The organism is Delftia sp. PX-1 (assembly GCF_055797465.1).
On record NZ_CP184763.1, the window covers coordinates 5539662 to 5595765 of the forward strand.

The 56104-nt window shown below is 66.0% G+C and carries 50 protein-coding genes (2 of these 50 only partly in view); 21 read left to right on the forward strand and 29 right to left on the reverse strand.

Features of this window, described 5'->3' with window-relative positions; all coding sequences use genetic code 11:
• Both rimM and rpsP read right to left on the reverse strand, forming a co-directional pair.
• Window positions 1-552, reverse strand: the 5' portion of a protein-coding gene (gene rimM / locus ACN20X_RS25305) for a ribosome maturation factor RimM (protein WP_016445782.1). The gene continues 18 nt to the left of window position 1, outside the view; the window shows 552 of its 570 coding nt (coding positions 1-552); its start codon is at window positions 550-552; its stop codon lies beyond the left edge, outside the window.
• A 123-nt stretch (window positions 553-675) separates the two neighbouring features.
• On the reverse strand, window positions 676-930 hold the full coding sequence (rpsP, locus tag ACN20X_RS25310; RefSeq protein ID WP_012207143.1) for a 30S ribosomal protein S16: 255 nt from the start codon (window positions 928-930) through the stop codon (window positions 676-678).
• A gap of 145 nt (window positions 931-1075) precedes the next feature.
• Here rpsP and ACN20X_RS25315 point away from each other — a divergent pair, with 145 nt between their 5' ends.
• Complete coding sequence (locus ACN20X_RS25315; protein WP_016445781.1) at window positions 1076-1600, forward strand: GNAT family N-acetyltransferase; 525 nt, start codon at window positions 1076-1078, stop codon at window positions 1598-1600.
• 7 nt (window positions 1601-1607) lie between these two features.
• Complete coding sequence (locus ACN20X_RS25320) at window positions 1608-2111, forward strand: NINE protein (RefSeq protein ID WP_016445780.1); 504 nt, start codon at window positions 1608-1610, stop codon at window positions 2109-2111.
• 76 nt (window positions 2112-2187) lie between these two features.
• On the opposite strand, the gene ACN20X_RS25325 is transcribed toward ACN20X_RS25320, so the two are convergent.
• From ACN20X_RS25325 to ACN20X_RS25355, 7 genes are all read right to left on the reverse strand, one after another.
• A complete protein-coding gene (locus ACN20X_RS25325) occupies window positions 2188-3198 on the reverse strand; it encodes an inorganic phosphate transporter (protein ID WP_016445779.1) in 1011 nt (336 codons plus the stop codon).
• A gap of 22 nt (window positions 3199-3220) precedes the next feature.
• Window positions 3221-3868, reverse strand: coding sequence for a DUF47 domain-containing protein (locus tag ACN20X_RS25330; protein WP_016445778.1), 648 nt, complete (start codon window positions 3866-3868; stop codon window positions 3221-3223).
• A 143-nt stretch (window positions 3869-4011) separates the two neighbouring features.
• On the reverse strand, window positions 4012-4374 hold the full coding sequence (locus ACN20X_RS25335; RefSeq protein ID WP_016445777.1) for a DMT family protein: 363 nt from the start codon (window positions 4372-4374) through the stop codon (window positions 4012-4014).
• Window positions 4375-4626: 252 nt separating this feature from the next.
• Window positions 4627-5373 (reverse strand): ABC transporter ATP-binding protein, encoded by a 747-nt coding sequence (locus ACN20X_RS25340; RefSeq protein WP_016445776.1) that lies wholly within the window; start codon window positions 5371-5373, stop codon window positions 4627-4629.
• Between the two features lie 3 nt (window positions 5374-5376).
• Window positions 5377-6171 carry an ABC transporter ATP-binding protein gene (locus ACN20X_RS25345; protein ID WP_016445775.1) on the reverse strand — a complete coding sequence of 265 codons (795 nt, stop codon included), beginning with the start codon at window positions 6169-6171 and terminating at the stop codon, window positions 5377-5379.
• Window positions 6172-6188: 17 nt separating this feature from the next.
• Window positions 6189-7268, reverse strand: coding sequence for an ABC transporter permease subunit (locus ACN20X_RS25350; RefSeq protein ID WP_277848896.1), 1080 nt, complete (start codon window positions 7266-7268; stop codon window positions 6189-6191).
• Between the two features lie 10 nt (window positions 7269-7278).
• On the reverse strand, window positions 7279-8208 hold the full coding sequence (locus ACN20X_RS25355; RefSeq protein ID WP_016445773.1) for a branched-chain amino acid ABC transporter permease: 930 nt from the start codon (window positions 8206-8208) through the stop codon (window positions 7279-7281).
• A gap of 305 nt (window positions 8209-8513) precedes the next feature.
• Here ACN20X_RS25355 and ACN20X_RS25360 point away from each other — a divergent pair, with 305 nt between their 5' ends.
• Window positions 8514-8861, forward strand: a complete 348-nt coding sequence (locus ACN20X_RS25360) for a GFA family protein (protein ID WP_016445772.1) — start codon at window positions 8514-8516, stop codon at window positions 8859-8861.
• Window positions 8862-8869: 8 nt separating this feature from the next.
• On the opposite strand, the gene ACN20X_RS25365 is transcribed toward ACN20X_RS25360, so the two are convergent.
• Together ACN20X_RS25365 and ACN20X_RS25370 are read right to left on the reverse strand one after the other, a co-directional pair.
• Complete coding sequence (locus tag ACN20X_RS25365; RefSeq protein WP_016451108.1) at window positions 8870-9475, reverse strand: 2-hydroxychromene-2-carboxylate isomerase; 606 nt, start codon at window positions 9473-9475, stop codon at window positions 8870-8872.
• Window positions 9476-9527: 52 nt separating this feature from the next.
• On the reverse strand, window positions 9528-10256 hold the full coding sequence (locus ACN20X_RS25370; RefSeq protein ID WP_016451107.1) for an SDR family oxidoreductase: 729 nt from the start codon (window positions 10254-10256) through the stop codon (window positions 9528-9530).
• A gap of 91 nt (window positions 10257-10347) precedes the next feature.
• Here ACN20X_RS25370 and ACN20X_RS25375 point away from each other — a divergent pair, with 91 nt between their 5' ends.
• Window positions 10348-10797: a winged helix-turn-helix transcriptional regulator gene (locus ACN20X_RS25375; protein WP_016451106.1), complete on the forward strand. Its 450-nt coding sequence runs from the start codon at window positions 10348-10350 to the stop codon at window positions 10795-10797.
• 38 nt (window positions 10798-10835) lie between these two features.
• Here ACN20X_RS25375 and ACN20X_RS25380 read toward each other — a convergent pair whose 3' ends face one another.
• Window positions 10836-12146: a replication-associated recombination protein A gene (locus tag ACN20X_RS25380; RefSeq protein ID WP_016445768.1), complete on the reverse strand. Its 1311-nt coding sequence runs from the start codon at window positions 12144-12146 to the stop codon at window positions 10836-10838.
• Between the two features lie 441 nt (window positions 12147-12587).
• Between ACN20X_RS25380 and brnQ the strand changes: the two genes are divergently transcribed.
• Window positions 12588-13901, forward strand: coding sequence for a branched-chain amino acid transport system II carrier protein (brnQ, locus tag ACN20X_RS25385; RefSeq protein ID WP_016451105.1), 1314 nt, complete (start codon window positions 12588-12590; stop codon window positions 13899-13901).
• On the opposite strand, the gene ACN20X_RS25390 is transcribed toward brnQ, so the two are convergent.
• The 3 genes from ACN20X_RS25390 to ACN20X_RS25400 all read right to left on the reverse strand — a co-directional run bounded on the left by ACN20X_RS25390 (window position 13888) and on the right by ACN20X_RS25400 (window position 18609).
• Complete coding sequence (locus tag ACN20X_RS25390) at window positions 13888-15414, reverse strand: methyl-accepting chemotaxis protein (protein WP_016445766.1); 1527 nt, start codon at window positions 15412-15414, stop codon at window positions 13888-13890. The genes brnQ and ACN20X_RS25390 overlap by 14 nt on opposite strands.
• Before the next feature lie 167 nt (window positions 15415-15581).
• Window positions 15582-16217 carry an outer membrane lipoprotein periplasmic chaperone LolA gene (gene lolA / locus ACN20X_RS25395; protein WP_047217411.1) on the reverse strand — a complete coding sequence of 212 codons (636 nt, stop codon included), beginning with the start codon at window positions 16215-16217 and terminating at the stop codon, window positions 15582-15584.
• Between the two features lie 28 nt (window positions 16218-16245).
• On the reverse strand, window positions 16246-18609 hold the full coding sequence (locus tag ACN20X_RS25400) for a DNA translocase FtsK (protein ID WP_016451102.1): 2364 nt from the start codon (window positions 18607-18609) through the stop codon (window positions 16246-16248).
• A gap of 260 nt (window positions 18610-18869) precedes the next feature.
• Here ACN20X_RS25400 and trxB point away from each other — a divergent pair, with 260 nt between their 5' ends.
• The 3 genes from trxB (at window position 18870) to rpmG (ending at window position 20516) form a co-directional block, all read left to right on the forward strand.
• Window positions 18870-19823: a thioredoxin-disulfide reductase gene (gene trxB / locus ACN20X_RS25405; RefSeq protein WP_016445763.1), complete on the forward strand. Its 954-nt coding sequence runs from the start codon at window positions 18870-18872 to the stop codon at window positions 19821-19823.
• 268 nt (window positions 19824-20091) lie between these two features.
• Complete coding sequence (rpmB, locus tag ACN20X_RS25410) at window positions 20092-20325, forward strand: 50S ribosomal protein L28 (RefSeq protein ID WP_012207163.1); 234 nt, start codon at window positions 20092-20094, stop codon at window positions 20323-20325.
• A gap of 20 nt (window positions 20326-20345) precedes the next feature.
• Window positions 20346-20516: a 50S ribosomal protein L33 gene (rpmG, locus tag ACN20X_RS25415; protein WP_012207164.1), complete on the forward strand. Its 171-nt coding sequence runs from the start codon at window positions 20346-20348 to the stop codon at window positions 20514-20516.
• A gap of 66 nt (window positions 20517-20582) precedes the next feature.
• Here rpmG and ACN20X_RS25420 read toward each other — a convergent pair whose 3' ends face one another.
• Window positions 20583-22067, reverse strand: a complete 1485-nt coding sequence (locus ACN20X_RS25420) for an aminotransferase-like domain-containing protein (RefSeq protein WP_016451100.1) — start codon at window positions 22065-22067, stop codon at window positions 20583-20585.
• Window positions 22068-22278: 211 nt separating this feature from the next.
• Here ACN20X_RS25420 and ACN20X_RS25425 point away from each other — a divergent pair, with 211 nt between their 5' ends.
• Complete coding sequence (locus tag ACN20X_RS25425) at window positions 22279-22647, forward strand: hypothetical protein (RefSeq protein WP_016445761.1); 369 nt, start codon at window positions 22279-22281, stop codon at window positions 22645-22647.
• Here the strand turns inward: ACN20X_RS25425 and ACN20X_RS25430 are convergent.
• Window positions 22622-23845, reverse strand: a complete 1224-nt coding sequence (locus ACN20X_RS25430; RefSeq protein WP_016451099.1) for a DesA family fatty acid desaturase — start codon at window positions 23843-23845, stop codon at window positions 22622-22624. The two genes, ACN20X_RS25425 and ACN20X_RS25430, sit on opposite strands and share 26 nt — an antisense overlap.
• Window positions 23846-23961: 116 nt before the next feature.
• Window positions 23962-25290 (reverse strand): RsmB/NOP family class I SAM-dependent RNA methyltransferase, encoded by a 1329-nt coding sequence (locus ACN20X_RS25435; RefSeq protein WP_016445759.1) that lies wholly within the window; start codon window positions 25288-25290, stop codon window positions 23962-23964.
• 92 nt (window positions 25291-25382) lie between these two features.
• Here ACN20X_RS25435 and ACN20X_RS25440 point away from each other — a divergent pair, with 92 nt between their 5' ends.
• Window positions 25383-25655 (forward strand): DUF1653 domain-containing protein, encoded by a 273-nt coding sequence (locus tag ACN20X_RS25440; RefSeq protein ID WP_016445758.1) that lies wholly within the window; start codon window positions 25383-25385, stop codon window positions 25653-25655.
• A 7-nt stretch (window positions 25656-25662) separates the two neighbouring features.
• Here ACN20X_RS25440 and purN read toward each other — a convergent pair whose 3' ends face one another.
• Window positions 25663-26241, reverse strand: coding sequence for a phosphoribosylglycinamide formyltransferase (gene purN / locus ACN20X_RS25445; RefSeq protein ID WP_016451098.1), 579 nt, complete (start codon window positions 26239-26241; stop codon window positions 25663-25665).
• 96 nt (window positions 26242-26337) lie between these two features.
• Here purN and ACN20X_RS25450 point away from each other — a divergent pair, with 96 nt between their 5' ends.
• The 3 genes from ACN20X_RS25450 (at window position 26338) to ACN20X_RS25460 (ending at window position 29494) form a co-directional block, all read left to right on the forward strand.
• A complete protein-coding gene (locus ACN20X_RS25450) occupies window positions 26338-27018 on the forward strand; it encodes a YceH family protein (RefSeq protein ID WP_016445756.1) in 681 nt (226 codons plus the stop codon).
• 109 nt (window positions 27019-27127) lie between these two features.
• The gene (locus tag ACN20X_RS25455; protein WP_016445755.1) at window positions 27128-28309 is read left to right on the forward strand and encodes an acyl-CoA dehydrogenase family protein; all 1182 of its coding nucleotides are present in this window, start codon (window positions 27128-27130) and stop codon (window positions 28307-28309) included.
• A 69-nt stretch (window positions 28310-28378) separates the two neighbouring features.
• Window positions 28379-29494 (forward strand): acyl-CoA dehydrogenase family protein, encoded by a 1116-nt coding sequence (locus tag ACN20X_RS25460; RefSeq protein WP_016451097.1) that lies wholly within the window; start codon window positions 28379-28381, stop codon window positions 29492-29494.
• A 102-nt stretch (window positions 29495-29596) separates the two neighbouring features.
• On the opposite strand, the gene ACN20X_RS25465 is transcribed toward ACN20X_RS25460, so the two are convergent.
• The 3 genes from ACN20X_RS25465 to ACN20X_RS25475 all read right to left on the reverse strand — a co-directional run bounded on the left by ACN20X_RS25465 (window position 29597) and on the right by ACN20X_RS25475 (window position 34033).
• Window positions 29597-30544, reverse strand: a complete 948-nt coding sequence (locus ACN20X_RS25465; protein ID WP_016445753.1) for a bestrophin family protein — start codon at window positions 30542-30544, stop codon at window positions 29597-29599.
• Between the two features lie 124 nt (window positions 30545-30668).
• The gene (locus tag ACN20X_RS25470) at window positions 30669-32984 is read right to left on the reverse strand and encodes an IPTL-CTERM sorting domain-containing protein (protein WP_473210015.1); all 2316 of its coding nucleotides are present in this window, start codon (window positions 32982-32984) and stop codon (window positions 30669-30671) included.
• A gap of 347 nt (window positions 32985-33331) precedes the next feature.
• A complete protein-coding gene (locus ACN20X_RS25475; protein WP_016445751.1) occupies window positions 33332-34033 on the reverse strand; it encodes a response regulator transcription factor in 702 nt (233 codons plus the stop codon).
• Between the two features lie 168 nt (window positions 34034-34201).
• On the opposite strand from ACN20X_RS25475, the gene ACN20X_RS25480 reads away from it, so the two are divergent.
• The 3 genes from ACN20X_RS25480 to ACN20X_RS25490 all read left to right on the forward strand — a co-directional run bounded on the left by ACN20X_RS25480 (window position 34202) and on the right by ACN20X_RS25490 (window position 39676).
• On the forward strand, window positions 34202-36181 hold the full coding sequence (locus ACN20X_RS25480; protein ID WP_016451095.1) for a sensor histidine kinase: 1980 nt from the start codon (window positions 34202-34204) through the stop codon (window positions 36179-36181).
• Window positions 36169-38238 carry a sensor histidine kinase gene (locus tag ACN20X_RS25485; RefSeq protein WP_016451094.1) on the forward strand — a complete coding sequence of 690 codons (2070 nt, stop codon included), beginning with the start codon at window positions 36169-36171 and terminating at the stop codon, window positions 38236-38238. Before ACN20X_RS25480 ends, ACN20X_RS25485 begins: the two co-directional genes overlap by 13 nt.
• A 91-nt stretch (window positions 38239-38329) precedes the next feature.
• The gene (locus ACN20X_RS25490; protein WP_016451093.1) at window positions 38330-39676 is read left to right on the forward strand and encodes a methyltransferase domain-containing protein; all 1347 of its coding nucleotides are present in this window, start codon (window positions 38330-38332) and stop codon (window positions 39674-39676) included.
• A 9-nt stretch (window positions 39677-39685) separates the two neighbouring features.
• Here the strand turns inward: ACN20X_RS25490 and ACN20X_RS25495 are convergent, their stop codons facing one another.
• Entirely contained in the window at window positions 39686-40294 is a 609-nt protein-coding gene (locus ACN20X_RS25495) for an HNH endonuclease (protein WP_016445747.1), read from the reverse strand.
• Between the two features lie 157 nt (window positions 40295-40451).
• On the opposite strand from ACN20X_RS25495, the gene ACN20X_RS25500 reads away from it, so the two are divergent.
• The 4 genes from ACN20X_RS25500 to ACN20X_RS25515 all read left to right on the forward strand — a co-directional run bounded on the left by ACN20X_RS25500 (window position 40452) and on the right by ACN20X_RS25515 (window position 46917).
• Window positions 40452-41501 carry a bifunctional riboflavin kinase/FAD synthetase gene (locus ACN20X_RS25500; RefSeq protein WP_034347642.1) on the forward strand — a complete coding sequence of 350 codons (1050 nt, stop codon included), beginning with the start codon at window positions 40452-40454 and terminating at the stop codon, window positions 41499-41501.
• A gap of 105 nt (window positions 41502-41606) precedes the next feature.
• The gene (gene ileS, locus ACN20X_RS25505) at window positions 41607-44462 is read left to right on the forward strand and encodes an isoleucine--tRNA ligase (RefSeq protein ID WP_016445745.1); all 2856 of its coding nucleotides are present in this window, start codon (window positions 41607-41609) and stop codon (window positions 44460-44462) included.
• A gap of 18 nt (window positions 44463-44480) precedes the next feature.
• Window positions 44481-44996: a signal peptidase II gene (gene lspA / locus ACN20X_RS25510; protein WP_016445744.1), complete on the forward strand. Its 516-nt coding sequence runs from the start codon at window positions 44481-44483 to the stop codon at window positions 44994-44996.
• 256 nt (window positions 44997-45252) lie between these two features.
• On the forward strand, window positions 45253-46917 hold the full coding sequence (locus ACN20X_RS25515) for a Na/Pi cotransporter family protein (RefSeq protein ID WP_016445743.1): 1665 nt from the start codon (window positions 45253-45255) through the stop codon (window positions 46915-46917).
• A 21-nt stretch (window positions 46918-46938) separates the two neighbouring features.
• Here the strand turns inward: ACN20X_RS25515 and ACN20X_RS25520 are convergent, their stop codons facing one another.
• Together ACN20X_RS25520 and ACN20X_RS25525 are read right to left on the reverse strand one after the other, a co-directional pair.
• The gene (locus ACN20X_RS25520) at window positions 46939-47763 is read right to left on the reverse strand and encodes an NUDIX hydrolase (RefSeq protein WP_016451091.1); all 825 of its coding nucleotides are present in this window, start codon (window positions 47761-47763) and stop codon (window positions 46939-46941) included.
• Window positions 47760-48740: a quinone oxidoreductase family protein gene (locus tag ACN20X_RS25525; protein ID WP_016445741.1), complete on the reverse strand. Its 981-nt coding sequence runs from the start codon at window positions 48738-48740 to the stop codon at window positions 47760-47762. The genes ACN20X_RS25520 and ACN20X_RS25525 overlap by 4 nt, the downstream gene beginning before the upstream one ends.
• 141 nt (window positions 48741-48881) lie before the next feature.
• Here ACN20X_RS25525 and ACN20X_RS25530 point away from each other — a divergent pair, with 141 nt between their 5' ends.
• Window positions 48882-49793, forward strand: coding sequence for a DMT family transporter (locus ACN20X_RS25530; protein ID WP_016445740.1), 912 nt, complete (start codon window positions 48882-48884; stop codon window positions 49791-49793).
• Here the strand turns inward: ACN20X_RS25530 and ACN20X_RS25535 are convergent.
• The 4 genes from ACN20X_RS25535 to ACN20X_RS25550 all read right to left on the reverse strand — a co-directional run.
• Window positions 49768-52518 carry a bifunctional diguanylate cyclase/phosphodiesterase gene (locus ACN20X_RS25535; protein ID WP_016445739.1) on the reverse strand — a complete coding sequence of 917 codons (2751 nt, stop codon included), beginning with the start codon at window positions 52516-52518 and terminating at the stop codon, window positions 49768-49770. The two genes, ACN20X_RS25530 and ACN20X_RS25535, sit on opposite strands and share 26 nt — an antisense overlap.
• Before the next feature lie 183 nt (window positions 52519-52701).
• On the reverse strand, window positions 52702-53499 hold the full coding sequence (locus ACN20X_RS25540; RefSeq protein WP_016451090.1) for an SDR family oxidoreductase: 798 nt from the start codon (window positions 53497-53499) through the stop codon (window positions 52702-52704).
• A 140-nt stretch (window positions 53500-53639) separates the two neighbouring features.
• Window positions 53640-54956 (reverse strand): DUF3422 family protein, encoded by a 1317-nt coding sequence (locus tag ACN20X_RS25545; RefSeq protein WP_016445737.1) that lies wholly within the window; start codon window positions 54954-54956, stop codon window positions 53640-53642.
• 152 nt (window positions 54957-55108) lie between these two features.
• Window positions 55109-56104, reverse strand: the 3' portion of a protein-coding gene (locus ACN20X_RS25550) for a tripartite tricarboxylate transporter permease (RefSeq protein ID WP_016445736.1). 516 nt of this gene lie beyond the right edge of the window; only the last 996 of its 1512 coding nucleotides appear in the window; its start codon lies off the right edge, out of view; it ends in the stop codon at window positions 55109-55111.

Below are 56104 nucleotides of genomic sequence, written 5' to 3' on the forward strand. Positions count from 1 at the left end.
GTCGGCAACGATGGTCTTGCCCGGCAGATCCACCTTGTCCACATAGGCATCGACAAAGGGAATCATGCGCTCGCGCTCCTTGCCATCCTCTTCATAGGCCAGCACCAGCACGGTCTGCGGGCCGGTGGACAGCAGGTCTCGGACGATGCCCAGGGCCACGCCTTCGCGGTTGACCACGGACAGGCCCAGCAGGTCGACCCAGTAATACTCGCCATCCTCGGGCTGCGGAAAATCGCTGCGCGCCACGAAGATGCGCGCACCGCGCAGGGCCTCGGCAGCGTTGCGGTCGTTCACGGCGGGCGAGGTGGCGACGACGGAGTCGGAGTGCACGCGCGCCTGCTTGACCGGCAGCAGCACGGTTCCGGTGAACTGCCGGGCGCCTTTTTCGGCGGGCTGCAGATACCACTGCTTGGCCGTGAACAGGGCCTCGGGGTCGGAACTGAAGGCCGCCACCTTGAACCAGCCCTTGATGCCCCAGGCATCGGCGATGCGCCCGACCTCCACGGCATCGGCAGGCAGGACGCTGGCTTCGAGTTCAGGCATGTGGCTCATGGCAGTCGGTAGGCAGTAGGTGGACGGTCAATGCAGATCGGTGCAAGGCGATCCGGAGGGGGAAAACAAAAACGGGCCCCGTCAGACAAGCCAACGGAACCCGATTTCAGAAGGGGTGCTGGATTAAGCAGCAGTCTTCTGGGTGGCCTGCTTGATCAGGCGCTCTGCGGTCTCGGAAGCCTGCGCGCCAACGCCCTTCCAGTAGTTCACGCGGTCCAGAGCAACGCGCAGACCCTCTTCGCCACCACGGGCGTTGGGGTTGTAGAAGCCCAGACGTTCGATGAACGAACCATCGCGGCGAACGCGCTTGTCAGCAGCAACGATGTTGTAGAACGGACGGGCCTTGGAACCGCCGCGAGAGAGTCGAATGACGACCATGATTTTCCTTCGGGTGGCGCAGCCACCACGTAATTAACACACAATAAATGGCTGCACAGAGTTTTGCGGCGTTTGAGACACGCGACATGGCCACCCGGCCAGCGACACGCCGTAAAACCAGCGATTATATCGAACTTCTTTTCTCATGCCTACCATCCGCCCAAGCCAGGACAGCGATCTCGCTGCCATCACCGCCATCTACCGCCACCACGTGCTGCATGGCACAGGAACGTTCGAGACCGATCCCCCTTCCGAAGCCGACATGGCCACGCGCCGCGCGGATGTGCTGGCCAAGGGCCTGCCCTATCTGGTCGCCGTGGACGCACAGGGCCAGGTGCTGGGCTTTGCCTACGCCAACTGGTTCAAGCCGCGCCCGGCCTATCGTTTTTCTGCCGAGGATTCCATCTATGTGCATGACGCGGCACGCGGCCAGGGCGTGGGCCGCCTGTTGATCGATGCGCTGTCGCACGACTGCGAGGCGGCCGGCGTGCGCAAGCTGCTGGCGGTGATCGGCGACTCGGCCAATGCCGGCTCCATCGGAGTGCACCGCGCTGCAGGCTTCACCCCTGCGGGCACGCTGCGCTCCATGGGATGGAAGTTCGGCCGCTGGCTGGACATCGTGCTCATGGAGAAGACCCTGGGAGACGGCGACCGCAGTTCGCCCGAATAATGGGCGCATGAACCGACCCAGCACGCCCCTGCCCCAGACCACCGGCGCCGACCGGGCTCCCCGCCCCAGGAACAAGACACTGGCCGCCTGGCTGGCCTTTGTGGGCGGGCCGCTGGGGCTGCATCGCTTTTACCTGCATGGGCTCGGCGACTGGCTGGGCTGGCTGCTGCCCGTGCCCACGGCGCTGGGCGTGTACGGCATCGAACGCGTGCAGCAACTGGGACAGGACGACCAGCTCAGCTGGCTGCTGATTCCGCTGCTGGGCTTCACCATCGCCGGCTGTGCGCTGCGCGCCATCCTCTACGGGCTGACCGACACCGAAGCCTGGAACCGGCGCCACAACCCCGGCATTGACGTGCAGGCGCAGGCCGGACGCACGGGCTGGTCAACCATCTTTGCCATTGCGCTGTCGCTGATGCTGGGCGCCGCCGTGCTCATGGCCAGCATTGCCTACAGCTTCCAGCACTACTTCGAGCACCAGGTGGAGGAGGCGCGCAAGATTTCGCAGTGAGGCGCAGCCAACGCCTCCCCCGAAAAAAGAAAGACCGCCATGGGCGGTCTTTCTTTTTGGCAGCAGCAGCCCCGGCTCAATACAGCTGCAGGCTGATCCAGTAGGCAATCGATGCCACGAAGGCGCTGGCAGGGATCGTCAGCACCCAGGCCCAGACGATGTTGCCTGCCACGCCCCAGCGCACGGCGCTGGCGCGCTGGGTGGAGCCCACGCCGACGATGGCGCCGGTGATGGTGTGCGTGGTCGAGACCGGCACGCCCAGGAAGGTTGCAAAGAACAGCGTCAGTGCACCACCGCTTTCGGCGCAGAAGCCGCCCACGGGCTTGAGCTTGGTGATCTTCTGGCCCATGGTCTTGACGATGCGCCAGCCGCCGAACATGGTTCCCAGGCCGATGGCCAGGTAGCAGCTGACGATGGTCCACAGCGGGGGCTCGGCGTCGCCGGCATTGGCATAGCCGGTGGCGATCAGCAGCAGCCAGATGATGCCGATGGTCTTTTGCGCGTCATTGCCGCCGTGGCCCAGGCTATAGGCACCGGCGGAGACCAGCTGCAGCCTGCGGAACCAGCGGTCCACCCTGTTGGGCGCGGCGCGCCGGCAGACCCAGGCCACCAGCACCATCATCAGCGAGCCCAGCAGGTAGCCCAGCAGCGGCGAGACGAAGATGAAGGCCACGGTCTTCCCGATGCCGCTGGCAATCAGCGCGCCTGCGCCGGCCTTGGCCATCACCGCGCCCACGATGCCGCCGATCAGCGCATGCGAGGAACTGCTGGGGATGCCGTAGTGCCAGGTGATCACGTTCCAGGCAATGGCACCGACCAGGGCACCGAAGACCACATGCGTGTCGACGATGCCGGGCTGCACGATCCCCTTGCCCACGGTGGCTGCCACGCTCAGGTGAAAGACAAAGACCGCCACCACGTTGAAGAAGGCCGCGAAGGCCACGGCCTGCGTGGGCTTGAGCACGCCCGTGGAGACCACGGTGGCGATCGAGTTGGCAGCATCGTGGAAGCCGTTCATGAAGTCGAACAGCAGGGCCAGCACCACCAGCAGGATCACGACCCACAGGGCCGCTTGTACGGATTCCATAGAGAAACGACTCCGCGAGGGCTCAGGAATTCTCGAGGACGATGCCCTCGATCAGGTTGGCCACGTCCTCGCAGCGGTCGGTCACCGTCTCCAGCAGCTCGTAGATGGCCTTGAGCTTGATGACTTCGCGCACATCGGGCTCTTCGCGGAACAGCTTGCTCATGGCCGAGCGCATCACGCGGTCGGCGTCCGATTCGAGGCGGTCGATTTCCTCGCAGGTCTTCATCGCCGCGTCCACCACCGAGGGATCGGAGATGCGCGACAGCAGCTTGACCGCATCGCGCAGCCGCTCGCAGCAGCGCACGCACAGGTCCGTCAGGCGCGTGATCTCTTCCGTCATGTGGCGCACGTCGTACAGCGCCATGGTCTCGGCCGAGTCCTGGATCAGGTCGGCCACGTCGTCCATGGTGTTGATCAGCGAGTGGATGTGCTCGCGGTCCAGCGGCGTGATGAAAGTCTTGTGCAGCGCCTTGGTGACGTCGTGCGTCACGCGGTCTGCGGCACGCTCGGCGTTGTTCACGTCCTCGTTGTACTTCTCGCGAAGATGAGGATCGTTGTAGTTGGCGACAAGCTGCGAGAAGGCATGCGCGGCTTCGACGATGCGATCGGCATGCTGGTTGAACATCTCGAAAAAATTGCCTTCGCGCGGCAATAACTTGCCAAAAAGCATGAATGCTCCTTACCGGGAAACAGGGGGAACCAGGCGACTCACTGCGTCACATTGCGGATGCTTGGCATGGCTTCCCGGCTTGAACGGGGCGAAGTGTACTCTTGAGTCCCAGGCGCGTTTTTGCGCGCCGGCGCGCCGCCCTGTCAGCCGCTGCGAAAAATAAAGTACACCGCGCCCACCATGCATAGCCCGGCCCAGAGGAAGTCCCATTTGAGCGGCTGGTTCAGGTAGAGCACGGCAAAGGGCGCGAACACCGCCAGCGTGATCACCTCCTGGATGATCTTGAGCTGCGCCACGCTGAACTGCGTGTGGCCTATGCGGTTGGCGGGCACCTGCAGCAGGTACTCGAACAGCGCGATGCCCCAGCTGACAAGGGCTGCCACGTACCAGGGCGACGAGGCGTGGTTCTTCAGGTGGCCATACCAGGCGAAGGTCATGAAGACATTGCTCATGGCCAGCAGGACCACGGTCTGCAGCCCGACGGGGATGTGTTGGAGCCAGTTCATGTGATGTGCAGCCCGACGCGGGGAAACCCAAATTATCGCGTCCGGCACTGGGCAGGGCGGATTTTCGATTTCTTTCCAAAAATTGCCTTTTTGCGCGAATTTCCTCGAATAACCCATTCCATCGCACAAATACGCAAAGTCTCGCATCGATCGACGCTTGATGAATCTTCATCAAATCGTCATATTTTTGCCATATCCCGTCAGTGGCACGGGGCATTCCATCCATCCCCGCGCTCACGGCAGCCGTGGCGCTCACTCGCCCAGATAGGCAGCCCGCACGCGCGGGTCGCTGAGCAGGGTCTGGCCGGGCCCCGTCATGGTGATCAGGCCGGACTCCATCACATAGCCGCGATCGGCCAGCGCCAGCGCACGGCTGGCATTTTGCTCGACCAGCACAAGGGTCACGCCCAGGCCGTGCACGTCGCTCACGACCTCGAAGATCTTGTCCACCATGATGGGCGACAGGCCCATGGAGGGCTCGTCCAGCAGCAGCACCTTGGGCTGGCTCATCAGCGCGCGCGCCATGGCCAGCATCTGCTGCTCGCCACCCGACATGGTGCCGGCCAGCTGGTCGCGGCGCTCCTTCAGCCGCGGGAAGATGCCGAACATGCGCTCGATGTCGGCGGCAATGCCGGCCTTGTCGTTGCGCGTGTAGGCGCCCATGAGCAGGTTCTCGGTGATGGTCATGCGCGCAAACACGCCGCGCCCTTCGGGCACCATGACCAGGCCCTGGGCCACCAGATCCCAGGCGCCCACGCCCCGGATGCTGCGGCCCAGGTAGTGCACGTCGCCGTCCGCCATCTGCAGGCTGCGCGTGACGGCCTTCATGGTGGTGGTCTTGCCGGCACCGTTGGAGCCGATCAGCGAGACCAGCTCGCCCTGGCGCACCTCGAAGTCCACGCCCTTGACGGCCTGAATGCCGCCATAGGCCACCTTCAGGCCCTCGACCTTCAGCAGCACCGGAGGGGACACGCCCTTGTCTTGCTCTTGCTCGCCCATGGTTCAGTGTCCTCCCGTGCCCAGATAGGCTTCGATCACCTTGTCGTTCTTCTGCACCTCGGCCGGCGTGCCTTCGGCAATGGGCTTGCCATAGTCGAGCACGGTGACGCGGTCGCACAGGCCCATGACCAGCTTCACGTCGTGCTCGATCAGCAAGATGGTGCGCTGGTCGCGGCGGATGCGGTCGATCAGCTCGCGCAGCTGCACTTTCTCGGTGGCATTCATGCCGGCGGCAGGCTCGTCCAGCGCGATCAGCTGCGGGTCGGTGGCCAGCGCCCGCGCGATTTCCAGGCGCCGCTGGTCGCCGTAGCTCAGCGTGCGGGCCTTGAAGTCCGCGTACTTGGAGATGCCCACGTAGTCCAGCAATTCACGGGCGCGCGCGCGGATGGCGGCCTCCTCGGCCTTGAAGCCGCGCGTGCGCAGCACCGCGCCGATCAGGCCCGAGTGCGTGCGCACATGGCGCCCGACCATCACGTTCTCCAGCGCCGTCATCTCGGCAAACAGCCGGATGTTCTGGAAGGTGCGCGCAATGCCGGCCTTGGCCACCTTGTGCACGGCCGTGGGCTCGTAGGCCTTGCCGGCCAGCTCGAAACTGCCGCTGTCGGGCGTGTACAGGCCCGTGATCACGTTGAAGAAGGTGGTCTTGCCCGCGCCATTGGGTCCGATCAGTCCGTAGACCTGGCCCCGCCCAATGGTCATGCCCACATCGGACAGCGCCTGCAGCCCGCCGAAGCGTTTGGAAATGCCCGAAACCCTGAGCACCGGAGCGCTGGAGCTGTTGTCTGCCGTATTCGCCATCTGCGGTTTCTCCATGCTCAGGACTGGTGCGGCAGGTTCTTGCCATGCTCGGGCGACGGCCACAGGCCGCGCGGACGCATCAGCATGATGACGATCATGGCCAGCGCGATCAGCAGCTGGCGCAGGATGGAGGCATCGAGCCGCCCATCGGTCATCTGCTGCAGGGGACCGGCCACATAGCGCAGCACCTCGGGCAACGCCGACAGCAGCACCGCGCCCAGGATCACGCCGGGCAGATGGCCCAGGCCGCCGAGCACCACCATTGCCACGATCATGATGGACTCCATGAGGCTGAACGACTCGGGCGAGACGAAGCCCTGGAAGGCCGCGAACATGGCGCCCGAGACACCGCCAAAAGAGGCGCCCATGCCGAAGGCCAGCAGCTTCATGTTGCGCGTGTTGATGCCCATGGCCTTGGCGGCGATCTCATCCTCGCGGATGGCCATCCAGGCGCGGCCTATGCGCGAGTCCTGCAGGCGCCAGCAGATCACGATGCTGACCAGCACCAGGAAGAGGAACAGGTAGTAGTACAGCGTGACCGAGCTGATGTCGTAGCCGAAGATCTCCTGGCGCTTGGCCAGGTCCAGCCCCAGGATCTTGACCGAGTCGATCTGGCCTATGCCTTTGGGGCCATTGGTGATGTTGACCGGCTGGTCCAGGTTGTTCATGAAGATGCGGATGATCTCGCCGAAGCCCAGCGTGACGATGGCCAGGTAGTCCCCGCGCAGCTTGAGCACCGGAATGCCCAGCAAAATCCCCGTGATGGCCGCCAGCAGCGCCGCCAGCGGTATCACCAGCCAGATGGAGGTATGCAGCCCGTCCGGGAACATGGCGGCAAAGCCCTCGAAGGTCTCCGCCAGATGCGGCGAGGCCATCAGCGCGAACATGTAGGCGCCCACGGCGTAGAACGCCACATAGCCCAGGTCCAGCAGGCCCGCGTAGCCCACCACCACGTTCAGGCCCAGTGCCAGCAGCACATAGAGCAGCGCCAGGTCGGCGATGCGCACCCAGGCATTGCCGAAATACTGCAGCACCAGCGGCAGCGCCAGCAGCGCCAGGCCACCCAGGATCCATTGCACGGTCTTCTTGCTGTTCATGCGTCTCTCCTCAGGCGCGGTCGGCCACTCGCTCACCCAGCAGGCCCGAGGGGCGCAGCGTCAGGATGATGATGAGCACGATGAAGGCGAAGATGTCGGTGTAGTGGCTGCCCAGCACGCCGCCCGTGAGATCACCGATGTAGCCCGAGCCAATGGACTCGATCAGCCCCAGCAGCATGGCGCCGACCACGGCGCCCGCCAGGTTGCCGATGCCGCCGAACACGGCCGCCGTGAAGGCCTTGAGCCCCGGCAGAAAGCCCATGGTGTGGTGGGCCGTACCGTAGTTGGAGGCGTACATGATGCCCGCGATGGCCGCCAGCACGGCGCCGATGATGAAGGTGGCAGAGATCACCATGTCAGGCTTGACGCCCATCAAGGCCGCCACGCGCGGATTCTCGGCCGTGGCCCGCATGGCGCGCCCGAGCTTGGTGTAGTTGACCAGGTAGGTCAGCGCAGCCAGCGCAATCGCCGTGACCACCAGCACCAGGATCTGGGTGGGCGTGATCACCGCCGTGCCGATCTCGAAGGGCGTGCTCGGCAGCAGCGTGGGATAGGCCTTGTAGTTGGGCTTCCAGATGATCATGGCCAGCGTCTGCAGCAGCAGCGAGACGCCGATGGCCGTGATCAAGGGCGCCAGGCGCGGGCTGCTGCGCAGGCGCCGGTAGGCCACTTTCTCGATCACGAAATTCAGTGCGGCGGCCACCACGCAGGCGATCACCGTCGCCAGCAGCAGGATCAGCCAGCCCGGTGCGCCCGGCATGGCCTCCTGCATCAGGCCTATGCAGCTCCAGCTGGTCAGCGCCCCGACCATGAGCACCTCGCCATGGGCGAAGTTGATGAGCTGGATGATGCCGTACACCATGGTGTAGCCCAGGGCGATCAGGGCATACATGCTGCCCAGGACCAATCCGTTGATGACCTGCTGAAGCAGTATGTCCATATGCGCTCTCCCCTTTTGCTCAGGATGGAGACATTCAGCGTGCCTCGCATCCAAACGAACGGAGCCAGCAATGCCATGGTGGTGGAAGCTCTCCTGCCGCATCCCGGCTTGTGATCAGGAAGCCGCAGGGGATGGGCGATTCTAGGCACCCCCCGGTGGCCTGCAACGCCTTGTTGCAGCGGGGTTTCCCGAGGCTTTACAAGCCACGCGCTCTTATGTAGCACTGCAGCAATTTGCCGCAGCCAGCATGAACTCCTACCATCAACGGCAGTGCCGCCAGCAAGCGGCGGCCACGGAGAACCCCGATGAAATACCACGGCAGCTGCCACTGCGGCGGCATCGCTTTCGATGTGGAAGGCGAACTCACCCAGGTCATGGCCTGCAACTGCTCCATCTGCGCGCGCAAGGGCGCCCTCATGTGGTTCGTGCCCCGCGAACAGCTGCAGCTGAGCACGCCCGAGGAGCAGATGCGCTCCTACACCTTCCACCGGCATCTGATCCAGCACCGCTTCTGCCCGACCTGCGGCATCCACCCTTTCGGCGAAGCCACCGATCCCAAGGGCCGGCACATGGCGGCCGTCAACGTGCGCTGCCTGGAAGGCGTGGATGCCGAAGCCTTGCGCATCACGCGCTACGACGGACGGTCGGCCTGAGGCTGGCTTCAGGCCCGCAGCGCCTCCTCCTCCACATCGCGCAGGCGGTCCTTGCCGAAATACATCTCGGTGCCGACAAAGAAGGTCGGCGAGCCGAAGGCGCCGCGCTCGAAGGCCTGCTGCGTATTGGCCATGAGCCTGGCCTTGACTTCGGGCGTCTGGCTCGCGGCGACCAAGGCCTGGGCATCCAGGCCTGCATCGGAAAGCTCGACACCGATGACCTGCGCATCGTCCATCTTGCAGCCCTTCTCCCACATGCTGGAGAACACCGCATCGACATAGCGCTCGAAGCAGCCCATGTCCTGCGCGGCCACGGCCCCACGCATGATCTGCAGGGTGTTCACGGGAAAGTGCGGATTCATCCGGAAACGCGTGAGGCTGTGCCTGTGCACGAAGCGCTGCAGCTCCAGCGCCTCATAGGCGCGCTTGTTGGGAATGTCGGCATTGGCCTCGGCCGGGGAGCGGTTGTTGGCCAGCTTGAACAGGCCTCCCAGCAGGACAGGCACATATTCGAAGCGGATGCCGCTGCGCGCCTCGATCCGGGGAATGACCTGGTGGCAGAGATAGGCGTTGGGGCTGCCGAAGTCGAAGAGAAATTGCACCTTGGTGTTCATGGCGTGGCCTGCGGGAGTGGGAGGAAGTGACGATGCGATAAGGCAAGGCGGCTCACCACGGCTCCATCCAGGGACGGATCTCGGTCTCGTGCGTCCAGGCGTCGCGCGGCTGCTGGTGCAGTTGCCAGTAGAGGTCGGCAATGTGCTCGGGATTGAGGATGCCGCCCTGCTCCTTGAGGGCATAGCGCTCGGGGAAATTGCTGCGGATGAATTCGGTGTCTATGGCGCCATCGATCACGGGATGGGCCACATGGATGCCCTTGGGCCAGAGTTCGCGCGCCATGCTCTGCGCCAGGGCGCGCAGGCCGTGCTTGGCACCGGCAAACGCGGCAAAGCCCTCGCGCCCGCGCAGGCTGGCCGTGGCGCCCGTGAAGATGATGGTGCCCCGGCCGCGCGGCAGCATCACCCTGGCCGCCTCCCGCCCCATCAGAAAGCCGGCGAAGCAGGCCATCTCCCAGACCTTGAAGTAGACGCGCGCCGTGGTTTCGGTGATGCCGAAGCGCACATTGGCGCCGATGTTGAAGACGGCGACCTCGATGGGTGCGATCTCGGCCTCGATCTTCTGCACCAGGGCCACCATTTCCTCTTCCTTGCGCGCGTCGCTGCCAAAGCCATGGGCTTCACCCCCTGCGGCGCGGATCTGCTCGACCAGCGGCTGGAGTTTGTCGGCATCGCGGCGGGTGACGCAGGCGGTATAGCCTTCGCGCGCAAAGCGCCGGGCAATCGCCCCGCCCGTGGCGTCACCGGCACCGATGACGAGGATGGCTTTCTTGTCGGTCATGGAATCTCCGTGGATGAAGAAGTAAGTTCATTTTTTGAACTTTATGCACGGTAGGTTTAAAATCTGAACCCGTCAAGCGGGGAACTGCCCAATGAAATGGAACGAACTGGAAGAGGAGCGCTGCTCCATCGCACGCACGGTCTCGGTCATCGGTGACCGCTGGACGCTGCTGGTGCTGCGCGACTGCTTTCTGGGAGTGCGCCGCTTCGATGAATTCCTGGGGCGCCTGGGCATTTCACGCCCTATGCTGTCGGACAGGCTGGCCAGGCTGGTCGAGGCCGGCGTGCTCAAGAAGGTGGCCTACCAAGAGGCGCCGGTGCGGCACGAGTACCGCCTCACGTCCAAGGGACTGGACCTGCATCCCGTGGTCATGGCCATCGTGCACTGGGGCGATGTGCACATGTCCGGCGAGGAAGGCCGGCCCCTGCTGCACCGGCATTCGGTGTGCGGCCACACGTTCGATCCCCTGATCGTCTGCTCGCACTGCCACGCTCCCTTGCACGCGCGGGATGTGGCGGTGGAGCCCGGCCCGGGCGCCTAGCCCTGGCTCCAGCCCCGGCCTGCTCTCACGGGATTCGGCTATGCGCCGCCGCCGCCAGCCTCTTCATCCCACTTGCGCAGCACGGCCAGCTTCTCGCCGATCTTGATCTCCAGGCCCCGTGGCACGGGCTGGTACCAGCCCGGCTCCGCAATGCCCTCGGGCAGATAGGTCTCGCCGGCCGCGTAGGCGTTGGGCTCGTCGTGCGCGTAGCGGTATTCATGGCCGTAGCCCAGCTCCTTCATGAGCTTGGTGGGCGCGTTGCGCAGGTGCACGGGCACCTCGCGGCTCCTGTCCTGCTTCACGAAGGCCCGGGCCTTGTTGTAGGCGTTGTAGCCGGCGTTGCTCTTGGGGGCCATGGCCAGGTAGATGACGGCCTGGCCCAGGGCCAGCTCGCCTTCGGGGCTGCCCAGGCGCTCGTAGGTCAGGGCCGCATCGTTGGCGATCTGCATGGCGCGCGGATCGGCCAGGCCTATGTCTTCCCAGGCCATGCGCACGATGCGCCGCGACAGGTAGCGCGCATCGGCGCCGCCGTCGAGCATGCGGGTGAGCCAGTAGAGCGCTGCATCCGGATGGGAGCCGCGCACGGACTTGTGCAGGGCCGAGATCTGGTCGTAGAAGTTGTCGCCCCCCTTGTCGAAGCGCCTGGCATTCAGGGTCAGCGCGTTCTGCACGAATTCGGCATCGATCCGGGTGACGCCTGCAGCGCCCGCCGCCGTCTGGCATTGCTCCAGCAGGTTCAGGAACCGCCGGGCGTCGCCATCGGCATAGCCGATGATGGTGTCCCGCGCCAGGTCGTCGAACTGCAGGCCGCCAAGGGCCTTTTCCTGCGCGCGCTGCAGCAGCTGCCTGAGCTCTTCGTCGGTCAGGGACTGCAGCACATAGACCTGTGCGCGCGACAGCAGGGCCGAGTTCACCTCGAAGGACGGGTTTTCCGTGGTGGCGCCGATGAAGGTCACCAGGCCGCTTTCCGCATAGGGCAGCAGCGCATCCTGCTGGGATTTGTTGAAGCGGTGGATCTCGTCCACGAACAGGATGGTGTGCCTGCCCATGGCCAGGTTCTGCTGGGCCTGCTCCATGGCCGCGCGGATGTCCTTGACCCCGGAGAACACCGCCGACAGCGCAATGAACTCGCACTTGAAGGCAGTGGCCGTGAGCCGGGCCAGCGTGGTCTTGCCCACGCCGGGTGGCCCCCAGAAGATCATGGAATGCGGCTTGCCCGACTGGAAGGCAAGGCGCAGCGGCTTGCCTTCGCCCAGCAGGTGGGACTGGCCCACGACCTCGTCCAGGGTCTTGGGCCGCAGGGCTTCGGCCAGTGGTGCGGAGGGCTCCTGGGTGAACAGATCAGCCATGGGGCAGCTCTCTCGAAGGCCGCTCCCCGCACGCGAGGTGCGGTAGCCCGTGTTGCGGATTCTTCGCCAAGGGGAACAGATGCAGTTGCAGAACCATGGCGCCATTGTCCACGCCATGGCTGGCGCAGGTGCGCCAGGCCTTGATGCCTGATGTCGGCCGTGGACTGAAACTCCTGATCTTCAGACGGGAATATGGCCATCGCCTCCAGGCATGTCACTGATACGACATGGATTGTTTGCATGCACCCCATCAAGAGCAATCACTGACATTTCACACCTGCTTCGGGCCGCAGCCCTAAAATGCTGCCCTTTGCGGAGCCGGCCGCGCGATCCACGCGCGACCTTCGGGCCTGCGTCATCGCAGCCTTCCAACCCGCGCCTCCCTCCGTTTACGGAACCGCCTGCCATGCGGCAATGCGGTGCCTTTTCATTTCTGCATCCATGCAAACACTCAAGACCAGGGACCTGATCGCCCTAGGCTTCATGACCTTTGCGCTGTTCCTCGGCGCGGGCAACATCATCTTTCCGCCCATGGTCGGCCAGGGCGCCGGCGAACACGCGGCTGCCGCGGCCACCGGCTTCCTGCTGACGGGCGTGGGCCTGCCCCTGCTCACGGTGGTCGCACTGGCGCGCGTGGGCGGCGGCATGGACGCACTGACCTCGCCCGTGGGCCGCAAGGCCGGAATGGTGCTGGGCCTGCTGATCTATCTCATCCTGGGGCCGCTGTTCGCCACGCCGCGCACGGCGACGGTGTCGTTCGAGATGGGCTTTGCGCCCTTCATGGGCCACAGCAGCACAGCCCTGTTCATCTACTCTGCCGTGTACTTCGCCCTGGTCATGGGCCTGTCCCTGTTCCCGGGCAAGCTGATCGACAACATCGGCAAGCTGATCACGCCCGTGTTGATCCTGGCGCTGGTGGTGCTGGGCGCCGCCGCCGTGCTGCTGCCGGCCGGGGAGGCCACCAGGGCCAGTGGCGACTACCTGGTGTCGCCGCTGACTGAAGGTTTCCTGGAGGGCTACCAGACCATGGACGCGCTGGGGGCGCTGGCCTTCGGCATCGTCATCGTCAACGCCATCCGTGACCGCGGCATCTCCGATACCGGCCTGCAGACGCGCTACGCCATCGTCGCGGGCGTGATCGCCGCCGTCGGACTGGGCATGGTGTATCTGTCGCTGATCCATCTGGGCGCCACCAGCCAGTCCATCGCCCCGCAGGCACAGACCGGCGTGCTCATCCTCACGCGCTATGTGGATCACACCTTCGGCCCCATCGGCAGCCTGCTGCTGGCCGTGGTGATCTCCCTGGCCTGCCTGACCACGGCCGTGGGCCTGGTCAGTGCCTGCGGCGCCTACTTCAGCCAAATGCTGCGCCTGCCCTACCGTGCAGTGGTGGTGGCCATCGGCCTGGCCTGCATTCTGGTGTCCAACCAGGGCCTGGCCCAATTGATCGCCGTATCCGGACCCGTGCTCGTGGGCATCTACCCGCTGGCCATCGCCCTGGTGGTGCTGAGCCTGCTGTCTGGCCTGTGGCGCAATGCGCAGCGGGTGTTCGCACCGGTGCTGGCCGTGGCCCTGTTGTTTGGTCTCATCGATGCAGCCAGGGCTGCCGGCTGGCAGGACTGGCTGCCCGCGTTCCTGAACAGCCTGCCGGGCAACGGCATGGGCTGGGCCCTGCCCGTGGCCGCGACCCTGGTGCTGGCCGCCCTCCACGACCGGCTGCGCCCTGCGCCCGCCGCCGCGTTCAAGCCGTCCTGAACCTTGACATGAGTTCGACCAGCTGATGGGCCTGCTTGCGCAGGCTCTCGGCGGCCGAACTGGTCTGCTCCACCAGCGCGGCGTTCTGCTGGGTGCCTTCCTCGATGCGGACGATGGCGCTGTTGACATGGCTCACGCCCGCGCTCTGTTCGCCGCTGGAATGGCTGATGGCGCCGATCATGCGCGAGACCTTGGCAATCGCCTCCTGCACCGAGGCCATGGTCGCGCCCGCACTGTCCACCTCCTGGGCGCCCAGGGCCACGCGCTGGGCGTTGGCCTGGATCAGGTCGCGGATCTCCCGCGCCGCACCCGAGCTGCGCTGGGCCAGCGTGCGCACCTCGGCGGCCACCACCGCAAAGCCCCGGCCCTGCTCGCCGGCCCGTGCGGCCTCCACGGCCGCGTTGAGCGCAAGAATGTTGGTCTGGAAGGCAATGCCGTCGATCACCTCGATGATGCTGACCACGCGTTCGGACGCATCCTGGATGCTGCGCATGGTGCCCACGACGGCCGAGATGGCATCGCCGCCGCGCGTGGCAATGTCGCTGGCGGAGGAAGCCAGCAGGTTGGCCTTCTCTGCGTGATCGGCATTGCCACGCACGGTGGAGTCGAGCTGGTCCATGGAGGATGCCGTCATCTGCAGGGCCGACGCCTGCTGCTCGGTGCGCTGGGCCAGGTCGCTGTTGCCCGCTGCGATCTGCGAGCTGGCGGATGCCACCTGCTCCGCATTGCCGCGCACTTCCACGACGATGCTGCGCAGCTGTTCCTGCATGGCGCCCAGCGCCCGCAGCAGCTGGCCCAGCTCGTCGCGGCCGCCGCTCGCTATGGCATTGGTCAGATGGCCACGGGCCACGTTCTCGGCCAGCCGGACCGCGCTGCGCAGCGGTGCCACCACGGCGCGGGTGATGAGCCAGCCAATGGCCACGCCGGCCACGGCCGCCACCAGCATCAGCGCCAGGCTCAATTCCGTGGCGCGCCTGCCGCTGCTGTACGCATCGTCGGCCACGGACTTGCTCTGGGCAGCGATGCCTGCCTTGAGTTGGGACAGCAGCTCGGCCGGCTCGCGGTCCACGCCGCGCACGGCCATGTCGCCCACGGAGGGGTCGAAGCCCGTGGCCTCGAACTTGTCCAGGCCCACGCGATAGCCCTCGGCCATCTTGCGGTGCTGTGCCACAAAGCGCTGGGCCATCTCGCGCAGGGCGGCGTCTTCCACCAGGGCCAGCAAGGCGGTGGTCTTGTCCTGCACGGCGCGCTCATCGGACAGAAAGCCCTTCCAGTGCCGCTCGCGCAGCGCGTTGTCCGAGCCGCGCAGCAGCACGTTCTTCCATTCCTGGACCTGGGTCTTGAAGTGGCCTTCCACTTCTGCGGCAAGGCGCTCTGCGGCCATGTGGCGCTGTACGTCGCCGTGAAAGACGCCAAGGGATTGATGGGCCGACCAGAGGCCGAAGAATCCGGCGGCCAGGGTGAATAGCAGCGCCATGGCAATGGCGAGCGGCAACTTGCGACTGAGGTTCATAAAGACATGCGAGAGCCGGCCAGCATGTCCTCGAAGGGACGTCGAAACAGTCGCTGGCCGCAGGCCGCTATTGTCCCGGCGATATTAGGCAAAACCATTACAAAACCTCACAAACTGCGCACCGCAGCGTGTGAGGTTCTTGAAGGGCCTCCCTGTGCAGCGGTGGATTACTGCTTGAGCACGTCGGCGCCCGCAGGCACCTTGAACTCGAAGGTCGAGGCCGGCAGGGATGCCTGGGTCTGCAGCTTGCTGAAGCGGATCAGCGAACGCTGGCCAAAGCTGTCGAGGATGTCCAGCGCCGAAAGCTGCCCATCGGCTGCAAAGCCCACGCGCACGCTCTTGAGCTGGCCGTTCCTGTCCTTGGGGCTGGCCTGGACCCATTGCAGGCCATCCTGCTCGGGCGCGGACTGCAGATCGAAGTCGGCGCTCAACGCCTTGAGATCGCTGGCCGACGCCAGGATGGCGGCAGGCGTGCTGCCCAGGGCCTGGGCCTGCGCGCGCTGCGTGACCTGGTTGAGGTCGGCGTCATAGAGCCACAGCGTCTTGCCGTCGGCCACGATGGTCTGCTCGAACGGCTTGGTGTAGACGAACCTGAACTTGCCGGGACGCTGGAATTCGAATTGGCCGCTGGAGTTCTTGGTGCGCGGCGGCTGGCCATCCTTGGACGGGGCCGTGACGGCCTGGGTGAATTCGGCGCGGCCGGCCTGGGAATTCTTCATGAAGGCTTCCAGGCTCTTGAGGCCATCGGCCCACGAGGCCGTCGCGCTTGCCGCGATCACAACTGCAGTCAACAGACGTTTCATTCTTTCTCCATGATTGCGAAATGCGGGCTCATTCCCCGGCGCGCGCCGGCACCAGCACTTCGCGCTGCCCGCTGGCCGTGAGACCGCTGACCAGGCCCGCCTTTTCCATATCTTCCAGCAGGCGGGCCGAGCGGTTGTAACCAATCCTGAGCTTGCGCTGCACATACGAGATGCTGGCCTTGCGGTCCTTGAGCACCACTTCCACGGCCTGGTCGTACATGGGGTCCTTCTCGCCGTTGCCGCCGTCGCCGGACTCCGCGCCGAACTCGCTGTCGCCCTCGGCCGTGCCGCCTTCGAGCACACCCTCGATATAGTCGGCCTCGCCCTGCTCCTTGAGGTAGCCCACGACGCGGTGCACTTCCTCGTCGGACACAAAGGCGCCGTGCACGCGCACGGGCAGGCCCGTGCCGCTGGCCATGTAGAGCATGTCGCCCATGCCCAGCAGGGACTCGGCACCCATCTGGTCGAGCACGGTGCGGCTGTCGATCTTGCTGCTGACCTGGAAGGCGATGCGCGTGGGAATGTTGGCCTTGATCAGGCCGGTGATCACGTCCACGCTGGGGCGCTGGGTGGCCAGGATCAGGTGGATGCCGGCCGCGCGGGCCTTCTGGGCCAGGCGCGCGATCAGCTCCTCGATCTTCTTGCCGACCACCATCATCAGGTCGGCCAGCTCGTCGATGACGATGACGATGTGCGGCAGGCGCTGCAGCGGCTCGGGCTCCTCGGGCGTGAGGCTGAAGGGGTTGGGAATCGATTCCTCGCGCGCCTTGGCCTCGTCGATCTTGGTGTTGTAGCCCGCCAGATTGCGCACGCCCAGCTTGCTCATGAGCTTGTAGCGGCGCTCCATCTCGGCCACGCACCAGTTCAGGCCGTTGGCGGCCTGCTTCATGTCGGTGACCACGGGGCACAGCAGGTGAGGAATGCCTTCGTAGACCGACATTTCCAGCATCTTGGGGTCGATCATCAGCAGGCGCACATCGCGCGCCTCGGCCTTGTACAGCAGCGACAGGATCATGGCGTTGATCCCCACCGACTTGCCCGAACCCGTGGTGCCGGCGACCAGCACGTGCGGCATCTTGGCCAGATCGGCCACCACCGGGTTGCCCACGATGTCCTTGCCCAGGCCCATGGTCAGCATGCTCTTGGCATCGTGGTAGACCTGCGAGCCCAGCACCTCGGACAGGCGGATGGACTGGCGCTTGGCATTGGGCAGCTCCAGCGCCATGAAGTTCTTGCCGGGGATCGTCTCGATCACGCGGATGGACACCAGGGACAGCGAGCGCGCCAGATCCTTGGCCAGGTTCACGATCTGCGAACCCTTGACACCCGTGGCCGGTTCGATCTCGTAGCGCGTGATCACGGGGCCGGGCATGGCGGCCACCACATGCACTTCCACGCCAAAGTCCTTGAGGCGCTTTTCGATCAGCCGGCTGGTCATCTCCAGCGTCTCGGGCGAGACGCTTTCCTGGCGCTGCTGCGCCGCATCGAGCAGGTCCACCTGGGGCAGCTTGCTGTCGGGCAATTCGGAGAACAGCGGCTTCTGGCGCTCCTTGACCACGCGCACGCTGGGGGCCGCCGCCTCCTGCAGCACGGGCTCGATGATCTGCACGGGCTGCGGGTGCTGCACGGCGCTTTCCGTGCGCTCTTCCTGCAACACCTCTTCGCGCTCGCGCGCGGCACGGCGGCCTGCAGCCTCGTCCCGGGCCTTCTCGCGGCGCGCGAAGAGGAAATGCACCCATCCATCCAGGCGTGCGCCCATGGATTCGGCCAGATGCCCCCAGGAAAAGCGGAACACCATGGCCAGGCCGATCACGGCCACGCAGATGCCGATCAGGCCCGAACCCATGAAGCCCAGCCATTGCAGGCTGTGGTAGCCCAGCATGTAGCCAAAGACGCCGCCGGCAGGGCCTGGCAGCACGCTCTCGAAGCGGTACAGCCGCGTCCATTCCAGCGCGCAGCTTGCGCCCAGCAGCAGCAGCAGGCCACCCCAGAAACGCAGGCGCCGGCGCCACAGCGGCGGCAGTTGCACGCCATCGCGGGGCACGCCGCCCCGCAACCAGCGGGCGAAGGAAGACATCCAGGTCTGCACCGAGGCCAGCACCAGCCACCAGACCGACATGCCGAAGCCGAAATAGCAGGCGTCGGCCAGCCAGGCTCCGACGCGGCCCATCCAGTTGGCGACCAGGCGCGCGTGTCCCGCCCCGGAGGTGGACCACGCTGGATCCTGGGGCGAGTAGCTGAACATGGAGGCAAGCCAGAACACCAGGGCCAGCAGCCCCGCCAACAGCAGCATTTCATGGCCGAAGCGCGCCACCATGCCGGGGCGCGCCGCAGACTTGGATTTGCCCTTGGCGGATGTGGAAGCGTTCAGAGCGTTCAATGAGTAGGTCATACGCAGGCGGGAGCTTACCCCAGCCCCCTCGGGCTGGCCGCAAAAACAGCCAGGACGGCCTGCTAGCGTAATGCAAGCACTTGCAACAGAACATGACGCCGCTGCATGACGGCGCCATGTCGATCATTTTTGACAATCCGGGCCATTGATCCGCATGGCAACGGGAACCCGGCTGCGGAGCGATACTCCATGGCTGTGCCCGATGTATCTTTTTTCTGCACGCCGACTGCCGGCGTGCGCCTTTTTCAAGAACTGCATCCATGTCTTCTACGCAACACGCCAAAGTCCTGATCCTCGGCTCCGGCCCTGCCGGCTACACGGCCGCCATCTACGCCGCGCGCGCCAACCTCAACCCGCTGCTGGTGACCGGCATGGCCCAGGGTGGCCAGCTGATGACGACGACGGAAGTGGACAACTGGCCTGCGGACGTGAACGGCGTACAGGGCCCCGAACTGATGCAGCGCTTCCTGGAGCACGCAGAGCGCTTCAAGACCCAGGTGGTGTTCGACCACATCCACAGCGTCGATTTCTCCAAGCGTCCGTTCACGCTGACCGGCGACTCGGGCACCTACACCTGCGACAGCCTGATCATTGCCACGGGCGCCTCGGCCAAGTACCTGGGCCTGCCCTCCGAAGAGGCCTTCATGGGCCGCGGCGTCTCGGGCTGCGCCACCTGCGACGGTTTCTTCTACCGCGAGCAGCCCGTGTGCGTGGTCGGCGGCGGCAACACCGCCGTCGAGGAAGCCCTGTACCTGTCCAACATCGCCAGCAAGGTCACCCTGGTGCACCGCCGCGACAAGTTCAAGGCCGAGCCCATCCTCGTGGACAAGCTCATGGACAAGGTCCGTGCCGGCAAGATCGAACTCAAGACCCACTTCGTGCTCGACGAGGTGCTGGGCGACCAGTCCGGCGTGACCGGCATCCGCATCAAGAGCACCCAGGATGGCCATGCCGAGGACATCCAGCTGCAGGGCTGCTTCATCGCCATCGGCCACGCGCCCAACACCGAGATCTTCAAGGGCCACCTGGAGATGGACGAGACCGGCTACATCATCACCCAGGGCGGCCTCAAGGGCTTCGCCACCCAGACCAGCGTGCCCGGCGTGTTCGCGGCCGGCGACGTGCAGGACCATGTCTACCGCCAGGCCATCACCAGCGCCGGCACGGGCTGCATGGCCGCGCTGGACGCCCAGCGCTTCCTGGAGCAGGAATAAGCGGGAAGCCATCCCGCCCGCCCTGCCCTCGTGCAGGGCGGCAAAAGCCCCTGGCTGCCGCCGTGATTGGCTGGCCCAGGGGCTTTTCTCATGAAGACGCTATAATCCGTGGCTTTGCTGAATTTGAAGCGCGCCTTGCTTGCATGGCCAGGACACTTTCAGCGATGGGGTTACCGCCACCCTTTATGGCGAGGTGAGGTTGCCGGCAGGCCCTGCAGCAAATGCAGGGCATCAGCGTCGGCGGCTGTACAACTATCGGAGTGTCCTCATGGCACGCGTATGTGAAGTAACGGGCAAGAAGCCCATGGTGGGAAACAACGTTTCCCACGCCAACAACAAGACCAAGCGTCGTTTCCTGCCCAACCTGCAATACCGCCGTTTCTGGGTTGAGAGCGAAAACCGTTGGGTGCGCCTGCGCGTTTCCAGCGCTGCTCTGCGCCTGATCGACAAGAACGGTATCGACTCCGTGCTCGCAGACCTGCGTGCCCGTGGCCAAGCCTAAATCCCTCAAGGAGAAACACCATGGCTGCTAAAGGCGGACGCGAAAAGATCAAGCTGGAATCCACTGCAGGAACCGGCCACTTCTACACCACGACCAAGAACAAGAAGACAATGCCCGAGAAGATGGCGATCATGAAGTTTGATCCCAAGGCTCGCAAGCACGTCACGTACAAGGAAATCAAGCTGAAGTAATTCAGCCTGTCCCTGGTACCGACAAAGAAACCGCCCGGCGCAAGCCCGGCGGTTTTTTTGCGTCCCTCACCCGTGGCGCGCGGGCTGGCCCAGCTGCGCGCAGGCCATGGCGCCGAGATCGCGGCAGGCCTGCTCGACCACGCCATCCACGGGCAGGGTGCAGCCCAGGCGCATGCAGTGCTCGTAGCGGCCCGAGTTGGAGAACATGCTGCCCGGCGCCGTGCGTATGCCGCGCGCCAGCGCCTGCGTGAACAGCGCGGACGTGGACACGCCAGCCGGAAGCTCCAGCCACAGGCTGAGCCCGCCGGGCGGCAGGCTCAGCCGCGTTCCCAACGGGAAAAAGCGCGCCACCAGCTGCGCCATGCCCTCGCGCTGGCGCCGCAGCTGCTGCTTCAGGCGCTGCAGATTGCGCAGATGCGCGGGCGAGCCCACGCAGGCGGCCGCCAGCAACTGGGCCAGGGTCTGGGTCCCCCGGCTGCGTGCGAACTTGAGCATCTGCACACGGCCATGCCACTGGCCGGCGTTCATCCAGCCCTGGCGCAGGCCTGGCGCCATGCTCTTGTTGAAGGCCTCGCAATAGATCACATGTCCCGGCAGGCGGTCCCAGGCCTTGATGGGGCGCACGGGCTGGCTGCTTTCCACGAACAGGCCGTAGGAGTCGTCCTCGATCAGCGCCACGCCGTGGGCGGCGCACAGCTCGACCAGTCTGGCCTTGTGTTCATCGGGAATGCGCGTGCCCAGCGGCATCTGCAGCTCGGGCACGACCACCACGGCCTTCAGCCGGGGCTGGGTCTGCAGGGCCAGCTCCAGTGCCTCGAGGGACAGGCCGGTGCGCGGGCTGCAGGGAATCTCCAGCGCCTGCATCTGCAGCGACTCCACCACCTGCAGCAGGCCGTAATAGGTCGGCGACTCCACGGCCACCACGTCGCCGGGCGAGGCCACGGCGGCCAGCGCCAGGCTCACAGCCTCGGAATTGCCCGTGGTCGCCAGCACATCGGCCGGTGCGACATGGATGCCCGCCGCCAGCGCGCGCCGCGCCATGGCCCGCTGGAAATCAGGGTGGCTGCCCATCATGGAACGCCCCAGCACCAGCAGATCGGGCTGCTCGCGCAGCAGCCGGGCAGCCGCCTGGTTCAGGTAGCCGCGATCGAACAGTTCCGGCGGCGGCGTGGCACCGCCCAGGTCCACCTGCACATCGGCCTGGCGGCCGCGCTCCAGCATGAGCGAGATGTGCTCATTGATGCCCGCAAAGTGCTGTTGTGGCAACGGCTGCACGGGCTGGCTCAGATCCGGTTCGCTGGCAGGCGCCAGCCCTGCAGGCCGGGCATCGCGCACGAAGTAGCCCACGCGCGGGCGGGCCTCGAGCTGGCCCAGATCCTCCAGATGCCGCAGCGTCTGCAGCGCCGTGGACAGGCTGACCTCGTGGCGGCGCATCAGTTCGCGCACGGAAGGCATGCGCTCGCCCGCCTTGAGCGTGCCCATCTCCATGGCCAGGCTGTAGTCGGCCGCCAGGCGGCGGTACAGGGTGGGGGCGGCGCTTGCGGCGGTCATGGGCAGGATGGAAAACGGCTGGGGATGGAAGTGCTTGACCGAGATCTTGTCTCAAAGCGCTGTTACGCAACAGATACAGATCATCAGGTCATGCAGCAGAACAGAACATGGACTGCCTGCACTGCTGCGGCGCAACAAACCATAGGCTGTGCCTGTGCCAAAGAGGGCCGAATGCCTACGCTTGGGGCCTGGAACTACAGGACACCGACCCATGCACAACGCCCACACCCGCTCTTTCGAACTGCGCCATCTCGCCCCCGGAAACGACCTGTATCTGTCCATGCAGGAGGGCTGCGAGCTGTTCTGCCGCCAGGGCAGCCTGGAAATCAGCGTCCCGCAGCAGGCCTGGGCCGATGCAGCGCCGGGGCTGACCCTCAGGCTGCAGCCGGGCCAGGGCTGGCGCGCAGGCGCGGACCTGCGGATAAGAGTCCGCTCCGTGTCCCAGGCCACGGCAGGTCTGGAACTGCAGCCGAACCCCGCAGCAAAAAGCCGCATCGCCTCCGAAGAGAAGATGCGGCCCCGGGAATGGACGCTTGCCGGCTGGCTTCGCAGCTTCAGGCGTGGGCAGCGCGCAGCTTGACCGAGAACTCCTTGAGCGCGGCAATGCCGCTGGCCTCGGCGCGATGGCACCAGGCCTGCAGATGGGCCGTCAGCTGCTCACGCGACAGCGAGGTGTTGAGCCACAGCTGGCGCAGCTCCTCGCGCATGACCAGCATCTGGTCCAGCACGGGATGGGCGGCGCGCGCCTGGGCCAGCTGGTCCTGCGCCTGGGCGGGCACCTTGTCGGCATCGCGGTGCAGCCAGCGGCGCGCCGTCCTGAGCAAGGACAGGTCGGCCTGCTGCGCCTTGCGCTGCTTGAGCGCATCGAGTTCGAACTGCACGGCGGCACGCACGCCGCGCGCATAGCGGGCCATGACCTCGTAGCGGTTGGCGATCACGGCCTCCAGCGTCTTTTCGTCGGCCACAGGCTTGATGGCGCCCATGACCAGCCTGGGCGGCGTTTTCTTGACCTTGGCCCAGCCGACCGCCTGCATCGCCCGGATGTAGGCCCAGCCCACATCGAACTCATAGCGCTTGACCGAGAACTTGGCCGAGGTCGGATAGGTGTGGTGGTTGTTGTGCAATTCCTCACCGCCGATGACCAGGCCCCAGGGCACGAGGTTGGTGCTGGCGTCCTGGGCCTCGAAGTTGCGGTAGCCCCAGAAATGGCCCAGGCCGTTGACCACGCCGGCAGCCCAGAACGGAATCCAGGCCATCTGCACGGCCCAGATGGTCAGTCCGATGGCGCCGAACAGCAGCACGTTGATGACCAGCATCAGAGAAGGACCCCAGATCGAATGCCGGCTGTAGAGATGGCGCTCGATCCAGTCGTCGGGCGTGCCGTGGCCGAACTTCCTGAGCGTCTCGGCGTTCTTGGCCTCTTCGCGGTACAGCTCCGCGCCCTGGCGCATCACGGTATCCAGCCCGCGCGTTTGCGGGCTGTGGGGATCGTCCTCGGTTTCGCACTTGGCGTGGTGCTTGCGGTGGATGGCCACCCACTCCTTGGTAACCATGCCCGTGCCCAACCACAACCAGAACCGGAAGAAATGCGAGGGCACCGGCCCCAGGTCCAGCGAACGATGGGCCTGACAGCGGTGCAGGAAGATGGTGACGCCCGCAATCGTGACGTGGGTGGTGACCAGGGCATACAGCAGCAGCTGCCACCACGACAGCTGCCACAGGCCATGGGCCATCCAGTCCAGGGCAATATTCCAAACCGACGCGAAATCCACAGACATGACCCAAGCCTTTGCCAAAGCCGGCGCCCAGTGGCACCGATGCCTCAATTTTAGGCGAGCCCCCCGTGAAGACGTTCGGCAATCTCCCGCGATTTACAGCTTATTGCGTCTGCAAGTTACGGCTTCCGGGTCCAAACGGCGGCGAAAAACCCGTCCGTCTCATGGCGCTGGGGCCACAGGCGCAGGTACTGCGTGCCGGTCTCGCCGCCGCTGCACAGCACATCGCCCCGCTCCACCTTGAGCTGGGCCAGAAGTTCTCCGGCATCCATGGCCACGAAGTCAGAGTGCTCCGCTGCAAAGGCGTCGGCGATGGCTTCGTTTTCCTGGGGCAGGACCGAACAGGTGGCATAGACCAGGCGTCCGCCCGGCTTGACCAGCCGCGCAGCACTGGCCAGGATGGCCGCCTGCTTTTGCGTGAGCTCCTCGATGGCCTTGGCCGACTGGCGCCACTTGAGGTCGGGGTTGCGCCGCAGCGTGCCCAGGCCCGAGCAGGGGGCATCGACCAGCACGCGGTCGATCTTTCCGGCCAGGCGCTTGACGCGGTCGTCGCGCTCATGGGCGATGGCCGCGGGGTGCACGTTCGACAGGCCCGAGCGCGCCAGGCGCGGCTTCAGGGCCTCGAGCCGGTGGCCCGAGACATCGAAGGCGTACAGACGCCCCGTGCTGCGCATCGAAGCACCAATGGCCAGGGTCTTGCCGCCTGCGCCTGCACAGAAATCGACCACCATTTCGCCGCGCTTGGCATCGAGCATCAGCGCCAGCAGTTGCGAGCCTTCGTCCTGCACCTCGATGGCACCGCGCGTGAAAGCGTCCATCCGGGCCAGCGCCGGCTTGCCCTGCACACGCAGGCCCCAGGGCGAGTAAGGTGTGGCTTCGGCGACGATGCCGGCATCGGCCAGTTCCTTTTGCACATCGGCACGCTTGGCGTTCAGCGCATTGACGCGCAGATCCAGCGGCGCGGCCTGTTCCATACTCTGGGCAAAGGCCCAGAAGTCATCGCCCAGTTGCTGCTGTAGCGGCGCGACCAGCCATTCGGGAAGGTTGTGGCGGTGCGGCTCCATCAGTTCGTCGGGACGCACGGCCTCGCAGGCGTCCAGCCATTGCAGCTCCTGCGGCGACAGCGCGGCGCGCACGAAGCTGCGTGCGTCCTTGACACCTTGCTCGGTCTTGCCAGCCACGCGGGCCAGTGCCTCCTGGCTGTGGGCAAAGCCCAAAATGGCCAGCCTGCGTTCACGCGAGCCGCTGCCAGAACGCGCCAGGCTCTCAAAAAGCAGCTTCTTGCGCAGCACGGTGTAGGCGGTCTCGGCCAGCGCAGCGCGCTCGCGCGGGCCCAGGTTGCGGTTTTCACGGAAAAAGCGTGACACCACGGCGTCGGCCGGATGTTCGAAAGTCAGGGTGCGCTTGACCAGTTCGGCGCAGGCGTCGAGAAGCTGTTTGGGATGCATGGCCGCGATTGTCCCACTGCCTTGCAAATCCGAGAGGGGCGCAGGTCGGAACCCGGAGCAACGCCGGGCTGGCACGGCTACCATGGCGCCCCATGACCGATGACGACCTGCCCCCTCTGATTGCCACGCCCCCGGGCCTGTACCGCCACTACAAGGGCGCTCCCTACGAGGTGCTTGCCACCGTGCGCCACAGCGAAACGCGCGAGTCCATGACCCTGTACCGCGCGCTCTACGGCGAGCGCGGCCTGTGGGTGCGGCCGGCCGCCATGTTCAACGAAACCGTGGTCATCAACGGCGTGGAGCAGCCCCGCTTTGCACGCTGCCCCGAAGTGGAGCAGCAGGCCTTTCAGAGCGAAGGCCTGTGAGCAGACCCTAGCCCCGCATCAACTGCGCCACGGCGCGCGGGTAGATGATGTGCTCCTGCACCAGCACGCGCGCGGCCAGTGCCTGGGCCGTGTCGCCGGGCAGCACGGGCACCACGGCCTGCTCCAGGATGGGGCCCACATCCAGCTCGGCCGTCACGCGGTGCACGGTGCAGCCGGCGAAGCGGCAGCCTGCATCGATGGCCCGCTGGTGCGTGTGCAGGCCCGTGAAGGCGGGCAGCAGCGACGGGTGGATGTTGATCATGCGACCTTCGTAATGCGCAACGAAGCCCGGCGTGAGGATGCGCATGAAGCCGGCAAGCACGACCAGCGCGGGCGCGTGCCGGTCGATCACCTGGACCAGCTCGGCGTCGAAGGCCTCGCGGCTGGGGAACGGGCGGTGGTCCAGCACCTCGGTGGCAATGCCCTGCTCGCGCGCGAAAACGAGGCCCGAAGCCTCGGCCTTGTTGCTGACCACGGCGGCCACGCGGGCGCCATAACGCCGCGCCCAGTCCTGTTGCTGCGAAGCACGCACAATGGCAGCCATGTTCGAGCCGCCGCCCGAGATCAGGATCACGATATTTTTCATGGGCGGCGATTGTCGCACCGCGGGCCGCGCGGCCTGCGCCAGCCCCGGCAAGGCCCATGGCCCTGCCGGGCCTTGTCACCTCTTGCCCTCAGACCCATGCCATTCGATCCCCGCTCCACCCCCTTGACCGCCGTCGAAGCCCGCGTGCTGGCCACCCTGATGGAGAAGGCGCGTACCGTGCCCGACAGCTACCCGCTCACGCTCAACGCACTGGTGACGGGCTGCAACCAGAAAAGCAGCCGCGATCCGGTGATGGAAGTCAGCGAGGGCGAAGCCCAGGAAGCGCTGGACAGCCTGCGCCTGCGCACCATGTCCGTGCAGATCAGCAGCGCACGCGCCACGCGCTGGGAACACAACTTCCCGCGCGGCGTGGGTGTGCCCGACCAGAGCGCCGTGCTGCTGTCCCTGCTGATGCTGCGCGGCCCGCAGACGGCTGGCGAGCTGCGCATCAACTCCGAGCGCTGGCACCGCTTTGCCGACATCTCCTCGGTCGAAGCCTTCCTGGAAGAGCTGCGCGAGCGCAGCGAGGAAAAAGGCGGCCCGCTGGTCGTCCTGCTGCCCCGCGCGCCCGGCGCGCGCGAACAACGCTGGGCCCACCTGCTGTGCGGCCCCGTGGACGTGAACGCGATCGCCTCGGCCCCTGCGGCAGCAGGCGCACGCGGCGATGCCCTGGCCCAGCGCGTGGTCGATCTGGAAGCCCAGGTACGCCAGCTGCAGGCACGTCTGGCACATGTCTACGCCCAGCTGGGTCTGGAAGAACCCGATCAGCCTGCCTGATATCCGGCGGCCGTGAAGCCATCAGGGATTGCCATAGGTTGTCACGCCCTGGACAGTTCAAAAAAGAACGCGCGTGCTACAAAAGCCGGGATTGAAGGAGACACAGTCCATGGACCTGGCATTTACCACTGAAGAACAGTCCTTTCGCGAGGAAGTCCGCGCCTGGGTGCGGGCCAACCTGCCCCAGGACATCGCGCACAAGGTGCGCCATTCGCTGCGCCTGACGCGCGACGACCTGCAGAACTGGGCCAAGATTCTTGGCAAGAAAGGCTGGCTGGGCTACGGCTGGCCCAAGCAGTTCGGCGGACCCGGCTGGAACGCCGTGCAAAAGCACCTGTTCGAGGAGGAATGTGCCCTGGCCTGCGCGCCGCGCATCATTCCCTTCGGCCCCGTGATGGTGGCGCCCGTGATCATGGCCTACGGCACGCCCGAGCAGCAGCAGCGCTTTCTGCCCGGCATTGCCAGCGGCGAAGTGTGGTGGAGCCAGGGCTACTCGGAGCCGGGCTCGGGCTCGGACCTGGCCAGCGTCAAGACCCGCGCCGAGCGCGTGGGCGACAAATACATCGTCAACGGCCAGAAGACCTGGACCACGCTGGGCCAGTACGGCGAATGGATCTTCTGCCTGGTGCGCACCAGCAACGAGGGCAAGCCCCAGACCGGCATCAGCTTCCTGCTGGTGGACATGAAGAGCCCTGGCGTGACCGTGCGCCCGATCAAGCTGCTGGACGGCGAGTGCGAGGTCAACGAGGTCTTCTTCGACAATGTGGAAGTGCCGGCCGAGAACCTGATCGGCGAGGAGAACAAGGGCTGGACCTACGCCAAGCACCTGCTCAGCCACGAGCGTACCAACATCGCCGACGTGAACCGCGCCAAGCGCGAGCTGGAACGCCTCAAGCGCATCGCCAAGGCCGAAGGCGTCTATGAGGACCAGCGTTTCCGCGACGAGATCGCCAAGCTCGAAGTCGACGTGGTGGCGCTGGAGATGCTGGTGCTGCGCGTGCTGTCGGCCGAGAAATCGGGCAAGAACCCGCTGGACATCGCCGGCCTGCTCAAGATCAAGGGCAGTGAAATCCAGCAGCGCTACTCCGAGCTGATGATGCTGGCCGCAGGCCCCTTCAGCCTGCCCTTCATCGAAGAAGCCATGGAAGCCGGCTGGCAGGGCGACTTCCCCGGCGGCGTGGCGGACAACGCGCCGCTGGCATCGACCTATTTCAACATGCGCAAGACGACGATCTACGGCGGCTCCAACGAGGTCCAGAGAAACATCGTCGCTCAGACGGTGCTGGGCTGATTTTGGCTGGAGTTTCGCTGACCCCAGAAGTGCGCCGGACGCGCTTCGATCAGCTTCGGGAGACAGAAAATGGACTTTGATTTTTCGGATGACCAGCAGCAACTGCGCGACGCGGTGCGCCGCTGGGTGGACAAGGGCTACACCTTCGAGCGCCGCCGCTCCATCGTCGAGGCGGGCGGCTTCTCGCGCGAGGCCTGGGGCGAGCTGGCCGAACTGGGCCTGACGGCACTGACCGTGCCCGAGGAGCACGGCGGCCTGGGCCAGGGCGCCACCGACGTGATGGTGGTGATGGAAGAGCTGGGCCGCGGTCTGGTGATGGAGCCGCTGGCACAGGCCTTCGTGGCATCCAGCGTGCTCGGCCAGCATGCCGACGCCTCCGTGGCCGGCCAGTGGCTGCCGCGCGTGGCCAGCGGCGAGGCCCTGGTCGTGCTGGCACACCAGGAGCGCCAGGCCCGTTACCGGCTCGACGTCTGCGCGGCCACGGCCGGCAAGAGCGGCAGCGGCTACACGGTGGATGCCACCAAGAGCGTGGTGCCCGCAGGCGACGCGGCCGATGCCTTCCTGGTGCCGGCCCAGCTGGACGGCAAGATCGCCCTCTTCCTGGTGGAGCGCGGCGCCAGCGGCGTCAGCACCCAGGGCTACCGGACCCAGGATGGCAGCCGCGCCGCCGAGCTGCGCTGCCAGGCGGCTCCCGCCACGCTGGTGACGACCGATGGCCTGGCCGCCCTGACGCTGGCCCAGGACGTGGCCAACGCCGCCCTGTGCGCCGAAGGCGTGGGCGCCATGGAGCAGACACTGAAGCTCACCACCGAGTACATGAACCAGCGCAAGCAGTTCAACACGGTGATCGCCAGCTTCCAGGCCCTGCGCCACCGCGTGGCGGACATGAAGATGCAGCTGGAGCTGGCCCGCTCCATGAGCTACTACGCCAGCCTCAAGATGAACACGCCCGAGGCGGAGCGCCACGTGGCCATCGCGCGCGCCAAGGTCCAGCTGGGCCAGTCGCTGCGCTATGTGGGCCAGCAGTCGGTGCAGCTGCACGGCGGCATCGGCGTGACCGACGAGTACGCAGGCAGCCACTACTTCAAGCGCCTGACGCAGATGGAGATGACGGGTGGGGACACGCTGCACCATCTGGGCATCGTGTCCGGGAAGATGCAGGACACGGCCGGCGTGTTTGCCTGAGCCTCGGGTCCCGCTTCAGACCACCAGACCCCGCAGGAAACTGCGGGGCTTTTTCATGGGCTTTTCATGGGCCTTTGCTTTTTCCCATGCTTGCCCGCCGCCTCAGGTCAGCCTGTAGCCCTCGGGCCTGAGCGGCGCGGGCAGATCCGTCTCGCCCAGCGTGCGGCCCAGGCTGATCTCGATGGAGCGGCAGATGGTGTCCAGCGGCAGGTCGTTGCTCTCCAGGCCAAAGGGCTCTTCGAGTTCATCGCCAAGGGCGTCGAGCCCATAGAAGGTGTAGGCCACGATGGCCACGACAAAGGGCGTCATGAACCCGGTCGTGTCCACCAGGCCGAACGGCAGCAGAAAGCAGTACATATAGGCCGTACGGTGCAGCAGCAGCGCATACGAGAACGGCATGGGCGTGTTGCGAATGCGCTCGCACGAGGCGGCAGCGGCCGTCATGCGTGTGAAGGTCTTGTCCATGGACGCGGCCAGGCAGGGCTCCATCTCGCCACGGCGCACACACTGCGCCAGGTCATGCCCCATGGACATCATCAGTGCGTCGCAGCGCTGCTCCAGCGGCAGGGCCTGGATTTGGCGCCATTCCCTGTCCACGAGCCAGCGGCCGGCTTCGGCATCGTCGTGCAGGCCCCGCAGCTGGGACCGCAGCGAATGCGCGAAGGCAACAGCCCGGTGCACCATGCGCACGCGCACGTCGCTGTCGCGGCGCCGGGGATCGGGCACCGTGTCCAGCGCAATCAGGCTCTGGCACTGGCGCGCCAGCGTGCGCGCGCAGATCACCATCTCTCCCCAGAGCTTGCGCCCTTCCCAGTAGCGGTCGTAGGCGGTGTTGTTGCGAAACCCCAGGAAGATGGCCAGCGGCAGGCCGATCAGCGTGAAGGGGATGGGAGTCACCGTGATCTTCACGTCGAAGAGATTGCCGTGCACCAGGGTGATGATGGCGGCAAACACGATGTTCACGAGCAGCGTGACCTGAATGCGCTGGAGCACCGAGCCCCGCAAAATCAGAAACAGCCTGAGGCCGGCGGGGCGATCACGGACGATCATGGGGCGAATGCTAGGTATAAACCCTTATTCGATCACATATTGAGCATGTCAATGGGCTGCGGCCATGCTCCGAACCAAAAAAAAGGCGCCCCGAAGGGCGCCCTGCGTCACGACCGGTTGCCGGTCACAGCGCGTTGAAGCGGCGGCGGCGCACCATGCCCCAGCCCATGATGCCCATCAAGACGGACATCAGGATCAGGCCCCATTCGGAGAGGGTGGGGATGGAGGCGGGCGATACGGCCACGGCCACCGCGCGGGAAGCCGTGTTGTTGGCCGGGTTGGCATCTCCGGTCGCACCGGTGCTGCCCGTCAGTGCCACCGCCCCCACGGAGCTGGGCGTTCCGCTGACCGTGCAGGTCACGCTGGCGCCCGCAGGCACGGCATCCCCTGCGGACCAGGCTGCATTGGAGGGGCTGATGCGGCAAGCGCCCTGGCTGACGCCAGGCGGCAGTCCCGTGACTGCGCACGAGGTCCCTGCCGATGCATCGGCCGAGCCCTGGTTCTTGCAGACAAAACTGCCGCTGTAGGGCGTGCCGGCAGTGAACGCGGTCGGCAGACCGCTCAGATCGACGCCCATGTCGGGCACTGCAACGGTGGACACATTCATGGTCGCGGTGTTGTTTGCCGCATTCGAATCATCCGTTGCGCCCGTAGTGCCCGTGACCGTGGACGAACCTGCGGCCGTGGGCGTACCGCTCACCTGGCAGGTGACCGTGGCTCCCACCGGCACCGCATTGCCCGCCACCCACGCGGCATTGCCGGGGCTGATGGAGCATGCGCCTTGCGTCACGCCAGCCGGCAGGCCGGTGACGGCGCAGGAGGTGCCGCTCACGGCGTTGGCCAGGCCCTGGTTGCTGCAGGTGAAGCTGCCGCTATAGGGAATGTTCAGCGGCGAGGTGGAGGGCAGTCCGCTCAGATTGACCTGCATGTCCGGCGTTGTGGTGACCGCGATGTTCGACGTGGCCGTGTTGTTGCCCGGGGTCAGGTCGTTGTCGCCGCCCGTGGTCACCGTGACCGTCGAGCTGCCGCCTGGACCCGTCGGTGTGCCGGAGACCAGGCAGACCACCGTCTTGCCCGCAGGCACCACGGCGGGCTGCATCCAGGCCGCGCCGTCTATCGTGCATTGGCCTGCCGTCACGCCAGGGGGCAGACCGGAGGCATCGCAGATAGCCTGGCCTGCGCTGGCTGCACCATCGTTCTTGCAGGAGAAGCTGCCGGTGTAGGGGACGCCGACCACGGCGGTGGGCGGGAGTCCGGAGACATCAGGCACCATGTCGCTGCTCGCCGCGGGAGCCAGCAATTGGGTCTGCACCATGGCACCGAGCAGGGTCGAGGTCAGGTCGCCTCCGATGGTGTAGTTGCCGTTGTTGATCTGGTCTGACGGCGTGCCCGCAGGAACCTTCACGGTCATCGTGAACGTGCCCGACTGCCCGGGTGCCAGGGTCCCAAAGTTGCACTGGGCAGGGTCTGAACTGCCCACGGCCGGGGCCGTGCAAGCGCCGCCGTCGCCGGCCAGCGACACGAACGTGGTCGGACTGACGCCCGCATCCGTGCCCACGGGCATCGCGGGCGTGACCTTCACGTTGTTCACCGGGGTGCTGCCGTTGTTCGTATAGGTATAGGTGTAGGTGATCTCCGTGCCGTCCGCCTTGGGCGCGCTGACAGGCCCGGACGCGCTGATCCACAAGGTCTTGGGCAGGGTCGTGCCGAAGTTGTCAACGTACAGATGGCCTGCGTGGCCACCGGCACTGCAGGCCGAGGCCACGGCCTGCAGCCTGACCTTGTCGCCTACCCGCAGGTAGGCATTGCCAGGAGCGACATCGTAGGCCTGGGGGTCGGTGTAGTTCTGGATGGCACCGCCCTTGTCGGTAAAGGTCTTCCAGGGTGCTCCCGGCTCGCCGCCGTAGTGGTACTTGAAGAACAACTCCTGGGGTGAGCCCGTCAGATCCGTGGCGGTCTGGGCGTCATAGGTCTTGACCAGCGAGATGGCAAAGTAGGGGCGATCCTCGCCTCCGTGATTGCTGGCGTACTCAAGCACGGGCGCCGCGACAAATCGGATGTGGATCTTGCCGTCCTGGTCGATGTCATCCGCAGTCAGCGTCACTTCCTGGGTGATGGAACTTGCCGTATTGACCTGCTGGGTCCAGCCGGCGAGTCCCCCCGTGACATTGTTGGACCGCGGTATCACGTTGCTGGCTGGGATGGTGCTGTTCGCCTTGAGGTTGATGCGGGCAGAGTGGGAGCCTGCCAAAGTCAGTTTGAGGGCGGACTGGCCGGCGTCACCCCGGAACAGGACTTCGTCTGCAGCGCCTTCCGAGCCGCTGTCGATTTCGACCAGATGAACCTTGCTGCCGGGCGGCTGCAAAAGCAACTCGCTCAGGCTCTTCGGATTGGTCTGGGTCCCATTGTTGGTCCAGGCCTGAGCCGTCCAGCCAGTCAAGTCTCCCGTCTCGAAATCACCATTCAGAAACGCCGCCTGTGCCCCCGCACCGATCACCGCCAGGGTGCCAGCCGCGATCAGGCGTCTCGCCTGCCTCCAAGCGTTCATGCGCGGCCCTGTGGGCCGGATATGCAAACTCTGTCTCGCCATACCATTCCTCTCTTCATGTGTGTTTGATCACGGATGAAAACCCCGACGGCCCACGCCGCCGGCTTGCGCACACCGCCAGCACCAAGCCGCCCAATCACGCGCACGCGCTTTTGCAGCAAAAAAATGGGCGAACGAATCCCTTCCGCATGCCCGGACGGCAGCGGTTCAAAAAGCTGAAATGGAGAAGAAAAAGGCGCCTAAGGCACGAACACCAGCCCTCGACCGAACACGGCCCTCACCGGCAGGGCCAACCCGGAGATATCCAGGGTCTTGCGGCGAAGCCGCGTCAACTGCGATTCAATGCGATGAAAACCGTCATCCACATCGGCATAGCCCATGGCCTCGATCAGGGTCTGCTTGGACACCATGGTCCCGGGGGTTGCCATCAGGCAGCCGAGCAATTCCAGCTCGCGGCTGGTCAGGGCAATGATCTGGTGGTTGGGTGCGACCATGCAGGCCGACAGGGGGTCAAGGCGCCAGGTCAGGAATGGGGCGGACGCCCTGCCCGGCTGACCGGTGTTGCGGCGAAGCTGGGAGCGGATGCCGGCCACCAGCTCGTTCATGTCGGTGGGCTTGACGAAGTACTGCAACGCGCCGGCATTGAGGCCGGCAATGCGGCTGTCCAGATCGCCGCGTGCCGTGAGCACCACCACGGGGATCTCCTGCTCGGCCAGGCGCTTGACCAGGCTCAGCCCGTCCTCGCCGGGCAGACCCAGGTCGACGACGACCAGATCTGCCTTTTCGCGCAGTAGCTTTATGTAGAAGTCTTCTGCAGAATCCGTGCCCCAGGCATGCAGGCCAGACTTTGTTAAAAATCGACACACATTGATACGAATATCCTCGTCGTCCTCTACGACGGCGACGGTGAACTCGATCGATGGCTCTAGTGTCTGCTGCATGATGTTTGCCTATTGGTGCGCGGATTTTCATTGGGGTGAACGTCCGCCGCCATGCACGAACACTCTCGAATGCTCACAGTTCAGAGAAACACACAAAAATTTACTTTTATTGCATGGATCACGGTATCGCTCGGGCTGCTCGCATTTTTCGTGCTGAGCCCGGCAACCATGTCTCCCCCTGACAAGGGACTGCGTCTGGGCAAGGACCTGCCGATGCAGGTGCTTGCCGATGCGGGCCGCAGCATGACCATTGAACAGGTCGCGGCCCTGCCCGATGATGCCTTCGAAACCCGGCGCACGCCTCTGAACGAGGGCTATACCCGCCAGGCTTACTGGGTGAGGGTTGCCATGCCTGCCCTCGCACCCGCCAGTGCGCTGGCCGGCAATGATCCGCTGTGGCTGGAGATCACGCCCACCTATCTGGACAGGGTCACGCTCTACCAGCAGGCGCACGGCCTGTGGCAGGCACGCGAAAGCGGCGACACGGTGCCCATGGCCCAGCGCATCCATGTGCGCCAGCTGGTGTTTCCACTGCGCGCCGGCCAGCCCTTTGTGCTGCGCATCGAGACCAGCAGCGCCATGCAGCTGTACGCCACGGTCTGGCGCAGCACGGGGCTGATGGCCTGGCTGTCCAGCGTGGAGTGGGCCTCGGGGGTGCACCAGGGCGTGAACCTGGTGCTGACCTTGCTGATCGCCGGCGCAGCCCTGGCCCTTCGCATGCGCAGCCTGATGGCCATGACGCTGCTGGCGTTCGTGGTTCTGACCCACAACGCCAATGTGCGCGGCTATGCCCAGCTGTGGCTGCCCGAGCCCTGGGCGCCGCATGCGGATATCTGGGTGAGCGTGGGCGTCTTCCTGCTGCCTGCCGCCTTTGCCTGGCAGGCACGCGAGACCTTGACGCGCGGAACGATCTGGCGCCGCATCGACCGCATGCTGGTGCTGCTGACCTTGGCGCCGCTGCTGGCCTTGCTCAGCATTCCCATGGGGCATTACACGCAATGGGCCTGGCTCGGAGTCAGCGTCCCCTGGATGGCCAGCATGCTGAGCGCTTTGGTGGCCTGGAAGAACCTGCTCCGGCTGGGCCCCAGCATCGTCAACCTGCTGGTGCTGATTCCCTACACGCTGCATGCGGTCATGGGCATCCACGTGGCTGCAGCGTTCACGGGGCTGGTGTCCTCCGACATCGAAGCCGGCATGTACTGGCAACTGGAATCGCTGCTGCTGTACATCCTCATCATCATTGCCGTGGGCGCCAGCCTGGTCGAGAAATTCCAGAACTCCATGGACAGGCAGGCGCAACTGGTGGAGTCGCTGGCCCGCTCCGAGCACGCGCTCGAAGGCCGGGTACGCACACGCACGGCCGAACTGTTGCATGCACAGAACGCGCTGCAGGCCGCGCTGCACGGCGAACGCACCCTGCGGCTGGAGCAGCGCCAGTTCTTCAACATGGTCAACCATGAATTCCGCACGCCGCTGGCCGTGGTGGACAGCGCGGCCACGGAGCAGTTGACCTTTCCGTCCACCGACATCGACTCCCAACTGGAGCGGGCCGCCCAGATCCGGCGTGCCTGCAGGCGCCTCACGGCCCTGGTGGACAACTGCCTGGTCAGCGACCGCCTGGACGCGCCTGCGTTCCGGCTGCAGCTCGACCGGGTTCCGGTGACGGACCTGATCGACGATGCCGTACAGCTCGTGCACTGGTCGCGCCGCCATCATCTGAGGCTGGAGACTGCCGGCATCCCCGCCTCCTGGCAGTGCGATCCCACGCTGGTGCGCATCGCCCTGTCCAACCTCGTGGACAACGCCGTGAAATACGCCCAGGCCGGCGAAATCGCCGTGTGTGCCCGCCTGGACGGGCAGGGCCGGCTGGAGCTCACCGTCAGCGACGAGGGCCCTGGCCTGGCGCCCGAGCTGGCGCAGCGCATCTTCGAGCTGCACGAGCGCGGAGAGCGCTCGGACCAGACCCGAGGCTTCGGCCTGGGCCTGTGGGTGGCCCGGCGCGTGGCCCAGATGCACGGCGGCGATGTGCAGGTCACGCCAGCTGCGGGCGGCGGCACCTGCTTCACGCTGACGCTGCCCTGCAGCATTCCCGAAGACAGCGGCCTTGCCGCAGCTGCAACACAGCCCGCCTCGCCATGCGCATCCTGAACCTGCTGCGTGTCCTGAACCGTCTGGCGCTGCCGGGCTGGCTGGTGTTTTCGCTGGTGCTGGTGGTCTGCTTCATCCTCAGTCCGGCCTGGCAGTCCCTTCCAGCCAAGCGCCTGCAGCTGGGCACGGACCTGCCCATGCTGGCGCTTGTCGATGCGCAGGGCAGCCTCACCATCGACCAGGTGGCAGCACTGCCCGATACGGACTTCACCGCGCTGGACACACCGCTGAACAAGGGCTACACGCGCGATGTGTATTGGCTCAAGGTGCAGGCTCCCTATATCGCGGCCGGGAAGATCGACCCCGAGCAGGACCCTCTGTGGCTGGAGATCCTGCCCAGCTACCTGGACCAGGTCGCGCTGTACCAGTACATGGACGGCGCCTGGCGCATGCGCAGCAGCGGCGATACGGCAACCGGCGAACCACGGGTCCATGTGCGCCAGCTCGTGTTTCCGCTGTACACGGACCAGCCCTTCATCCTGCGCGTGCAGACCTCAAGCCCCATGCAGCTGGACGCCACGATCTGGCGCAGCAGCGGTCTGATGACGCAGTTCTCGGCCGTGGAATGGGCATCGGGCATCCACCAGGGCATCAACCTCATGCTGGCCCTGCTGATCATCGGGGCAGCCCTGGCCTTGCGGTTGCGCAAACTGGCCGCCATGGCCGTGGCAGCCATCGCCGTACTGATACACGGCGCCAGCGACCGGGGCTACCTGCAGATCTGGCTGCCCGACCATCTGGCGCACTGGGGCCATCTGTGCGTCAGCCTTGGCACCCTGATGCTTCCCGCCGCCCTGGCCTGGCAGATGCGCGAGCTGCTGACCCGCGACACACGCTGGCGGCGCATGGACCGGGCCCTGCTCGCCCTGGGAATCATCCCGTTGCTGTGCCTGCCAAGCATCCCGCTCGGCCGCTACCAGGACTGGGCCTGGATAGGGGTCGGCGCGCCCTGGGCCATCAGCGCGCTGTTTGCGGTGGTCGCATGGAGCAATCTGCTGCGCGATCGTGCCAGCCTGGTCCATGTGCTGATGGTCGTTCCCAGCACCATGTACGGGCTCATGGGGCTGTACGTGACGGCAGCCTATGTGGGCCTTGCCAGCCTGCCCACCATAGAGACCAGCGTTTTCTGGCAGCTCAACACCTTGCTGGTCAACATCGTGATCACCGTGGCCGTCGGCGCCAGCCTGATCCAGAAATTCCGGGACTCCATGGCACGCCAGGCACAACTGCTCGAATCCCTGGCCAAATCCGAGCATGCGCTGGAAGAGCGCGTGCGGCTGCGCACGGCCGAGCTGCTGCGGGCGCAGAACGCGCTGCAGGCGGCGCTGCACAGCGAACGCACGCTGCGACTGGAGCAGCGGCAGTTCTTCAACATGGTCAACCATGAGTTCCGCACGCCGCTGGCCGTGGTGGACAGTGCCGCCACCGAGCAACTTTCCTTTCCCTCCCCCGACATCGACTCCCAGCTCGAACGCGCCGCCCAGATCCGGCGCGCCTGCAGACGCCTCACGGCCCTGGTGGACAACTGCCTGATCAGCGACCGCCTGGACGCTCCCGCCTTCAGGCTGCAGTTGCACCGCGCTCCCGTCATGGAGCTGGTCGATGATGCCGCGCAGCTCGTGCACTGGTCTCGCCGCCACCGTCTGCGCCTGGACAGCGCGCAGGCGCCCGCCATCTGGGAGTGCGACTCCACGCTCATCCGCATCGCACTGTCCAACCTCGTGGACAACGCCGTGAAGTACGCCAAGGCCGGAGAAATCACCGTGCGCGCGCGCACCGACGACCGTGGTCAGCTGGAACTCACCGTCAGCGACCAGGGCCCAGGCCTGGCGCCCGAGCTGGCGCTGCGCATCTTCGAGCGCTTCGAGCGCGGCCACCGCTCCGACCAGGCCCGCGGCTTCGGCCTGGGCCTGTGGGTCGCCCGGCGCATTGCGCGACTGCATGGCGGCGACATACAGGCGGCACCTTCACCGGAAGGTGGCACGAGCTTCACGCTCACGCTGCCGCCGCATCCCGCTGCCGCTGCGCAGTCCAAAACCTTGCAGACAGCGGCTTGAAACAAGGCGCCCTGGAGAATCCACGATAATGAAAAGTTAGCCACTGGCGCAATCCCTGTTTGGAACGCGTGCTCCAAGCCACCTCCGGCCCATGCGCCCGCGCACACCTATTTTTCTGTCCATGAGCGTTATCTCTACCCCCGTCGACATCAATCGCAAGCATCTGGAAGCGGCCCGCCAACAGATTGAGCAAGGCAATCTGAAGAAAGCCGCACAGACCCTGAACAAGGCCCAGCGCCAGATGCCGAACGACGCACGCGTCTTCATGTTGGCGGCGCTGATGGCGGAGAAAGCCGGCAATCACGCCAAAGCCGAAGAGACATTCGAACGCTGCCTCGAACTGGCGCCCATGTGGGGACCAGGCCTGCTGGAAACCGCGCTCTATCGGGCTCGTCGCAGCCAATTCGATTCTGCTCTGGAACTCGCTGAGAAAGTGGCGCGCATCGAGCCTGGAAATCCGCAGGTACTGGCAGGCGTGGTGGACATCGCCCACCGCGCCGGTCATACCGCAATGGCCGTGGAGCACCTGCGCAGAGGCTTGGAGCTATTTCCCGGCGACACCATGCTGCGCCAGTATCTGGCCAACGATCTGAGCAGCCTGCAGCAACACGCCGAGGCAGGGCAGATCTGGGACGCCCTGGTACAGGAGCAGCCCGAGCAGCCGTCACTGCGCATTGGCCGAATCAAGGCCTGCATCGCACGCGGCGAGCCTGCTGCGGCACAGCCTGACATCCGCATGCTGCAGGAACGATCCCCCGAGGATGCCACGCTGATCTACTACGCAGCCCTGGCCCGGGGCGAAACCCCGGCACACCAGCCTGTTGAGATGCACAGGCCCTTGTTCGACGGAATGGCCGAGCAATACGATATGCACATGGTGCGTGGCCTCGGCTACCAGCTGCCCAAACGCGTCGCAGAACAGTTGGTCGCGCGCAATCCAGAAAAGGACTTTAACCTGCTGGACCTGGGCTGTGGCACAGGCCTGCTGGGTGTCTGTCTGGGCTCCATGCAGGGCTTCCTGATCGGCGTGGACAGTTCCGTGAAAATGATCGAACAGGCGGCACGGCACGGCATCTATGACCGTTTCCACAACGTGAGCCTGCTGGATGCCCTGCGCGACACTCCGGACAGCGAGTATGACGTGATCACCTGCCTCGATGTACTGATCTACGTTGGCGATGCAGCTACGGTCATCCCCAATTCGGCGCGCATTCTGAAGACGGGTGGCGAATTCATCTTCTCCTGCGAAACTGCGCCAGAAGACGGCCCCGACCTGGTGCTGCAAAACAGCCAACGCTACGCCCACAAGCGCAGCCATATCGAAGCACTGTGCAAGCAAGCGGGCTTCAGCGTATCGACCGAGGAACTGGTGCTGCGGCAGGAAGGCGGGCAACCGGTTCAGGGCTTCGTCGTGACCGCAACCAAGACCGCTGCCTGACAGTTCTCATCAAGCCCACGCCACCTCGTGCGTGGGCGCACCACCGTCCCCGACAAGGCTATCGCGCGCCCAGCGCGAGCTTCTGGGCACGTGCAGCAGCAGAAACTCCATCTGGTCCGCCAGAATCCGCCGGTTGCGCAGAATGAAGTCTTCCCAGAGGCTGGGTACATAGGGCGTGTAGAGCAGGGGCATGCGCGCCTGTTCAGGCGTGCGGGCGCCCTTGCGGTGGTTACAGGAACGGCAGGCAGTCACCAGATTCATCCAGTGATGGCCGCCGCCTGCGGAGATGGGCACGATGTGTTCGCGCGTGAGGTCGTTTTCGTGGAAGACCCGGCCGCAGTAGGCGCAGATGCAGCGGTCGCGTGCGAACAGCTTGCCGTTGGTCAGGCCCGGCTGCAGGCTGTGCGGATTGATGGAGGGCGCACCGCGCGTGCCGATGATGCTGTTGATGTGGATGACCGACTGGCAGCCCGTGACGGCATTGTGGCCACCGCGGAAACAGGCGACTTCCCCGCCGGACTCCCAGCGCACATCGTCCGCCGCGTAATGCAGCGCCGCCTGCTCCAGCGTAATCCAGGATTGGGGCAGCCCTTGGGCCGACAGCTTCAAGACCTTCACGACACGCCTCCTCTGACACCAAGGTGAACGGGAATGCAGCCAGTGCACAGGGCCTGCAAGGCAGGCCTTATCGAGGCAATATACTCTGTTTCCGTGTCGGATTGACAGCCTGCGCTGGCTGCGCGCGTGCCAGCCGCTATTGAAAACAAAGCGTCCCATGAAGATTTTTCGAGGCTTCAACCATCCAGGGCGAGAACCGGCCTGCGCCGTCACCATCGGCAATTTCGATGGTGTTCACAGGGGTCACCAGGCCATGCTGGCCCTGCTGTCGGCTGAAGCTGCCCAGCGTGGCGTGCCCACCTGCGTGCTGACCTTCGAGCCCCATCCGCGCGACTACTTCGCCCAGGCCCTGGGCCGGCCCGAGATCGCGCCGGCGCGCATAGGCACGCTGCGCGACAAGCTGTCGGAGCTGCAGCGCTGCGGCGTGGACCAGACCGTGGTGCTGCCCTTCAACCGGGCGCTGGCCAGCCAGGCGCCCCAGGCCTTCATCGATGAGGTGCTGGTGGCCGGCCTGGGCGCGAAATACGTGCTGGTCGGCGACGATTTCCGCTTCGGCGCCCAGCGCGCGGGCGACTACGCCATGCTGGACACGGCAGGCCAGCGCCAGGGCTTTGACGTGGCCCGCATGAACAGCTACGAAGTGCATGGCCTGCGCGTGTCCAGCACCCATGTGCGCTGCGCCCTGGCCGAGGGGCGCATGCAGGATGCGGCGCGGCTGCTGGGTCATCCCTACACCATCTCCGGCCATGTGGTCCACGGGCGCAAGCTGGGCCGCAGCCTGGCCGAAAGCCGCCAGGGCGCGGGCGACGGCTTTCGAACGCTGAACCTGCGCTTCAACCATTGGAAGCCCGCGGCCAGCGGCATCTTCGCGGTACTGGTCCACGGACTGCATGAGCGTCCTCTGCGCGGCGTGGCCAACCTCGGTGTGCGCCCTTCCCTGGACCCGACGGATGTCAACGGCGGGCGCGTCCTGCTGGAAACCCACTGCCTCGATTGGCCCGGCGCGCCGGGAGGCGAAGAGGCCTACGGTAAAATCATCCGCGTGGAACTTCTGCACAAACTGCACGACGAGCTGAAGTACGACAGTCTCGACGCCCTCACCGCCGGCATCGCCAAGGACTGCGATGACGCACGCGCGTTCTTCGCCACCATCCACACACCCATCTACACCGAGACCCGTCGCCAGACCACGCGCGACCGAATTTGACGATCTCCGTCACCTGCCCGGGCGCGGGTGCGCACCAGGCTTCCTCCCCTTTTTCCCGTGCCTGGACCAGACGGTCCGGGCTCTGGCCTGCTTTCAAGGTTCTCCATGTCTGATTCGAAAGTCTCTCCCAACGCCAATGCGGGCTATCGCGCCACGCTGAACATGCCCGACACGCCCTTCCCCATGCGCGGCGATCTGCCCAAGCGCGAGCCGGGCTGGGTCCAGGAATGGGAGGACAAGGGCATCTACAAGAAGCTGCGCGATGCGCGCCACGGTGCGCCCAAGTTCATCCTGCACGACGGCCCGCCCTACGCCAACGGCAAGATCCACATCGGCCATGCGGTGAACAAGGCGCTCAAGGACATGATCGTCAAGAGCCGCCAGCTCGAGGGCTTCGACGCCATGTACGTGCCGGGCTGGGACTGCCACGGCCTGCCCATCGAGAACGCCATCGAAAAGCTGCATGGCCGCAATCTGCCGCGCGACGAGATGCAGGCCAAGAGCCGTGCATTCGCCACCGAGCAGATCGCCCAGCAGATGGTGGACTTCAAGCGCCTGGGCGTGCTCGGCGACTGGGACCATCCCTACAAGACCATGAACTACGCCAACGAGGCCGCCGAGCTGCGCGCCTTGAAGCGTGTCATGGAGCGCGGCTTCGTCTACCGCGGCCTCAAGCCGGTGTACTGGTGCTTTGACTGCGGCTCCTCGCTGGCCGAGTTCGAGATCGAGTACGCCGACAAGCAAAGCCAGACGCTGGACGTGATGTTCCCCACGGCCGAGCCCGACAGGCTGGCGGCCGCCTTCGGCCTGACCTCGCTGGCCAAGCCCGCCTTCATCGTCATCTGGACGACGACGGCCTGGACCATCCCCGCCAACCAGGCGCTCAACGTCAACCCCGAGCTGGAATACAGCCTGGTGGATACCGAGCGCGGCCTGCTGATCGTGGCCTCCGCCCTGGTCGACAAATGCCTGGCACGCTGGAAGCTCGAAGGCCAGGTCCTTGCCACCGCCGTGGGAAGGAAGCTGGACCACCTGCAGTTCAAGCACCCGCTGGCCCACGTGGACAAGGGCTTTGACCGCGTCTCGCCCGTGTTCCTGGCCGACTACGCCACGGCCGATGACGGCACCGGCATCGTGCACTCGGCCCCCGCCTACGGCGTGGACGACTTCAACAGCTGCATGAACAACGGCATGACGCGCGATGACATCCTGAGCCCCGTGCAGGGCAACGGCGTCTACGCACCCGAGCTGCCGCTGTTCGGCGGCCAGCACATCTGGAAGGCCGTCCCCGTCATCATCGATGCGCTCAAGCTGGGCGACCGCCTGCTGGATACCACGACCATCACCCACAGCTACCCGCACTGCTGGCGCCACAAGACGCCGGTGATCTACCGCGCCGCCGCCCAGTGGTTCATCCGCATGGATGAGGGCGAGGGAGTGTTCACCAAGCCCGGTGACAAGCCCGCGCAGACGCTGCGCCAGATCGCGCTGGAAGCCATCGAGCACACCCAGTTCTACCCGGAGAACGGCAAGACCCGCCTGCGCGACATGATCGCCGGCCGGCCCGACTGGTGCATCTCGCGCCAGCGCAGCTGGGGCGTGCCCCTGCCCTTCTTCCTGCACAAGGACAGCGGCGAACTGCATCCGCGCACCATGGAGATCATCGACCAGGCCGCCGCCATGGTCGAGCAAGGCGGCATCGAGGCCTGGAGCCGCGTGACGGCCGAGGACATCCTGGGCGCCGAGGAAGCCGTGCACTACACCAAGAGCACCGACATCCTCGAAGTCTGGTTCGACTCCGGCTCCACCTTCTGGCATGTGATGCGCGGCACGCACGCCGACATGCACCACGACCAGGGCCCCGAGGCCGACCTTTACCTGGAAGGCCATGACCAGCACCGCGGCTGGTTCCATTCGTCGCTGCTGCTGGCCTCGGCCATCTTCGGGCGCGCGCCCTACCGCGGCCTGCTGACCCACGGCTTCACCGTGGACGGCCAGGGCAAGAAGATGTCCAAGTCGCTGGGCAACACCGTCGCCCCGCAGGACGTGAGCAACAAGATGGGCGCCGAGATCATCCGCCTGTGGGTGGCCTCGACCGACTACTCGGGCGACCTGGGCATCGACGACAAGATCCTGGCCCGCGTGGTGGACGCCTACCGCCGCATCCGCAACACGCTGCGCTTCCTGCTGGCCAACGTCAGCGACTTCGACGCGGCGAAAGACTCGGTTGCCACCGAAGATCTGCTGGAAATCGACCGCTGGGCCCTGGCCCGCGCGGCCCAGTTCCAGGCCGAGCTGCTGGCCCACTACAAGGTCTACGAATTCCACCCCGTGGTGGCCAAGCTGCAGCTGTTCTGCTCGGAAGACCTGGGCGGCTTCTACCTGGACGTGCTCAAGGACCGCCTGTACACCAGCGCGCCCAAGAGCCTGGCCCGCCGCAGCGCCCAGACCGCGCTGCACCAGATCACGCACGCCATGCTGCGCTGGATGGCGCCCTTCCTGTCCTTCACGGCCGAAGAGGCCTGGAAGGTCTTCGGCGACAGCGAGTCCATCTTCCTGGAGACCTACACCGACCTGCCGGCCGGCGACGAGGCCCTGCTGGCCAAGTGGGCCCGCCTGCGCGAGATCCGCGACGTGGTGAACAAGGACATCGAGGCCGTGCGCACCGAAGGCCGGGTCGGCTCCTCGCTGCAGGCCGAAGTCCGTGTCTCGGCGCAGCCCGAAGACCTGGCCCTGCTGCAAAGCCTGGGCGACGACCTGAAGTTCGTCTTCATCACCTCGGCCGCCGAGGCCCTGGCGGGCGAGACGCTGCAGGCCGCCGTCACACCCAGCAGCCATGCCAAGTGCGACCGCTGCTGGCACTACCGTGCCGACGTGGGCATCAACCCCGAGCACCCCAGCCTGTGCGGCCGTTGCGACAGCAACCTGCACGGTGCCGGCGAAGAGCGCCGCAAGGCGTAATCCCACCGAGGCGCTGCCATGACCCCTAGCTTTGCCGCAGTCCCCGAATCCCGCAGCCGCCGCATCTGGCCCTGGCTGGCCTGGTCGCTGGCGATCATCGCCATCGACCAGCTCACCAAGCAGTGGATCCTTGATGCCTACCAGCTGGGCGACTGGACGCCGATCACGGGCTTTTTCAATATCGTGCGGGCCCACAACACGGGGGCGGCCTTCTCGTTTCTGGCTGGAGCCGGTGGCTGGCAGCGCTGGCTGTTCGTGGGCATCGGCGCGGCGGCCACGCTGCTCATCGTCTGGCAGTTGCGCAAGCATCCGGGGCAGAAGCTGTTTTGCTTCTCGCTGGCCAGCATCCTGGGCGGTGCCATCGGCAACGTGGTGGACCGCCTGCAGCACGGCTACGTGGTGGACTTCCTGGACTTCTACTGGGGCCGTTCGCACTTTCCGGCCTTCAATGCGGCCGACATCGCCATCAGCGTGGGCGCGGCCCTGCTGATCCTGGACGAGGTGCTGCGCGCACGGCGGGCCAAGGGCGCCTGATCCCTGCCGCAACCGGAGCCGCCGCCGCCAGCCCCTCTTGCGAGGGGCTTTTTCATTGAGGGGGCCACCGGCTGCATGCCGGCGGGTTTTCCTCGGGTTTTCCTGAGTGCGTTTTGGGTCAACCGAAATTCTTTTCGATTCGTTTTATTTCTACAATTTTCCTTATTTCGCACCAAACTGTGCGCTCATGCGGCCGACTCTCCTGCGCGCAAGCCGGGACCGGGGTTATATTGGTCCGCTTCTCCGCTCACAGCACATGAAGCACTTACTCAATCTACTGGCCGCCATCGCCCTGCTGGTCTGGGGCACGCACATGGTCCGCACCGGCGTGCTGCGGGTGTTCGGCGCCAACCTGCGCAACCTGCTCGCCCACAGCATGAGCAACCGCTTCTCGGCCGCGCTGTCCGGCCTGGGCGTGACTGCGCTGGTGCAGTCGAGCACGGCGACCTCGCTGATGACCTCGGCCTTCGTGGGCCAGGGCCTGATCTCGCTGCCGGCCGCGCTGGCCGTGATGCGCGGCGCCGACGTGGGCACGGCGCTGATGGCCGTGCTGTTCTCCACCGACCTGTCCTGGCTGTCGCCGCTGTTCATCTTTGTCGGCGTGGTGCTGTTCATCACGCGCCAGGACACCACGGCCGGGCGCATAGGCCGCGTGCTCATCGGGCTGGGCGTGATGCTGCTGGCCCTGCGCCTGGTGGTCGATGCCACCGAGCCGCTGCTGGAAGCCCCCGCCGTGCGCACCCTGCTGGCCTCTGTCACCAGCGACATCTTCATGGAGCTGCTGCTGGGTGCGCTGCTGGCCGTGATGGCCTATTCCAGCCTGGCCATCGTGCTGCTGATCGCGGCCATGGCCAGCTCGGGCGCGATTCCCATGGAAGTGGCGCTGGGCCTGACGCTGGGCGCCAACATCGGCAGCGGCCTGGTGGCCGTGCTGACCACGGCCAAGTCCAGCGTGGAAGTGCGCCAGGTCACCATCGGCAACATGCTGTTCAAGATCATGGGTGTGGCCATCGTGGCGCCCTTCCTGGGGCTGTGGGCCACCTATGTGATGCCGCTGATCGACGGCAAGGGCCAGAACATCGTGCTGTTCCACCTGGCCTTCAACATCTTCAACAGCCTGTGCTTCATCGGCCTGACGCAGACCGTGGCGCGCTGGGTGACGGCCCTGCTGCCCAAGCCCGAGGCCAGTTCCACCAGCCTGCTGCGCCCGCGCCACCTGGACCCGTCGGCGCTGAGCACGCCGTCGCTGGCCATTTCCTGCGCCGCGCGCGAGGCCCTGCACCAGGCCGACATGGTCGAGTCCATGCTGATCGGCATGCAGCGCGTGCTGGAGACAGACGACCTCAAGCTGTCCCAGGAGCTGCGCGAGCTTGAAGGCACGGTGGACGACCTGTACTCGGCCATCAAGTACTACATGACCAAGATCTCGCGCGCCGAACTGGATGAGCGCGAGGGCCAGCGCTGGACGGAAATCATCAGCTTCACCATCAACATGGAGCAGATCGGGGACATCATCGAGCGCGTGCTGCTGGACATCGAGGACAAGAAGATCAAGAAGGGCCGCCAGTTCTCCGAGGCCGGCACGCAGGAGATCCGCGAGCTGCTGCACCACCTGCTGGACAATCTGCGCCTGGCCATGAGCGTCTTTCTCAACGGCAATGTGCGCGAGGCCCAGAAGCTGCTGGAGGAAAAGGCGCGCTTTCGCGATCTGGAACTGGCCTACTCGGCCACCCACCTGGCCCGCCTGTCCGACAACACCGTCTCCAGCATAGAGACCAGCTCGCTGCACATCGACCTCATCAGCGACCTCAAGCGCATCAACTCGCTGCTGTGCTCTGTGGCCTATCCCATCCTGGAATCGGCCGGCGCCCTGGCGCCCAGCCGGCTCAAGGAATCGGCGCTGGACAAGGCGGCGCGCTGAGGCGCCGCAAGCCTTGCCCGGTCACCAGCCCAGCCAGGCCGCCAGCACCTGGGCGGCCTCGGGCGTGAAGCGGTCCTGCAGCAGCCATTGCACGAGCTGGTCGCGCTCTATCAGTGCAAAGGCCTGCACCTCGCCATCCTGGTTGCTGGGCTCCAGCGCAGCCGGCACGGTGGCGCTGAACCAGTCGATGCGTTCGCGCATGAAGCCACGGCCCTCGGCCTCGTCGCTGGGGCGCTCGAACAGTACGTGGCCGCCATGGCGCAGGCCCTGCAGCTCGCCCACGCGCAGGCCGGCCTCTTCCCAGGTTTCACGCTGCACGGCTTGTTCCAGGGTATCGTGCGCGGCCACCATGCCGCCCATCAGCGTGTCCCACATGCCGGGGTTGGTGGGCTTGCTGTCGGCGCGCTGCTGCACCCAGATGCGGCCGTCGGCCGTCTCGCCCACCAGGTGCACGGCCAGGGTGGCAATGCCCAGCGGACGCACGGCGCCACGCTCCACGGTGCCAATGCGCTGACCCTGCACGTTGCACACGGCCAGTTGCTCATCGCGCCAGGGGCCGCTGTGGCCGCAGGCTCGCAGCACGCGTGCCAGGGCGTTGAGCAGGGCCGTGGCATCACCTTCGCCCTGCAGGTGCCAGTGGCCGGCCTGCTGCCGCAGCGCCACGCCATGGGCCTGCATCACCCCGTCCGGCAACTGCGCAGCCAGCCCATCTTCCAGCGAACCGATTTCCTCTGCCGCCACCTGAAGCGGCCGGCGCGGCTGCAGCGCAGGCTGGCGGGTTGCGGCGCGCACCCGGTTCAGCCATGCCTGCACGCCTGGGTCGGCTGGGCTCTTTTCCCCGTTCATGGCAGCAAGATGGTGGAGCCCGTGGTCCTGCGTGCCTCCAGGTCCAGATGGGCCTGGCGCACTTCAGCCAGCGGATAGCGCTGGTCGATGTGGATCTTCACGGCACCGCTTTCCACCACGGCGAACAAATCGTCGGCCATGGCCTGGGTGGCCTCGCGGCTGGTGATGTGGGAGAACAGGGTCTGGCGCGTCACATACAACGACTTGGCGGCCAGCACGGCGGGTGCGAAAGGCGCCACGGGACCGGATGCGTTGCCGAAGCTGACCATCAGCCCAAAGCGCCGCAGGCAGGCCAGCGAGCCTTCCCAGGTGTCCTTGCCCACGCTGTCGTAAACCACCTTCACGCCCTGGCCGCCCGTGATTTCCTGCACGCGTTCGGCGAAGTTCTCGCTGCGGTAGTTGATGGCATGGGCCGCGCCGTTGGCCAGGGCCAGCGCGCACTTCTCGTCCGAGCCTGCCGTGGCGATGAGCTGCAGGCCCATGGCCCTGGCCCATTGGCAGGCAATCAGGCCCACGCCACCGGCCGCCGCATGGAACAGCACGGCATCACCCGGTGCCAGGCCCTCCACCGGAATGCATTTCTTGAGCAGGTACTGGGCCGTCAGGCCCTTGAGCATCATGGCGGCAGCCGTCTCGAACGCGATGGCGTCGGGCAGGCGGCACACGCACATGGCGGGCATGACACGCACTTCGCTGTAGCTGCCCGGCGGATTGCTGGCATAGGCCACGCGGTCGCCCACGCCCAGGTGCTGCACGCCCTCTCCCACGGCCTCGACCACGCCTGCGCCCTCCATGCCCAGGCTCAAGGGCATGGGCAGCGAGTACAGGCCCGAACGCTGGTAGACATCGATGAAGTTCAGGCCCACCGCATGGTGGCGTATGCGCACCTGGCCCGGCCCGGGCTCGCCCACGGCGACCTGCACCAGCTCCAGGACTTCGGGGCCGCCGTTGTGGCGGATCTGCACTGCAATACCCATGGGATGCACTCCTGCAAAAAACCAACAAGAGCGGCATCGTGCCATGTTTCGGGAGGCCACGCGCAAGACGCTGCACCGGGCCCGCACAGGACTGGCGCAAGGCCGGCAAAGAGCGTTCGCAGCACCTATAGTGGCGGGCCTATGAGCCACACGAGCCCGCCGCTGAAGCTGTCCACCGCCGCCATCCTGACGCTGCCGCCCCTGCTGTGGGCCGGCAACGCCATCGTGGGTCGCCTGGTCCATGACCTGATCTCGCCGTTTGCGCTGAACTTCCTGCGCTGGGCCATTGCCTTTGTCCTGCTTGTGCCGCTGGCAGGATGGGCACTGGGCCGCAGCAGCGGCACCTGGAGCCACTGGCGGCAGTTCGCCGTGCTGGGCCTGCTGGGCATCGGCTGCTACAACGCGCTGCTGTATCTGGCGCTCAAGACCTCGACGCCGCTGAACGTCACCCTGGTCAGCTCCAGCATGCCGGTGTGGATGCTGGCCCTGGGCCGTATCGTCTGGGGCATTCCCGTCAGCCGGCGCCAACTGCTGGGCGCACTGCTGTCGATGCTGGGCGTGGCCGTGGTGCTGTCGCGCGGAGATCCCGAGCTGCTGCTGCATCTGCAGCTCGTGCCCGGCGATCTGTTCATGGTGCTGGCCACCATGGTCTGGGCCCTCTACACCTGGCTGCTGTCCAAGGCGCAAGTCCCGCAGCGGCTGCGCTCGGACTGGGCAGGCTTTTTGCTGGCCCAGATGGTCTTCGGCCTGGTCTGGTCCGGCCTGTTCACGGGCGGCGAGATGGCCATGGGCCAGTTCCACATTCAGTGGGGCTGGCCTCTGGGCGGGGCACTGCTGTTCATCGCCCTGGGCCCGGCCATCCTGGCCTACCGTTTCTGGGGGCTGGGCGTGCAGCGCAGCAGCCCGGCCGTGGCGGGCTTTTTCGGCAATCTGATCCCGCTGTTCACCGCCCTGCTGTCGATCGCGCTGCTGGGCGAAGCGCCGCGCCTGTACCACGGCCTGGCGTTCGTACTCATCGTGGGCGGCATCATGGTGTCTTCGCGCCGGGGATAGCCTTGGGCAGGCCGTGTGCCGCGGTGCGCACGGGCACCTTGGCCAGCAGCTGTTCGAACGCGCGGATGGGAACGGGCGGGCTGAACAGATAGCCCTGGAAGTACTCGCAGCCGTAGTGCGCCAGCAGGGCGCGCTGCTCCAGCGTTTCCACGCCTTCGGCGATCACATCCAGGTTGAGGTTGCGAGCCATGCCGATGATGGTCTGCACGATCACATCGTCGGTATGGCGCATGCCCAGGTGGCGCACGAAGGACTGGTCGATCTTGAGCTGGTTCAGCGGCAGCTGGGTGAGGTAGGTCAGCGAGGAATGGCCGGTGCCGAAGTCGTCCATGGAAAAGCACACGCCATGGCTGCGCAGCTGCTTCATCTTGGCGATGGACTCCTGCACGTTCTCGATCACCAGCGACTCGGTCAGCTCCAGCTTGAGCAGATGGGGGGCGATGCCTGCGCTGCGCACCTGCTCGATGACCTGGGAGGCAAAGTCCTGGTGGCGGAACTGGCGGGCACTGACATTCACGGCCACCTGCAGATGGCGCAGCCGCGCATCCTTTTGCCAGGCAGCCAGCTGCTCGCAGGCCGTGCGCACCACCCACATGCCCAGCGGCACGATGATCTCGCTTTCCTCAGCCACGGCGATGAACATGCCGGGCGGCACCAGGCCGCGCTCGGGGTGGCGCCAGCGCAGCAGGGCTTCGGCACCGATGACCTCGCCTGCCAGCGTGAACTGGGGCTGGTAGTGCAGCTCGAACTGGGACTGCGCCAGGGCCTGGCGCAGGTCGCCCTCCATGCGCACGCGCTGGTGGATCTCCACCTGCATCTGCGGATCGAAGAAGCACAGGCCGCTGCCGTTGCGCGCCTTGATCTGGTACATGGCGATGTCCGCCTGCTTGAGCAGCTCGGCCGCCGACTGCGGCTGGCGGCCGAACAGCGTGGCGCCAATGCTGCAGGCGCTGCGGTGCAGGTGGGCACCCAGCACATAGGACTGGTTGAGCCGCGCCAGGATCTTCTCGCCAATGCGCTGGGCCAGCGTGGCCGCCTCGGCAGGCTCGTGCGACAGCTCGCAGAGCATGACCACGAATTCATCGCCCCCCAGGCGCGCCACCGTGTCCGAAGAGCGCACGGCGCTGCGCAGCCGGTGCGCCACCTGCTGCAGCAGCTGGTCGCCCACTTCATGGCCCAGCGTGTCGTTGAGCATCTTGAACTGGTCCAGGTCCAGGAACAGCAGCGCCCCGGTCCAGCCTTCGCGCGCAGCCAGCACCGTGGCCTGGGCCAGGCGGTCCAGCAGCAGGCGGCGATTGGGCAGGCTGGTCAGCGGATCGTAGAAGGCCAGGCTTTCGATCTCGGCCGTGGCCAGCCGGATATCGGTGACATCGTTGTAGGTGATGACCACGCCGCCCTCGGCAGCCGGGCGCGCCGTCATCTGCACGAAACGGCCGCTGGCCAGTTGCTGCTCCATGGGGACGCCAGGACGCAGCACCAGTTGCCGGTGCAGGTCCTTCGCCTCATCGATCTGCTCCGGCGCCGCCACCAGACCCACGGCGCTGGGGCTGGCATCCAGCAGGGATTGCAGGGGCCGGCCGGGCTCCAGCTGATCCGCATGCCATGGAAACATCTCCTCGTAGCAGCGATTCCAGCGCAACACGCGCTGCTGTGAATCCAGCAGCAAAAAGCCGCTGACCATGCTGTCCAGCGCCTGGTCCAGCCATTGCTCGGAGCGCTGTGCCTGACGGCGCGCGGCATGCAGGCGATCCATGTAGCGGTGGACCGTCCAGCCCAGTATGGCCAGCAGCACGCCGAAGATCATCACGGCCAGCACCATCAGCCAAGCCGCCACACGCCAGCCCGCCAGCACGGAGGACATGGGCAGGCTGGCCGTGACCCACAGATTGCCCTTGGGCAGCGGATGCGCGGCCACCAGGGCGGGCACGCGGCTCAGGCGTGCGGCCATGGGCATGACGCCGCTGGACGCCAACTGCGATGTCGCCGGCAGCAACCGCGCAGCCGAGGCCTCGCCGTAGGGGGGCATGGACAGCAGCAGCTCGCCGCTGCCCTGCTCCAGCGTGACTTCCAGTCCGTCCAGCACGCCGCCCTGGGCCAGCACCGCGCCCAGCGCCGCCACCGGCACCTGCATCAGCACATAGCCACCCTGCTGCGCACGGCTCAGCGGGCGCACCAGATAGAGCATGCGCTCGCCGCCCGGCGGCTGCGGCGCCACGGAGGGCGGGCTGGCCAGCAATTCTGAGCGGCTTTGGGCCGCAAGGCGCTCCCAGGCCTGGGCCGGCAGATCAATGGCCGGGCCATCGCCCGAAGCCGCCAGCTCGCGGCCCTTGGAGTCGTGCACGGAGGCGCGGCGCGCCAGCGTGTTCTGCCGCTCCATGGCGTGCAGCATCTCCTGCAGTTGCGGCTGCGAGGCCGATGCGGGATCGCGCGAACCCAGCCATTCATCCACCCCCATGGCCAGTGCGTCCAGGGATTCAAGGCTGCGGCTGATGGCCGCCTCGGTACCGAGCACAAAGCGCACCAGGCGCAGCGATGCCTCTTCCTGCGCGGTGGTGCGCATGCCGCTGAGCAGCCAGACGACGGCGGCCGCCAGGGCCACCGTCAGCAGCACGAGCATCAGGCCCAGGGTATGGCGCATGCCTGGGGGACTGAGCGCAGCCGCCGGGCGCGCGGAGGGGCCTGCAATCGCCTGCGACCAGTCCGTCTGGTGGGACAGTTCGCTCATCTCCCGGCTCCCTGCATGGCATGCGACATGGGCAGGCTGCGGCGAGGCCGCTGGCCGCGATGCAGGGCCGGGGTTTTCAAGACCGCCCCTGTCCGCCGCCCGTTTGCAACTGCGCGGCCATGCCTGGCACTGTCCGGGGCTTGCATGCTCCGGAGGCGGTCATGGTCGCAGTGCCCTGGCGCATCAGAAGGTTCCTGCGTACAGGCCGCCGTCGGGCAGGATGTTCTGGCCCGTCATGTAGCCTGCGTGGGCGCTGCACAGGAAGGCGCAGATGGCGCCGAATTCCTCGGGCGTGCCGAAGCGGCGCGCCGGCACCTGGGATTGCTGCACCAGGCGCACATCGTCCAGGCTCTTGCCGCTCTTGTTGGCGGCGGCCGTGAAGGTGGTGCGCAGGCGGTCGGTGTCGAACTTGCCGGGCAGCAGGTTGTTGATGGTAACGCCCTTGGCCGCGATGCCGCTGCGCGCCAGGCCCGCCACAAAGCCCGTGAGGCCGCTGCGCGCGCCGTTGGACAGGCCCAGGATGTCGATGGGCGCCTTCACGGCGCTGGACGTGATGTTGACGATGCGGCCGAAGCCGCGTGCCGCCATGCCGTCCACCGTGGCCTTGATCAGCTCGATGGGCGTGAGCATGTTGGCGTCCACGGCCTTGAGCCAGGCCGCGCGGTCCCAGTCACGGAAATCGCCGGGAGGCGGGCCGCCCGCATTGGTGATGACGATATCGAAATCCACGCCCGGGCCGCCGGCGGCCGACAGCACGGCGGCACGGCCTTCCTCGGTGGTGATGTCGGCGGCAACGGCCAGCACCTTCACCTGCGGCGCGAGGGCCGCAAGGCTGGCCGCGGCCTCCTGCAGGGCCTCGGGATTGCGCGCATTGATCACCAGGTTCACACCCTCTTGCGCCAGCGCCTTGGCACAGCCAAAGCCCAGGCCCTTGCTGGCGCCACATACCAGGGCCCACTTGCCCGCGATTCCCAGATCCATGTCTCACTCCTGAACAAACACAACCTTGCTCGATCCTTGCAGAACGGCAGCGCACATTGTGCGCGAGGCTTCGACGCTTTCACGCCAAACGTGAGAAAACGTGAACTCGCCGGCGCACCGGCGAGCCCCTGGCGCTGCCTTCAATGCGCGCCGCCGCCGTGCTGGCCACGGAACAGCCTGTGGTGCAGCCTGCGCAAGGACCACCACACACCCAGCGCCACCACGGGAATGGCGACGGCGGCCGTGCTCTCCGGCGACCAGGGCCAGCCCAGGGCCTTGGCGCCCTTGGCCAGATAGCTGATCAGGCCCGTAAAGTAGTAGGTGATGGCGGCCACGGACAGGCCTTCCACCGTGGACTGCAGCTTGAGCTGCATGTCCTGGCGCTGGTTCATGGCGCCCAGCAGTTGCTGGCTGCTTTGCTGCTGCTCGATCTCCACGCGCGTGCGCAGCAGGCTGCTGACGCGCGAGACGCGCTCGGACAGCGCGTTCTGCCGCCGCGCCGCCCATTCGCAGGTGCTGCGCGCCGGCGTCAGGCGCCGGTCCATGAACTCGCGGATGGTCTGTATGCCGTCGATGCGTGATTCCTGGATGTCCTGAATGCGCTTGTCCACCAGCTCGAAATAGGCAGCACTGGCGGAAAAGCGCGAGTGCGTGGTGGCGTACTCGCTCTCCACCTGCCCGGCCAGGCGCGTGAGCCGGTCCAGCAGCGCCGGCTCGGCATCGCGGTCCGCCAGGCGGATGGAATGGGCCAGGGCCGCCAGGTCCCGCTCGGCCGTGGCCAGAACGGCAGCGGCCTGGCGGGCGGCAGGCAGGCCCAGCAAGGCCGCCATGCGGTAGGTCTCGATCTCCAGCAGGCGCTGCACCAGCCGCCCCAGGCGGCGCGGCGACAGCGATTCGCCGGCCAGCAGCAGCATGCGCGAGAAGCCATCGGCATGGATGGCGAAGTCCGTGTAGACCTTGCCCGCATCGCCGGCCACGCGTGCGCCCACCAGCGTGTCTTCCTGCAGCAGGTGGCGCACCAGGTGCGGCTCGTTGATCGCCTGTTCCTGCAAGGCCCACAGGTGCAGGCCGCTCAGGCACTGGCCAGGCAATGCAGCCAGCCAGTCGCGCGGCACGTAGTCGATGGCGGCCTCGGGCTCGCGCACATCGTCCATGCCGGCCTGCGACATGGGCTTGCTGAAGGTCCAGCAGACGAATTCCGTGTGCAGCTCCCAGCGCAGGTGAAAGGCGCCCAGATCGATGAGCACATGCGTGGTCGCCGCATCGGGCGGGGGCAGGTGGTGGTTGCGCAGCAGGGTGGCCACATGGGCGCGGCTGGCCTCGCGCTGGGCCGCATCGGTGAGCATCACCACGTGGGTGATGGCCAGCGGCGCCTGCATTTCCTCGGCGGGACGCGCATGGATCTCGTTGTGCAGCAGCACGCGCAGCGGGTGCTGGGATGACAGAAGTGGGGACATCGTGACCTCGAAAGACTGCGCGCTATTGTGCAGGCACGGGCGCTGCGTCCTCCTGCCATCCGGGATCAACAGCTTTCACGTGCATTTCTCGTCGACGCAAAAAAAAAGGCCCCGAAGGGCCGTCAAGCAACATGGTTGCAGCGCTGAGGCGATCAATCCTCGACGAATGCTTCTTCGCGCTTGTTCTTCACTGCGGGCATCAGCACCACCACCAGCAGCACCACGGCGGCGAGCAGCAGGCCGGCCGAGATCGGACGGGTCACGAACACGCTCCAGTCGCCACGCGACAGCAGCAGCGCACGGCGCAGGTTTTCTTCCATCATCGGGCCCAGGATGAAGCCCAGCAGCAAGGGAGCCGGTTCGGTGCCCAGCTTGTGGAACACATAGCCCACGAAGCCGAAGATACCCACCATCCACACGTCCCAGGTGTTGTTGTTGGTACCGTACACGCCGATCGCGCAGAACAGCACGATGGACGGGAACAGCCAGCGGTAGGGCACGGTCAGCAGCTTGATCCAGACGCCGATCAGCGGCAGGTTCAGGACGATCAGCATCAGGTTGCCGATCCACATCGAGGCGATCAGGCCCCAGAACAGCTCGGGGTTGCTGGTCATCACCTGCGGGCCCGGCTGGATGTTGTGGATGGTCATCGCGCCCACCATCAGCGCCATCACGGCGTTGGGCGGAATGCCCAGCGTCAGCAGCGGGATGAAGGAGGTCTGCGAACCTGCGTTGTTGGCCGACTCGGGCGCGCACACGCCACGGATGTTGCCTTGGCCGAAGGGGACTTCGCCCGGCTTGAGCTTGGTCTTCTTCTCGATGGTGTAGGCAGCAAAGGCCGACAGCATGGCACCGCCACCGGGCAGGATACCCAGGGCAGAACCCAGGGCCGTGCCGCGCAGCATGGCAGGCAGCATGCGCTTGAAGTCCTCGGCGGTGGGCATCAGGCCCGTCACCTTGGCTGCGAACACTTCGCGCTCGTCCTCGGGCTTGGACAGGTTGGCAATGATTTCGCCGTAGCCGAACACGCCCATGGCGATCACGACGAAGTCGATACCGTCGGTCAGTTCGGGAATGTCGAAGCTGTAGCGGGCCACACCGGAGTTCACGTCGGTACCGACCATGCCCAGCAGCAGGCCCAGCACGAT

What these genes read in the sequence shown, in the direction of transcription:
- rpsP (WP_012207143.1), bottom strand. Translation starts at nt 930, where the DNA reads ATGGTCGTCATTCGACTCTCTCGCGGCGGTTCCAAGGCCCGTCCGTTC.
- ACN20X_RS25315 (WP_016445781.1), top strand. Translation starts at nt 1,076, where the DNA reads ATGCCTACCATCCGCCCAAGCCAGGACAGCGATCTCGCTGCCATCACC.
- ACN20X_RS25320 (WP_016445780.1), top strand. Translation starts at nt 1,608, where the DNA reads ATGAACCGACCCAGCACGCCCCTGCCCCAGACCACCGGCGCCGACCGG.
- ACN20X_RS25325 (WP_016445779.1), bottom strand. Translation starts at nt 3,198, where the DNA reads ATGGAATCCGTACAAGCGGCCCTGTGGGTCGTGATCCTGCTGGTGGTG.
- ACN20X_RS25330 (WP_016445778.1), bottom strand. Translation starts at nt 3,868, where the DNA reads ATGCTTTTTGGCAAGTTATTGCCGCGCGAAGGCAATTTTTTCGAGATG.
- ACN20X_RS25335 (WP_016445777.1), bottom strand. Translation starts at nt 4,374, where the DNA reads ATGAACTGGCTCCAACACATCCCCGTCGGGCTGCAGACCGTGGTCCTG.
- ACN20X_RS25340 (WP_016445776.1), bottom strand. Translation starts at nt 5,373, where the DNA reads ATGGGCGAGCAAGAGCAAGACAAGGGCGTGTCCCCTCCGGTGCTGCTG.
- ACN20X_RS25345 (WP_016445775.1), bottom strand. Translation starts at nt 6,171, where the DNA reads ATGGCGAATACGGCAGACAACAGCTCCAGCGCTCCGGTGCTCAGGGTT.
- ACN20X_RS25350 (WP_277848896.1), bottom strand. Translation starts at nt 7,268, where the DNA reads ATGAACAGCAAGAAGACCGTGCAATGGATCCTGGGTGGCCTGGCGCTG.
- ACN20X_RS25355 (WP_016445773.1), bottom strand. Translation starts at nt 8,208, where the DNA reads ATGGACATACTGCTTCAGCAGGTCATCAACGGATTGGTCCTGGGCAGC.
- ACN20X_RS25360 (WP_016445772.1), top strand. Translation starts at nt 8,514, where the DNA reads ATGAAATACCACGGCAGCTGCCACTGCGGCGGCATCGCTTTCGATGTG.
- ACN20X_RS25365 (WP_016451108.1), bottom strand. Translation starts at nt 9,475, where the DNA reads ATGAACACCAAGGTGCAATTTCTCTTCGACTTCGGCAGCCCCAACGCC.
- ACN20X_RS25370 (WP_016451107.1), bottom strand. Translation starts at nt 10,256, where the DNA reads ATGACCGACAAGAAAGCCATCCTCGTCATCGGTGCCGGTGACGCCACG.
- ACN20X_RS25375 (WP_016451106.1), top strand. Translation starts at nt 10,348, where the DNA reads ATGAAATGGAACGAACTGGAAGAGGAGCGCTGCTCCATCGCACGCACG.
- ACN20X_RS25380 (WP_016445768.1), bottom strand. Translation starts at nt 12,146, where the DNA reads ATGGCTGATCTGTTCACCCAGGAGCCCTCCGCACCACTGGCCGAAGCC.
- brnQ (WP_016451105.1), top strand. Translation starts at nt 12,588, where the DNA reads ATGCAAACACTCAAGACCAGGGACCTGATCGCCCTAGGCTTCATGACC.
- ACN20X_RS25390 (WP_016445766.1), bottom strand. Translation starts at nt 15,414, where the DNA reads ATGAACCTCAGTCGCAAGTTGCCGCTCGCCATTGCCATGGCGCTGCTA.
- lolA (WP_047217411.1), bottom strand. Translation starts at nt 16,217, where the DNA reads ATGAAACGTCTGTTGACTGCAGTTGTGATCGCGGCAAGCGCGACGGCC.
- ACN20X_RS25400 (WP_016451102.1), bottom strand. Translation starts at nt 18,609, where the DNA reads ATGACCTACTCATTGAACGCTCTGAACGCTTCCACATCCGCCAAGGGC.
- trxB (WP_016445763.1), top strand. Translation starts at nt 18,870, where the DNA reads ATGTCTTCTACGCAACACGCCAAAGTCCTGATCCTCGGCTCCGGCCCT.
- rpmB (WP_012207163.1), top strand. Translation starts at nt 20,092, where the DNA reads ATGGCACGCGTATGTGAAGTAACGGGCAAGAAGCCCATGGTGGGAAAC.
- rpmG (WP_012207164.1), top strand. Translation starts at nt 20,346, where the DNA reads ATGGCTGCTAAAGGCGGACGCGAAAAGATCAAGCTGGAATCCACTGCA.
- ACN20X_RS25420 (WP_016451100.1), bottom strand. Translation starts at nt 22,067, where the DNA reads ATGACCGCCGCAAGCGCCGCCCCCACCCTGTACCGCCGCCTGGCGGCC.
- ACN20X_RS25425 (WP_016445761.1), top strand. Translation starts at nt 22,279, where the DNA reads ATGCACAACGCCCACACCCGCTCTTTCGAACTGCGCCATCTCGCCCCC.
- ACN20X_RS25430 (WP_016451099.1), bottom strand. Translation starts at nt 23,845, where the DNA reads ATGTCTGTGGATTTCGCGTCGGTTTGGAATATTGCCCTGGACTGGATG.
- ACN20X_RS25435 (WP_016445759.1), bottom strand. Translation starts at nt 25,290, where the DNA reads ATGCATCCCAAACAGCTTCTCGACGCCTGCGCCGAACTGGTCAAGCGC.
- ACN20X_RS25440 (WP_016445758.1), top strand. Translation starts at nt 25,383, where the DNA reads ATGACCGATGACGACCTGCCCCCTCTGATTGCCACGCCCCCGGGCCTG.
- purN (WP_016451098.1), bottom strand. Translation starts at nt 26,241, where the DNA reads ATGAAAAATATCGTGATCCTGATCTCGGGCGGCGGCTCGAACATGGCT.
- ACN20X_RS25450 (WP_016445756.1), top strand. Translation starts at nt 26,338, where the DNA reads ATGCCATTCGATCCCCGCTCCACCCCCTTGACCGCCGTCGAAGCCCGC.
- ACN20X_RS25455 (WP_016445755.1), top strand. Translation starts at nt 27,128, where the DNA reads ATGGACCTGGCATTTACCACTGAAGAACAGTCCTTTCGCGAGGAAGTC.
- ACN20X_RS25460 (WP_016451097.1), top strand. Translation starts at nt 28,379, where the DNA reads ATGGACTTTGATTTTTCGGATGACCAGCAGCAACTGCGCGACGCGGTG.
- ACN20X_RS25465 (WP_016445753.1), bottom strand. Translation starts at nt 30,544, where the DNA reads ATGATCGTCCGTGATCGCCCCGCCGGCCTCAGGCTGTTTCTGATTTTG.
- ACN20X_RS25475 (WP_016445751.1), bottom strand. Translation starts at nt 34,033, where the DNA reads ATGCAGCAGACACTAGAGCCATCGATCGAGTTCACCGTCGCCGTCGTA.
- ACN20X_RS25480 (WP_016451095.1), top strand. Translation starts at nt 34,202, where the DNA reads ATGTCTCCCCCTGACAAGGGACTGCGTCTGGGCAAGGACCTGCCGATG.
- ACN20X_RS25485 (WP_016451094.1), top strand. Translation starts at nt 36,169, where the DNA reads ATGCGCATCCTGAACCTGCTGCGTGTCCTGAACCGTCTGGCGCTGCCG.
- ACN20X_RS25490 (WP_016451093.1), top strand. Translation starts at nt 38,330, where the DNA reads ATGCGCCCGCGCACACCTATTTTTCTGTCCATGAGCGTTATCTCTACC.
- ACN20X_RS25500 (WP_034347642.1), top strand. Translation starts at nt 40,452, where the DNA reads ATGAAGATTTTTCGAGGCTTCAACCATCCAGGGCGAGAACCGGCCTGC.
- ileS (WP_016445745.1), top strand. Translation starts at nt 41,607, where the DNA reads ATGTCTGATTCGAAAGTCTCTCCCAACGCCAATGCGGGCTATCGCGCC.
- lspA (WP_016445744.1), top strand. Translation starts at nt 44,481, where the DNA reads ATGACCCCTAGCTTTGCCGCAGTCCCCGAATCCCGCAGCCGCCGCATC.
- ACN20X_RS25515 (WP_016445743.1), top strand. Translation starts at nt 45,253, where the DNA reads ATGAAGCACTTACTCAATCTACTGGCCGCCATCGCCCTGCTGGTCTGG.
- ACN20X_RS25520 (WP_016451091.1), bottom strand. Translation starts at nt 47,763, where the DNA reads ATGAACGGGGAAAAGAGCCCAGCCGACCCAGGCGTGCAGGCATGGCTG.
- ACN20X_RS25525 (WP_016445741.1), bottom strand. Translation starts at nt 48,740, where the DNA reads ATGGGTATTGCAGTGCAGATCCGCCACAACGGCGGCCCCGAAGTCCTG.
- ACN20X_RS25530 (WP_016445740.1), top strand. Translation starts at nt 48,882, where the DNA reads ATGAGCCACACGAGCCCGCCGCTGAAGCTGTCCACCGCCGCCATCCTG.
- ACN20X_RS25535 (WP_016445739.1), bottom strand. Translation starts at nt 52,518, where the DNA reads ATGAGCGAACTGTCCCACCAGACGGACTGGTCGCAGGCGATTGCAGGC.
- ACN20X_RS25540 (WP_016451090.1), bottom strand. Translation starts at nt 53,499, where the DNA reads ATGGATCTGGGAATCGCGGGCAAGTGGGCCCTGGTATGTGGCGCCAGC.
- ACN20X_RS25545 (WP_016445737.1), bottom strand. Translation starts at nt 54,956, where the DNA reads ATGTCCCCACTTCTGTCATCCCAGCACCCGCTGCGCGTGCTGCTGCAC.